Raw genomic sequence first — 56,475 nt, forward strand, 5'->3', positions numbered from 1 at the left:
ACTGTCCGCCGTCCCGGCTGCTGTGTCATGATCCCGCCCGGGCCAACGACACGTCAGGTCGTCCACCGACCGACACCACAGCCCGTCCCCGGACACCGCTACTCCCCGCCCGCCGCGATGGCCGACCACGTCCGCGCCCGGGACGGCCACTGCCACGGCCCCGCCTGCGACCGCCCCATCCGCGACCTGGACCATCACATCCCCTGGGCACACGGCGGCCAGACCAGCACCGACAAACCTGCACGGCTACTGCCGTGGCTGCCACACCCTCAAGGACCGGCCCGGCTGGCAGGTCCTCACCCACCCCGACGGCTCCGTCGAATGGATCAGTCCGCACGGCTGGACCAGCACATCCCACCCGCGCGACTACCGGGACCTCACCGATCCGTATCCGGCGCCCGACGCCGTCACCGCCTCCCTGCAGACGCCTCCGGCACTCACGTGTCCCGGCCGGGACCGGACGCCTGACGGCTCCACCGGATCGACCGTCCCCGGTTACGACGCGAGCGAGGATCCGGCGCCGTTCTGACCACCCGGACGGGACACACGACCTCGAACACCCGCCACAGCGGTCCGCCACCGGAAGCCACAGGCGGCACCGCCGATTCGATGACACACTGGACTACGTACGCCGTACTGAGCTATTCCTCGACCGGCACCGACTCATGGAGGCCCCATGGACCGCACGCCCGATCCCCGCTCCCGGATCCGCGCCCCGCGCGAGCTCAAGGAGATGAACGACGAGCTCCTCGCCCAGCGCGAGGACGGGACGCTCGGGTTCGCGCTCCCGGTGCTGACCGTGCCCGGACGACGGAGCGGCCGCCTCCGCCGGACGCCGTTGACCGTGCACGAGCGCGACGACGCCCGCTTCGTGGTGGGCGGGTTTCCGGCCGCCGACTGGATCGCGAACCTCCGAGCAGCGGGCGGCCGGGCGACCCTCAGCAGCGGGGCCTCGACGGCCACCGAGGACGTCGTCCTCACCGAGCTGCCGATCGACGAGGCCCGCCCGATCCTCGCGGCGTGGCCGGAGGTGACCCCGGACGGAGTCGAGATCATGGTGGCGAGCGGCATCGCAGCAGCACCGACCCCCGAGGCGCTGGCGGACCTCGCCGGTACCTGCCCGGTCTTCCGGGTCGATCCCGGCTGAGCAGGCAGGAGCGGGCCCTCCCGCCCGAGCACGCCGGGACGCCGGGACGCCCGATCCCCGCCAGGTCGTTCGCTCACCGCAACGATCGTGGCCGGTCTCACCGTTGCACGCGGCACGGCGCGGGACCGTGCCGCATACGCTCGGTCCGTGATCGTGCGGTGACGGCGCTCCGGCGCCTGCGGAACGTCCCCTGGTGGCGGTGGCTGCTGCTCGCCGCCCTCACCGTGCTCGGCACGATCGGTCTCGGCGCCCTCGGCGTGCCCTCCCCCGCGCTGTTCGCCGGGCTGCTGGTCGCCACCGTGCTGGCCCTGTCCGGGCTCGGCCCGAGCCGGGTCGCGCGGCCGCTGACCGCGGGCGCGCAGGCGGTGATCGGCGTCGTCATCGGGCTGCTCGCCCGGCCCGACACGCTTGCCGCGATCGCCTCGAACTGGCTGCCGGTCCTGCTGATCAGCCTGGGGACACTCCTGGTCAGCATGGCCGCCGGCCTGCTCATGGGCCTGCAGCGCGGCGTCACCCCGCTCACCGGGATGCTCGCGCAGACGGCGGGTGGTGCCTCCGGGCTGGTCGCGATCAGCCGCGAGCTGGGCGGCGACGAACGCATGGTCGCCGTCATCCAGTACCTGCGGGTCGGCCTGGTGACGGCCACCATGCCGATGGTCGCCGTCGCGCTCTACGGGGCGCAGCACGCCGCACCCGGCGCCGAACCGGACCCGGCCACGTCCGGGGCGCCGTGGTGGATCGGACTCGGGGTGCTGGCGGTGTGTGTCGCCGTCGGCACCCCGCTCGCCCGGCTCGCCCGGGTGCCGGCCGGCGCGCTGCTCGGCCCGATGATGGTGGCGCTGGTGATCAGCCTCGCCGGGTTCTCGTTCGACGCGTCGGTGCCGCTGCCGATCGTCGACCTCGCCTACGCGCTGATCGGCTGGCAGGCCGGGCTGCGGTTCACCCGCCGGGCGCTCGCCACCGTGGCCCGGGTGCTCCCGCTGGCCACCGCGCTGATCCTGGCCGTCGTCGCCCTGTGCGCCGGGCTCGGCCTGGTGCTGTCGCACTTCACCGGCATGACGCTGCTGGAGGGCTATCTCGCCACGACGCCCGGCGGGGTGTACGCGGTGCTGGCGACCGCGATCTCGTCCGGTGTCGACGTCACGTCGGTGGTCGCCGTCCAGGTGCTGCGGGTGGTGCTGATGCTGCTCGTCGCGCCGTGGATCGCCCGTTTCGTCGGCCGGTGGCTCGGGCCCGGCGGCCGGGCCGACGACGATGCCCCCGAGCCGGCCGGGCCTGCACAGGCGGGCCCGGCAGCACAGGCGGGCCCGACCAGGGCCGGGACGGGCGGGGAGACCGGACCGGCGGGGCACGCCGAGCCGGCGGACACCCCGGGCAGGGACCGCCGCGGCAGGTAGGCCCGACCGCGCCGGCCCGGTCCGGCCCTCGGCGATGCCGGACGTCCGCACGAGCGGCCGGCCCCGTTCAGCGCACCCGGGCGATCCGCCCCGCCGGCGGCTCCGGCACCGCCCCCGGGTACAGCGCGGCGGCGATCGCCTCGATCCCGTCCACCAGCCGCGGTCCGGCCCGCACCACGTACGACGCAGAGTCCAGCGCGTACACCGGGACCCGGGCCGGGAGCCGGTCCAGCACCGCGTGGGCCTGGGCCTGCGCGCCCCGCTCCCCCGCCAGCCCGAACCCGCACGGCGCGACCAGCACGACGTCGACCGGGCCGGGCAGCGCGTCCCATCCGGTCGCGACGCTGCGGCCACCGGCGATCGCGCCGACCGCCGTCCCGCCGGCGGCGGTCACCAGGTCCGGCACCCAGTGTCCGGGCAGGAACGGCGGGTCCGTCCATTCCAGCACCAGCACCCGTGGCGGCGGCCGGTCGTGCACCGCCGCGGCGACCGCGTCCAGCCGGGCGGTCAGCTCCCCGACCAGGGTGGCGGCCGCCTCCGGCACCCCGGCCGCCGCCCCGACGGCGGTGATCACGTCCAGCACGTCGGGCAGCCGGTGCGGATCCAGCGACAGTACCTGCGCGCGGGTCCCGATCGCCGCCTGCGCCTGCGCGACCGAGGATCCCGGCAGCGCGCACACCGCGCACAGGTCCTGGGTCAGGATCAGATCGGGATCGGCGGCGGCCAGCGTCGCCCGGTCCAGGTCGTAGAGCGGCAGCCCGGCCGCCGCCCGCTCGCGGACCACCGCGTCGATCTCGGCGGGCGTCCCGGACGCGGGCAGTGCCGTGTCGACCACCACCGGCACCCGGTCCCGCACCCCCACCGGGTCGTCGCACTCGAAGGTCACCCCGACCAGCCGGCCGGCCAGGCCGAGCCGCCCGGCGATCTCGGTACCGGCCGGCAGCAACGAGGCGATCCGCACGGACGAGAGCGTAGGTGCTGCCGACATCCCCGCCCATGCGGCAGGGTGGGCGGCGACCGCACTCCGGAAGGACAGGACATCCATGACCGTGCACGAGCGCGCCGGCACCCCGGCCCGCCCCGAGGACCTGGTGGACGTGCCCGCGCTGCTCGCGGCGTACCGGGACGTCCACCCGGACCCCAAGGTCGACCTCCAGCGGGTCGCGTTCGGCACCTCCGGCCACCGCGGGTCGGCGTTCACGGCCACCTTCAACGACGACCACATCGCCGCCACCAGCCAGGCGATCGTCGAGTACCGGGCGGCCCAGGGCATCGACGGGCCGCTGTTCCTGGGCCGGGACTCGCACGCGCTGTCCGAGCCGGCCTGGCGCACCGCGGCCGAGGTGTTCACCGCGAACGGCGTCGAGCTGGTCGTCGACTCACGGGACGGCCTCACCCCGACCCCGGCGCTGTCGCACGCCATCCTGGTCGCGAACGCACGACCGGGCCGGCTCCCCGGCGGTGCCGGAACTGGCCGGCTCGCCGATGGGGTGGTCGTCACCCCGTCACACAATCCGCCCGCCGACGGCGGCTTCAAGTACAACCCGCCGGACGGCGGCCCGGCCGGCACCGAGGCGACCAGCTGGATCGCGGACCGGGCCAACGAGCTGCTCGAGGCCGGCCTGTCCGGGGTGCGCCGCACCGCGACGATCGATCCCGGCCGCTACGACTTCCTCGGCGAGTACGTCGCCCAGCTCGACCAGGTCCTCGACATGGACGCGATCCGGGACGCCGGCGTGACGATCGGGGCGGACCCGCTCGGCGGCGCCTCGGTCGACTTCTGGGGCGCCATCGCCGAGCGCTACCGGCTGGACCTGACCGTGGTCAACCCGGACGTCGACCCGACGTTCGGGTTCATGCCGCTGGACTGGGACGGCAAGATCCGGATGGACTGCTCGTCGCCGTACGCGATGGCGTCACTGCGGAAACGTATGGAAGCCGGCAGTGCCGATGCGCGTTCCGCTGACGCTCCACGCACTGCCCCCTTCCGGATCGCCACCGGGAACGACGCCGACGCCGACCGGCACGGCATCGTCACCGCCGACGGCGGCCTGATGAACCCCAACCACTACCTCGCCGTCGCGATCGGCTACCTCTTCGCGCACCGCCCCGACTGGCCGGCCGCCGCCGGGATCGGCAAGACCGCCGTCAGCTCGTCGATGATCGACCGGGTGGCCGCCGATCTCGGCCGCACGCTGGTCGAGGTGCCGGTCGGGTTCAAGTGGTTCGTGCCCGGCCTGCGCTCCGGGGAGATCGGCTTCGGCGGCGAGGAGAGCGCCGGCGCGTCGTTCCTGCGCCGGGACGGCTCCCCGTGGACCACGGACAAGGACGGCCTGCTGCTCGCCCTGCTCGCCGCCGAGATCACCGCGACCACCGGCCGCACCCCCAGCGAGCACTACCGCGACCTCACCGTCCGGTTCGGCGAGCCCGCCTACGCCCGCACCGACGTGGCCTGCACGCGCGCGGAGAAGGCGGCGCTGGGCCGGCTCGACGCGGACGCGGTCACCGCCACCGAGCTCGCCGGTGACCCGATCACCGCGAAGCTCACCCGGGCCCCCGGCAACGACGCCCCGATCGGCGGCCTCAAGGTCGTCACCGGGTCCGGCTGGTTCGCCGCCCGCCCGTCGGGCACCGAGGACGTCTACAAGGTCTACGCCGAGAGCTTCCGTGGGCCCGACCACCTGGCGCAGATCCAGGAACAGGCCCGCGACGTGGTGTCGGCCGCGCTGGCCGGCTGAGGGAGGATCGCCGACGTGAGCAAGAAGCACGAACACGGGTTCGGGATCGACATCGGCGGCTCCGGCATCAAGGGCGCCCCGGTGGACCTGGCGACCGGCAGGCTCGCCGGCGAGCGGGTCCGCATCCCCACCCCGCAACCGTCCACCCCGGAGGCGGTCGCCGCGACCGTCGCCGAGATCCTCGACGACTTCGGCTGGAAGGGGTCGTTCGGCTGCACCTTCCCCGCCGTCGTCCAGCACGGCGTCACCCGCACCGCCGCCAACGTCGACGACTCCTGGGTCGACTGCGACGCCGCCTCGGTGCTGCGCAAGGTCACCGGCCGGGACACGGTGCTGGTCAACGACGCCGACGCGGCCGGCGTCGCCGAGGTCGAGTTCGGCGCGGCGGGGGCGAAGTCCGGCGTGGTGCTGCTGGCGACGCTCGGCACCGGGATCGGCACGGCGGTGATCGCACACGGCCGTCTGGTGCCGAACACCGAGCTGGGCCACGTCGAGCTGGACGGGTACGACGCCGAGACCCGCGCCGCCGACTCCGCCCGCGAGCGCGACGGGCTCGGCTGGGAGGAGTGGGGCGAGCGGTTGACCCGCTACTTCCGGCACGTGGAGAACCTGCTGTGGCCGGACCTGATCGTCGTCGGCGGCGGGGTCAGCAAGAAGTTCGACAAGTGGTCGCCGTACGTGTCGACGCGGACCCCGATGGTCCCGGCGAAGCTGCTCAACGAGGCCGGGATCATCGGGGCGGCGCTGCTGGCGCACCGCTGAGCCGGGGCGTCACACCGGCGGGCCGTAGGTCATCCGGACCACGCCGTTGTCGTACGGCTCGGTCTCGATCAGCCGCAGCGGCACCTGCGGCCCGTCGGTGAACAGCTTCAGGCCCGATCCCAGCGCCACCGGGTAGACGAACAGGTTGAGCGTGTCGACCAGGCCGTCGGCGAGCAGCGCGCGGACCAGCGTGACGCTGCCGCTGACGTAGATGCCGCCGTCGACCGAGTCCTTCAGGTCCTGGATGCGCTTCGGGTCGTACGGCCCGAGCACCGTCGAGTTCTCCCACTCCAGCGGGTCGTCCAGGGTGGACGTCACGACGTGCTTCGGCGATCCGTTGAAGAACGCGCCGCCGGACTCGACGTCGTGCCCGCGCGCCGACCACGCCGGGTGGAACGCCTCGTAGGTGGTGCGGCCCAGCAGGATCGCCTGGTCGCAGAGCTTCCCGATGGCGTTGCCCATCGCCTCGGTGAAGCCGTACCCGGCGGTCCAGGACGGATCCTCGACGACGCCGTCCAGGCTGATGAACTCGTGCACGTCGATGGTTCCCATGGCGGTCTCCTGTCTGCGGCGGGCTTCCCCGGTGCTGACCGGCGGACCACCCGGAACTCATCGGCGCGGCCGCGGACCCGCCGGCCCGGCCGCGGGCCCACCGCTCAGCCGAGATCGGCGACCGTCGCCGCCGCCCCGCGGGCGTACAGCGACTCCAGCGCAGTCCGGAACGCGGAGGCGAACCGCTCGTCGTCGGCCAGGTCGCCGAAGACCGCCCGGTGCCGCAGGAACGACAGCGGCTCGTCCCGCTCGCGCAGGGCGAGCGCGGTCAGCTCCGCGGCGAGCCGGTCCTGCTGCTCGATGGGCGTGCCCTGCTCGTCGGCCCCCTCGGCGTAACGGCACCATCCGGCGACGACGGCGGCGGCCCGCTGCACCGGGCCGCCCGCGGCGAGCTGCTCGCGCACCACCGGCAGCAGGAAGATCGAGATCCGGTCCGAGCTGCCGTAGTTGATCCGCATCAGGGTGTCGGCGACGCCGGCGTTGGCGAACCGCTCGATCAGCGTGTCCTTGTAGCCGTCGAGATCGATCCCCGGGACCGGGCGCAGGGTCGGGGTGGCCTCGTCGTCCATGTAGCCGCGCAGGAACGACGCGAACACCGGGTCCTGCGCGACCTCGTGCACGTACCGGTGGCCGGCAAGGTAGCCGAGGTAGCCGAGCGCCTGGTGGGTCGCGTTGAGCAGCCGCAGCTTCATGAACTCGTAGGGCACGACGTCGTCGACGAGCTGCACGCCGACCCGCTCGAAGTCCGGGCGGCCGGCGGCGAAGTCGTCCTCCAGCACCCACTGGGTGAACGGCTCGCAGACCACCGGCCAGCCGTCGCGCAGGCCGAAGCGGTCGGCGAGCGCCGCGCGGTCGGAGTCGGCGGTGGCCGGGGTGATCCGGTCGACCATCGAGTTCGGGAAGCTCACCCGGTCGGCGACCCAGGCGCCCAACTCGGGATCGCGCAGCTGCGCGACGCCGGTGAAGACCCGGCGCGCGGCGTCGCCGTTGCCCTGCATGTTGTCGCAGCTCATGATCGTGAGCGGGCCGGTGCCGCGGTCCCGGCGGCGGGCCAGCGCCTCCACCACCAGGCCGAACGCGCTCGACCCGTCCCGGACGCCGGGGAACTCGGGATCGAACTCGCCGGTCTTCTGGTCGATCGCGTAGCCGCCCTCGGTGATCGTCAGCGACACGATCCGGGTGTCGGCGTGCGCGATCCGCTCGATCACCGCCTCCGGGTCGTCCGGCGCGAACAGGTAGTCGACCAGCGAGCCGACGACGCGTGGCGCGAGCGACCCGTCCGGCTCCTTGCGGACCAGGGTGTACAGCCCGTCCTGGGCGGCCAGCACGTCGCGCATCCGGGCGTCGCCGGGCAGCACCCCGACCCCGCAGATCCCCCAGTCCCGGGCCTCCCCGGCGATCAGCAGCGAGTCGACGTACATGGCGAGGTGCGCGCGGTGGAACCCACCCACTCCGATGTGCACGATGCCGGTGCGGATGCCGGTCCGGTCGTAGCCGGGGACGTCCACCCCCGGCACGCCCTCGTTCCAGATCGCGGCCTCGTCCAGCGAGCGCATGGCTCCCTCTCCCCCGGGTCGACTCCGTACCGACGCGCGACCCTACCGGTGATCGCGACACCGGCCACCCGGTCCGGGAGCGCAAGCTGACCGGTGCGCCGGACAGGTCCCCGCAAGGGGCCTGTACGCAGCGCGGTCGATGATCAAATGTTGCGAAATACGCAAGTCCGGCACTACCGTGCTGCGCGATGACCGATCCCCGCTCCGTTCCCGCCGTGGCCGCACGGGTGCGCGAGCTGCTGGACCGGGACGGGTGGACGCAGCGCCGCTTCGCGGCCGCGATCGGGCTGGACGAGACCAAGCTGTCGAAGTCGCTGGCCGGCCGCCGCCGGTTCGCCGCGGCCGAGCTGGTCGCGATCGCCGACGTCACCGGGGAGACGGTGAACCGGCTGCTGCACGGCCGCGACGACGCGCGCACGCACACCGCGGTGCCGGGCGGCGCCGCAGCCACGGTCGTCTCCACAGGCTCCACAGGCGCCGCAGCATCCGCGGCCTCCGGCGGCAGGTCGGACGGCACGCCGGACGGCACGGACGCCGGGACGCAGGGCGCCCGGCGGACCCGGCGCCGGATCCTGGACGCGGCCTGGCGGCTGATCGCCGACCACGGCTACCACCGGGTGCGGACGGCCGACGTGGCCCGCGAGTGCGGCACCAGCCCGGCGGCCATCCACTACCACTTCCCCACCCGCTCCCAGCTGCTGGACGAGGCGCTGAGGCACAACGTGAAGCTCGCGTTCGACCGGCAGGTCGCCGAGCTGGACGAGATCACCGACCCGCACCGGCGGCTGCTGCGGCTGATCGACCTGCAGCTGCCCCAGGGCGAGCTGCTGCGCCGCGAGTGGTCGATCTGGATCCAGGTGTGGGCGGAGTCGGCGATCGACCCGGCCCGCCGGGAGCTCTACTGGGACTCCTACGACCGCTGGTACCGCAGCGTGCTGATGACGCTGCAGGACGGCGCGTCCACCGGCGTGTTCGTCGCCGGCCGGGCCGAACCGCTGGCCCACCAGCTCACCGCGCTGATCGACGGCCTCGGCATCCAGGTCATGGCGGGCACCCCCGGCACCGGGGCCGCCGAGATGCGCGCGGTGCTGCACGACTTCATCGACCGGGCCGTGCTCGCGGCGCCGGAGGACACCCACCGGACGGAGACCGGATGAACCGTGACGTCATCATCACCTGCGCGGTGACCGGGGCCGGGGACACCGTGGGCCGCAGCCCGCACGTCCCCGTGACCCCGGCCGCGATCGCCGCCGACGCGATCGCGGCCGCCCGCGCGGGCGCCGCCGTCGTGCACATCCACGTGCGCGATCCCGAGACCGGCGACCCGTCCCGGGCCGTCGAGCTGTACCGCGACACGGTGACCCGGATCCGGGACGCCGGCGTCGACGTCGTGCTGAACCTGACCGCCGGCATGGGCGGTGACCTGGTGATCGACGCCGAGGACCCGCTCAAGCCGGTGGACGGCACCGACCTGGTCAATGCGCTCGAGCGGCTCCCGCACGTCGAGGAGCTGCTGCCCGACATCTGCACGCTCGACTGCGGCTCGCTGAACTTCGGCGAGGGCAACCAGCTCTACGTGTCCACCCCGGACATGCTGCGCACCGGCGCCAAGCGGGTGCAGGAGCTCGGCGTGAAGCCGGAGCTGGAGATCTTCGACACCGGCCAGCTGTGGTTCGCGTCCACGATGGTCGCCGAGGGCCTGATCGACGCGCCGCCGCTGTTCCAGCTGTGCATGGGCATCCCGTACGGCGCCCCCGCCGATCCGGGCGTACTCGCCGCGATGGTGAACCTGCTGCCGCCCGGCTCGAACTTCGCGTCCTTCTCGATCGGCCGCGACCAGCTGCCCTGGGTGGCGCAGTCGATGCTGCACGGCGGGCACGTCCGGGTCGGGCTGGAGGACAACCTCTATCTCGCCCGCGGGGTGAAGGCGACCAACGAGCAGCTGACCGAGCGGGCCGTCGAGATCGTGCAGAACCTCGGCGGGACGGTCGCGACGCCGGACCAGGCCCGCGAGATCCTGGGACTGAAGGAGCGGGCCGGTGTCTGAGCGCCCGGTGAGCGGCATCCGCACCGTCGCCTGCATCGGCGCCGGGGTGATCGGCGGCGGCTGGGCCGCCTACTTCCTGGCCCGCGGGCTGCGGGTGCGCGCCTGGGACCCGGCGCCGGACGCCGGCGACCGGCTGCGCCGCACCATCGACGCCGCCTGGCCCGCGCTGACCGAGCTGGGCCTGGCGCCCGGCGCCGACCCGCACGCGCTGGAGCTGTTCCCGACCGCCGCCGAGGCCGTCGCGGGTGCCGACTTCGTGCAGGAGAGCGCCCCGGAGGACCTCACCCTGAAGCGGGCGCTGCTGGCCGAGCTGGCCGCCGCGGCCGGGCCGGACGTCGTCGTCGCCTCGTCGACCTCGGGTTTCCCGATGTCGGACATGGCGACCGAGGCCGCCGACCCGGGCCGGCTGGTCGTCGGGCACCCGTTCAACCCGCCCTACCTGATCCCGCTGGTCGAGGTGGTCGGCGGGAACGCGACCGAGCCCTGGGCGAGCGCGCGGGCGGCGGAGTTCTACCGGCACATCGGCAAGTCGGTGATCGAGATGGACCGGGAGCTGCCCGGCTTCATCGCGAACCGGCTGCAGGAGGCGATCTGGCGGGAGGCGCTGCACATGGTCGCCGAGGGCGAGGCCACCCCGGAGGAGATCGACCGCTCGATCACCGACGGGCCCGGCCTGCGCTGGCCGGTGCACGGCCCCTGCCTGACCTTCCACCTGGCCGGCGGCGAGGGCGGCATGGCGCACATGCTCGACCACTTCGGGCCGTCGCTGAAGGCCCCGTGGACCCGGCTGGACGCCCCCGAGCTCACCTCCGCGCTGCGCGACGACATGGTGGCGGGTGCGCAGGTCAGCGCCGGTGGACGGCCGATGGCCGAGCTGGTCGCCGAGCGGGACCGGGCGGTCATCGCCGTCCGGCGCGCGGTCGAGGCGGCCCGCGCGGCCGGGGCGGCCGGGGCGGCCGGGGCGGCCGGGGGCGACCGTGGCTGAGCCGGCGGAGCCGCTGGTGCACACCGACACCGTGCGCCCGGAGTGGATCGACTACAACGGGCACCTCTCCGAGCCGTACTACGTGCTGGTGTTCGGCGACGCGACGACCGCGCTGATGGAGCGGAGCGGGATGGACGCGGCCTACCGGGCGGCGACCGGCTGCTCGCTGTACACGGTGGAGGCGCACGTCCGGTACCTGGCCGAGATCGGTCCGGACGCGCCGCTGACCGTGCGCACCCGGGTGCTCGGCCGGGACGCCAAGCGGCTGCGGCTCTGGCACGAGCTGTACGTGGACCCGGCCGGCGCGCCCTCGGCGACCGAGGAGCTGATGTGCCTGCACGTCGGCCCGGACGGGACGCTGCCGTTCCCGGACCCGGTGGCCGCCGCACTGGACGCGCTCACCGGGGACGGGCCGCAGCCCACGCACGCCGGACGCGCGATCGCCCCGGTCGGCCCGGCCGGTGCCGAACCCGACGGGACGGTGGTGCGCCGGCCCCCGACCTGAGCCCGCGACCGCGGCCCCGGGGCAGGACTCCGGGGCCTTGCCCGGAGGAGAAGTTCATGATCAGCCCGACAGCGGCGCCGTTCTCGCGGCGCCGCCTGCTCGCCGGCGCGGCCGGCCTGGGGGCGGTGGCACTGCTCGCAGGCTGCGGCGGTCCCGCCGCGGCCCGGGACGCCGGGCCACCCCGCCGCGGCGGGGTCCTGCGGGTGGGGGTGACCGGCGGTGGAGCGTCGGACACCCTCGACCCGCACAGCCCGGCCACCAACCCGGACATCGCCCGCACGCTGAGCCTCTACGAGCCGCTGCTGCACTGGGACGACGCGTACACCCTGCAGCCGGCCGTCGCCGAGGCGGTCCGCCCCGAGCCGGGGGCGCGCGCCTGGACCGCGACGATCCGGGCCGGCATCACCTTCCACGACGGCCGTCCGGTCACCCCGGACGACGTCGTCGCCACCTTCCGCCGGATCACCGACCCGGACGACCCGAAGTCCGGGGAGTCCCAGCTCGGGGTGCTGGACGACATCGTCGTCGCGGGCGAGCGGGAGGTCCGGTTCGTGCTGAGCGAGCCGTCGCCGGTGTTCGACCAGTACCTCGGCGAGTACTCGTGCGGCATCGTGCCCGCGGACTTCGACGTGACGCGGCCGGTCGGGACGGGGGCGTTCCGGTTCGAGTCGTTCAGCCCGGGCCAGCAGAGCGCGTTCGTCCGGCACGACGGCTACTGGCGTCCGGACCAGCCCTGGGTGGACCGGCTGGAGCTGATCAACTTCTCCGAGGACGACGCGCGGATCAACGCGCTGCTGTCCGGCCAGGTCGACGCGATCGACCAGGTGCCGCTGGCGCTGACCGAGGTCGTCGGGTCCTACGAGTCGATCCGGCTGCTCACCTCGGAGACCGGGGCGTGGCTGCCGATCACGATGCGGGTCGACGTCGAGCCGTTCGACGACGTCCGGGTGCGGCAGGCGCTGCGCCTGGTCGCCGGCCGCGAGCAGATGGTGAACCAGGTGCTGTCCGGCCTGGGCGCCCCCGCGGTCGACCTGTACGCCCGGTTCGACCCGGAATACCTGGACCCGCAGCGCGAGCAGGACCTGGAGCGGGCGCGCGAGCTGCTCTCCGCGGCCGGGCGGCCGAACCTGTCGCTGGAGCTGGTGACCTCGCCGATCCAGGCCGGCACCGTCGAGGCCGCGCAGGTGTACGCGACGCAGGCCCGCGCGGCCGGCGTCGAGATCGGGCTGCGCCGGGTGGACACCTCCACCTTCTTCTCCGACCAGTACCTGCAGTGGGAGTTCGCGCAGAGCTTCTGGAACACCCGCAACTACATCCCGCAGGCGTCCCAGTCGTCGATGCCGGACGCGCCGTTCAACGAGACCCACTGGGACGACGCCGAGTACCAGGCCGTCATCCGGCGGGCCCGGTCCGAGGTGGACCCGAACCTGCGGGCGCAGCTGGTGCGCCGGGCCCAGCAGATCGAGTTCGACCGCGGCGGCTACCTCATCTGGGGCTTCCCGGACCGGGTGGACGCGCACCAGGGCTACGTCGGCGGGCTGGTCCCGAACCGCACCGGCCTGTCGCTGTCCGGATACGAGTTCCGGAAGGCGTGGGTGGCCGCATGAGCCTGCTGACGAAGATGATCGTGAAGCGGCTCCTGGTGAGCGTGCTGGTGCTGCTCGTCGTGTCGCTGCTGATCTTCGCCGCGACGCTGCTGCTGCCCGGCGACCCGGCCCGGGCGATCCTCGGCCAGCAGGCGACCCCGGAGCGGGTGGCGGCGCTGACCGAGCAGCTCGGCCTCGACCGGCCGGCCTGGGAGCGGTACCTGTCCTGGCTCGGGGGTGTGCTCACCGGCGATCTCGGCTTCTCCGCCGCCACCCAGGGCCCGGTGTCCGAGCTGCTCGGCGGCCGGATCGCCGCCTCGGCGCTGCTGCTGGTGCTGACCGCGCTGATCAGCACCCCGGTCGCGCTGGCGCTCGGTGCCTGGGCGGCGACCCGCCGCGGCACCCGGACCGACTCGGTGCTCTCCGGCTCCAGCCTGGTGCTCGCCGCGCTGCCCGAGTTCGTGATCGGTGTCCTGCTGGTCGTCCTGTTCGCCACGTCGGTGCTGCAGATCCTGCCATCGGTGACGATCGCGCGGCCCGGGGAGCCGGTGTGGGCGCGGCCCGAGCAGCTGGTGCTGCCGGTGCTCACCCTCGCCCTGGTGGTGATCCCGTACGTGGTGCGGATGACCCGGGCGACGCTGTCCGAGGCGCTGGACGCCGGGTTCGTCGAGATGGCCCGGCTCAAGGGCCTGCCGGAGCGCACGGTGCTCGTCCGGCACGCCGTCCCGCACACCATCGGGCCGGTCGCGCAGGTGATCGCGCTGCAGCTCGCCTGGCTGGCCGGCGGCGTCGTCGTCGTCGAGTTCCTGTTCCGCTACCCCGGGATCGGGCAGGCGCTGATCGACGCCGTCGCGAACCGCGACGTCCAGGTGGTGCAGGCGATCACGCTCATCATCGCCGCGTTCTACGTGCTGGTGAACCTCGCCGCGGACGTGGCCGGGATCCTGGCCGATCCGCGGATCCGTCACGCGTCGGGAGGTGGCGCATGAGTGCCCCCGCTGTTCCTGCAGGACTGCTGCGGCGCACGTTCCGCCGCCGCCAGGCCCGGATCGGGGCGGTGCTGACGCTGGTCGTCGTGGCGGTGGCGCTGCTCGGCCCGCTGCTCGGCCCGCTGCTCACCGGCTACGGGGTGGACGACTTCGCCGGCCGGCCGTTCCAGTCCGACGGGATCGCCGGCACCGACGATCTCGGCCGCGACGTGCTCACCCGGTTCCTCGCCGGTGGCGGGCCGGTGCTGCTCTACGCGCTGGTCGCGACCGCGATCGGCATCGTCGGCGGCGCGATCGCCGGGATGCTCGCCGGGTACTCCGCCGGTGACCGCAGCAGCCGGCTGGACGCGCTGATCATGCGCGGCGGCGACGTGCTGCTGTCGTTCCCGCAGCTGGTGCTGGCGCTGCTGGCGGTGGCCGTGCTCGGCTCGTCGGGCTGGCTGCTGGTGCTGGTCATCGGGATCACGCACATCCCCCGGGTGGCCCGCGTCGCCCGGCAGGCGACGCTGTCGGTCGCCGGGCAGGACTACGTGCTGGCCGCCCGGATGTACGGCGTGCCGCGGCGGCGGATCCTGGCCACCGAGGTGCTGCCGAACATCACCGGGCCGCTGATGGTCGAGCTCGGCCTGCGGCTGACGTACTCGATCGGCTACGTCGCGTCGCTGTCGTTCCTCGGGCTCGGGGTGCAGCCGCCCGCGTCGGACTGGGGCCTGCAGATCAACGAGAACCGGATCGCGCTGATCGTCACGCCGTGGGGGGTGCTGCTGCCGGTGCTCGCGATCGCGGTGCTGACCGTCGGCACGAACATGATCACCGACGCGCTGGCCAAGGAGTCGGCCGACACGACCGGGGAGGCCGCATCATGACCGGGAACGACGCGAGCGGACCGGGAGGCACGGCCACGGCCACCGCGACGATCGCCTGCAGCGGGCTGCGGGTGGGGACCACCGGCGGCCGGGAGGTGCTGCACGGGGTGGACTACGCCGTCGCACCCGGCGAGATCCTCGCCCTGGTCGGCGAGTCCGGATCGGGCAAGACGACCGCGGCGCTCGCCGCGCTCGGCCACTTCCGCACCGGGCTGGTGCACACCGGCGGGACCATCCGCTTCGACGGCCACACCGAGTCGCACGACGACCTGCTCACGGTGCCGCCGGCCACGATCCGCGGGATCCGCGGGCGGCTGGTCAGCTACGTGCCGCAGGACCCGGCGCTGTCGCTGAACCCGCTGCTGCGGATCGGCACCCAGGTGTCGGAGGTGCTGGAGGCGCACGGATACGACGGCGACGTCGGTGCGCGGGTGCAGGAGGTGCTGACCGACGTCGGGCTGGACTGCGACGACGCGTTCCTCGGCCGCTACCCGCACCAGCTCTCCGGCGGGCAGCAGCAGCGGGTCGGGATCGCGGCCGCGTTCGCGAACCGGCCGGACGTCGTCGTGCTCGACGAGCCGACCACCGGTCTCGACGTGACCACCCAGGACCTGGTGCTGGACACCGTCCGCGAGCTGGTCACCCGGTCCCGGACGGCGGCGCTGTACATCACCCACGATCTGGCCGTCGTCGCCGGGCTGGCCGACCGGGTGTCCGTGATGCAGGCCGGTGAGGTGGTGGAGACGGGGACGGTGCGCCAGGTGCTCACCGCACCCGAGCACCCGTACACGCAGAGCCTGATCGCGGCGGTGCCCGATCTGGACCGGATCGTCGAGCGGGACGCGGCGCCGTCCGGTGCGGACGCGGGCGCCCCGCTGCTGCAGGTGACCGGCGCCGGGAAGAGCTACGGGCCCAGGACCGTGCTCGACGGCATCGACCTGGAGCTGTGGCCCGGCGAGTGCCTGATGCTGCTCGGCGAGTCCGGCTCCGGGAAGACGACCCTGGCCCGCGGGCTGGCCGGGCTGCTCGATCTCGACACCGGATCGCTGACCCTGCGCGGCGAGCCGCTGGCGACCCCGCGCAGCTACGCGCAGCTGCGCAGCGTGCAGTACGTGTTCCAGAGCCCGTTCGCCTCGCTGAACCCGCGGCGCACGGTCGCCAGCTCGCTGGAGGTGCCGCTGCGGCACCTGACCGATCTCGACGCCGACGCCCGCCGGGCCCGGGTGCTGGACATGCTCGGCCAGGTCCGGCTGGACGACACGTTCGCCGGGCGCTACCCGGGCGGGCTGTCCGGCGGCGAGCGGCAGCGGGCGGCGATCGCCAGGGCCCTGGTCACCGCGCCGGACGTGCTGGTGTGCGACGAGGTCACCTCAGCCCTCGACGTGTCGGTGCAGGCGGCGATCGTGGACCTGCTCGCGACGGTGCGCCGCGAGCTGGGCACGGCGATGCTGTTCGTGACGCACAACATCGCGCTGGCCCGGCAGGTCGCGGACCGGATCGCGGTGCTGCAGGGCGGCCGGATCGTGGAGCAGGGCACCGTGGAGGACGTGCTGGCGGACCCGCAGCACGCCTACACCCGGCAGCTGCTGGAGCACACGCCGTCGATGGCCGCCGTGCGGTGAGGGGGGATCCGGCGGCCGCGCGGTCCGCGCCGCGCGGCCCGGTCGCGCCCGGGTTCTCCGCGGTCGCGGACGTGTTCGCCGACGTGCTGGCCGGCGCGCGCGGCGGCGCGGCGTTCTCGGTGGTCCGGGACGGGGTCCCGCTGGTCGAGCTGCACGGCGGGCTCGCCGACCCGGTGACCGGGCGGCCGTGGACCCGGGACACGGTGGCGGTGCTGTTCTCCGGCACCAAGGGGCTGGCCGCGACGGCCTGCGCGGCGCTCGCCGACCGGCTCGACCCGGACGCGCCGGTGGTCCGGTACTGGCCGGAGTTCGCGGCCGGCGGCAAGGCGACCGCGACCGTCGCCCAGGTGCTCGCGCACACCGTCGGGCTGCCCTACCTCGATCCGGAGCCGCCGGCCACCGACGCGCTCGACGACCGGGCCTGCGCCGTCGCGCTGGCCCGCCAGACACCGCTGTGGGAGCCCGGCAGCCGGGTCGCCTATCACGCGCTGACCTGGGGGAACCTGGTCGCCGAGCTGCTGCGCCGGGCGACCGGCGGCGCCGATCCGCGGGTCGTGCTGGAGGAGGTCGTCGGCCGGGTGCCGGGTGCCCGGGTGTTCCTGGCGACCGCGCCGCCGGAGCCCGCCCGGATCGTCCGGGCGCCCGGCTACCGGATCTCGACGTTCCTCGACGATCCGCGGCGCCGGCGGGTCGTCGAGCGGATGTACCGGGTGCTGCTCGACGACGCCGACGCCGTCAACTCCCCCGGCTGGTACCGCTCGGGTGCGCTGGCCGGTGCGGCGGTGGCCGGCGCGCCCGCGATGGCCCGGGCCTACGCGGCGCTGACCGATCCGGCGCGGTCACCGGTCCGGCCGGCCGCGCTGGCCCGTGCGGTGCGCACGCATGCGACCGGCACCGACGCGGTGAACGACCGGCCGCTGCGGTTCGGGCTCGGCTTCGAGCTCGCCGACCGGCTCGGTACGTTCGGTCCCGAGCCGGTCGCGTTCGGGCACAGCGGCGCGGGCGGCGGGCGGCACGGCGCCTGGCCCGAGCGGCGGATCGGCTTCTCGTTCCTGACCAACGAGATGCGCGCCGAGGACGTCGACGACCGGGCCGACCGGCTGCTCGGGGCGCTGCACGGCTGCTTGCGAGCGGCGTGACCCGCGGGCTCAGGCGAAGGTGAGGACGTCCTCGGCGGCCAGCCGCGGCAGGCGCGGGAACCAGGCGTCCGGGCCCGGGTGTCCGATGTTCACCACGAGCAGCGCGCGGTGCCGGCCGCCGGGCAGGAACTCCTCGCTGACGGCGTCGGCGTCGAACCCGGCCATCGGGCCGGTGGCGAGGCCGTGCGCGCGGACGGCGAGCAGCAGGTAGCCGATCTGCAGGCCGGCGTTGAACCGGGCCATGCCCTCACGGCCCTCGCGGCCCTGCGCCTCCATGCCCTCCCGGAAGTCCGGCTTGACCGGGAAGGTGACCGGCGAGTGCTCGTGGAAGTCCAGGTCGGCGGCCAGGATCGCGATCACCGGGGCCTGCTCGGACTTGCCGCGGTTGCCCTCGGCGAGCAGCGGCAGCAGCCGCTGCTTCGCCTCGGCCGTGCGCACGAAGGTCACCCGCAGCGGCTGGGTGTTCGCCGCGGTGGGCGGCCACTGGGCGAGCTCCCAGATCGAGCGCAGCGTCTCGTCGGACACCGGCTCGTCGGTGAAGGTGTTCGCGGTGCGGGCCTCGGTGAACAGTGCCGTGCGGCCGGCGTCGTCGAGGACGGGCAGGGGGAGCTGGGTCGCAGCAGTCGCGGTCGTCGCAGTCACAGAAGGTAGAACGCTCAACCATCGACCGGGATTCCGCGCCGTCCGGTGAAGTGGATCACCCGGTGGCGGTGATCCCCCAGTGCAGCACCTGCGGCTCGCCGGGGACCAGCTCGATCAGGTCGGTGCCCGAGTTCAGCGCGTCCGGCGGGCACGTCATGGGCTCCACCGCGACCGCCCGGGCCGCGGTCACCACCCCGTCCGGGCCGTGCCGCGGGAAGTCCGCCGGGGTGAAGACCTGCACCCAGCCGAACGCCGGGTCCGCCCACAGCTCGGTGCCGCCGCCGTCCGGGGCGACCACCCGGTGCCGGACCAGGTCGTCGCCCTCCGCGGGCACGCAGCCGCCGAACGCGTCGTACAGCTCGGTCCCGGCCAGCCGGGTCCCGGCGAACGGGCGGTCCAGCGGCTCCGGCGGACCGTCCGGGAGCTGCTCGCGCAGCGGCAGCCGGGTCCGGGCGGCCAGGGTGAGCTCCAGGTCGTCGGCCGGGACGTCACCGACCCGCAGGTAGGGGTGGAAGCCCAGGCCGAACGGCACCGGTGCGGACCCGAGGTTCTCCACCTCGGTCTCGACGCCCAGCCCGCCCGCACCGACGGTGTAGGTGATCCGGACCCGCACCGGCTGCGGCCAGCCCGGCTGGACCGCCGCCACCGCCGTCAGCACCAGCCGGTCGCCGGCCCGGTCGGCGAGCGTCCACCCGACGTGCCGGAGCAGCCCGTGGATCGCGTTGCCCGCCGCGGGCTCGGTCAGCGCGAGCTGCTGCGCCGCGCCGCGCAGGCTCCACCGGCCCCCGCGGACCCGGTTCGGCCACGGCGCGAGCACCGCGCCGGAGCCCTTCGCCGGCCGCGCCGTCGGCGGATGCGGCTCCACCCGGACCCGGCCGCCCTGCACGAACCCGGCGAGGCCGCCGCCGACCTCGTCCACCTCGGCCCGGCAGTCCCCGGAGACGATCACGAACCGCTCACCACACGCGTCCATCCACGCAGTGTGCGGACCGCGGCGGATCAGCCCGCGAGCGGGGTGGCGCGCGCGGCGCCGGCGTCGAGCACGGGCTCGATCCGCGACGGCGGGCCCAGCTCGGCGACGGTGAACTCGACGCCGGTGCCGCGGGCCAGCCCGACCAGGTGCTCGTGGTGGGTGAACAGCAGCACCTGGGCGGACCCGGCCAGCTCGGCGAGCACCCGGATCGCGGCCGGGGCGCGCTCGTCGTCGAAGGTCATCAGGACGTCGTCGAGCACCACCGGCACCGGCGGCAGCCCGGCCGCGGTCCGGTCCGCCTGCAGCTGCTCGATCCCGGCCAGCCGCAGCGCCAGGTGCACCTGGTCCGCGGTGCCCTCGGACAGCGTCGGCGGGGTCAGCTCCTCGCCGTCGGCCCGGACCGCGACCAGCGTCCGGGCGCCCGCCCCGGGCTCGGACGGCGGCCGCAGCGCGACGAACCGGCCGCCGGTCAGCCGTTCCAGCAGCGACCCGGCCCGCACCAGCAGCGGCGAGGCGTGGCTGCGCTCGTAGGCGTCCAGCTCGCGGCGCAGGATCTCGCGCTGCAGGTGCAGCACCAGGTAGCGCTCGGCGGCGTCGGCGACCCCGGCGAGCTCCTCCTGCGCGCGGGCGTGCAGCTCGGCCGCCCCCTCGGCCTCCTCCAGCTCGCGGCGCCGGGCACGCAGACCGCCCAGCTGCTCGCGGATCCCGTCCTGCTCGGCGCCCAGCTCCCGCTCGTGCGCCTCGGCCCGGTCCAGGGCCTCCGCGAGCGCCCCGGGATCGGCGCTCAGGCTCACCCCACCGGTGCCGGCGGGCGGCTCCGCACCCGGATCGGCCGCGGACGCGACGAGCTCGCCGGCGTCGAGATCCGGCGCGGCGGCGGCCAGCAGCCGCGACTGCTCGGCGATCCGGGCGTCCAGCGCGGCCACCACGGCGCCGCGCTCGGCCGCCGCCTCCAGCCCGCCGGGCTCCATCGCCTCGGTCAGCGCCAGCTCGACGGCGAGCCGGTCCAGCACCGCCCCCGCCGCGGCGACGTCGCGGGCGGCCCGGGCCGCGGCGTCCTCGGCGTCGACGATGCCGTCGTCGAGGTGCCCGGCCGAGACCGCCGCCTTGGTGACCTCGCGGACCCGGTCGGCCAGCTCGCCGAGCCGGTCGGCCGGCGCGGTGCCGGTCGGCGCCCGGTCCAGGTGCCGTTCGACGAGCGCGGTGACCGCCCGGCGGTGGCTGTTCACCGCCCGTTCCAGGCGGGTCGCCTCCTGGTCGTCCTGGCGGGCCAGCGCCCCGGCCTGCTGGGCGTCGGCGACGGTGTCCCGCCGGGTGCCCCAGCCGGACGGTTCCAGGTCGGTCGGCAGCCCGGCCCCGCGCAGCGCGAACCGCCAGCGCTGGGCCGCGAGCTCGCGGTCGTGCCGGGCAGCGTCGGCCGCTCCCCCGGCCCGCTCTGCCTCGCTGCGCAGCCGGGCCAGCAGCACCTGGCGGTCCCTGGCGTGCCCGGCCTCGACCGCCAGGTCCTCGGCGGCCACCAGCAGCACGTCCAGCGGGGCCCCGTCGCGCGGACGCCCGGCGGCGGCCAGCGCCGTGCCGAGCGCCCGCTCCTGCTCCTGCGCCTGGTCCCGCAGCCGGGCCAGCCGCTCGTCGGCGCGGGCCACCTCGTCCTGGGCGCGGGTCGCCTCGGCGAGGGCGGCGACCACGGTGTCGGCGTCGTCCGGATCGGGCACCGCGACGCCGTGCGCCCGCCACAGCGTGGTCCAGGCCGATCCGGCGGCGTCGGCCTGCCCGCGGGCCCGCCCGACCGCCGCACCGGCCTCGGCCAGCGCGTCCGCCGCGGCGGCCAGCTCGGACTCCTTCTGCGCGAGCTCGGCGACCCGGTCCGCGGAGGCGATCATGTCGTCGGCGACCCGGTCGGCCGCCGCGACCGCCGCCGCGACCCGCCCGGCCGCCGCCGACGCGGCGCGGTCGTCGGCGGCCAGCAGCCGGGCGACCGCGTCGTCGCGCTCGGCGCGGGCCGCGGCCAGCGCGTCCGGCCCGACCGGGCGGCCGCGGGCGGCGACCCCGTCGCGGGCGGTGCGGGCCCGGTGCTCGCGCTCCGCGGCGTCGGCGGCCGCGCGCTCGGCGGCCCGCAGCTCCTGCTCGGCGGTGCGCAGCGCGGTGCGGGCCCACCGGACCTCGCGCACCGGTGGGGCGAGCACCGGCACGGCGCTGTCTGAAACAAGCCGGTCCGATTCAGGCCCGTCCGGTACGGAGCCGCCCGGCACGACCCTGTCCGGCGCAGCGCTCCCGGGCACGGTGCTGCCCGGCACAGCATTGCCCTGCCTGGCCCTGTCCTGTCCAGCCCGGTTCACGCCCGGCCCGCGGTAGCCGGCTGCGGCGAGCGCCTCGGCCCGGCGGGCGCGGGCGGCGTCCCGCTCGACCACCGCGGCCCGGCACAGTGCCGCCGCCGAGCCGTCGGCCTCGATCGCCCGGCGCACCTCGGCGACCCGGCCGACCCGGTCCGGATCGAGCCCGCCGGGCACGTCGGCGGCCTCGCGCACCTCGGCCAGCGCCTCGGCGTACACCCGCTCCGCGCGGTCCTCCTCGATCTGCGCGTCGTGCAGCCTGCGGGCGATCTCGTCGAGATCGCGGGCCCGGTCGGCGGGCAGGTGCACGGCGGCGAGCCGCTCCCCGGCGCTGCGGCCGTCGTCGGCGACCAGCCCGGCCAGCGCGGACTCGGCCCGCCGGTGCGCCTCGGCCGCGTCGGCGCGCAGCCGGGCCGCCCGCTCGGCGTCGGCCCGGCGGGCCTGGGCGGCGGACTCCAGCTCGCGCACCCGGCTGGCGTCGGCCAGCAGGTCCTCGTCGAGGTCCAGCTCGGCCCGGGCGGCCCGCAGCTCGTCGGCCCGCGCGCGGTGGGTGTCCCGCTCCTGCTCGGCGGCGGCCCGGTCCGCGGTGGCCCGGGTGTACTCGGCGAGGGCCTCCGCGCCGAGCGCGGCACCGGTGGCGCACTGCGCGGCCCGCTCGGCCTGCAGCGCGGCCAGCTCCCGGGCCGGTTCCCTGGCCCGCAGCGCCTGCCGCGCCCGGTCGGCGCCGTCGGCCGCGGACCGGCGGGCGCGGGCCAGCTCCGCCGCGCGGCGCTTCAGCCGGGCGATCTCGTCGGCGACGGCGCTGACCTCACCGGCCCGCGAGGTGCGCTCGCCGGCCAGCTGCTCGGTCTCGGTGAACCGGGCGAACGCGGCCCGCACCGCCACCGAGCGGTTACCGCGGTGCTCCTTGAACAGCGCGTCGGCCTCGGCGTCCAGTGCGGCGATCAGCGCGCGCGCATCGCGGCCGCTGCGGGCAGTGAACACCAGCTCGGCGAGGTCCCCGCCGCCGGCGCACAGCTTGCGGCCGCCCTCGCGCAGCTGCTCGTGGCCCAGCCCGAAGCCCTCCCGCCAGCGCCGGCGGGCCTCGGCGCCCCCGGGGCCCCACGGCGCGTCCACCGCGATCTCCGCGGGACCGTCCGGATCGCCGGGCACCCGGTGCAGGCCGCGGGTGGTGCGGCGCAGCAGCTGCTCGCCGTCCGGGCCGTCGACCAGCGCGGACACCGCCAGCCGGGCCGGGCTGAACGCGTAGGCGTGCCGGACCGGGCGGGGCATCCCCCACAGCAGGTCGGACAGCGCGTCGAGCAGGGTCGTCTTGCCCGCCTCGTTCGGTCCGGACACGACGGTCAGGCCGCGGCCGAGCGCCAGCTCGCGGCCCTCGTAGGCGCCGTAGCGCTCCAGGACCAGGGTCCGCAGGTTCACCGGTCGCCCTCCGTCCCGGCCATCCGGGCCAGCAGCTGCTGCTCGGCCTGGTGGGCGAGCGCGGCCAGCCGCGCGTCGTCGCGCAGGTCCAGCAGGCCGGCCTCGCGCAGCCGGCGGCCCACCTCGCGGTCCAGCGGGGCGGCCAGCTCCCGGACCCGGTCCGGGTCCCCGGCCAGCCCGGCGGCGGCCGCGGACACCGCGGCGGTCAGCTCCGGGTCGACGGCGAGCGCATCGGCCGGCGGGCGGGTCCGGTTCCGGATCTTCTCCAGCACCGCGCCGGCCTGCCCGGCGGCCAGGTCCAGCTCGGTGCGCACCCGCTCGGTCTCGGTCAGCCCGGCCGCGGCCGGCCCGGCGCCGTGCAGCGTCACCTGGGCGACGACGGCCCGCGGTGCCGCCTGGATGCACCGCTCGCGCAGCGCCGCCGCGGCCGCGTCGAACACCTCGTCGGCACCGGCCAGGCCGGTGATGTCCACCTCGACCAGCTCCCAGCGCGCCACGTCCAGCACCAGCGGCTCGATCGACGCCGCGCCGCCCGGCTCGACCTCCACCAGCAGCGCCCCCTTCGGCCCGCGCTCCTGGGGGTGGCGGCCCTGCAGGTTCCCGGAGAACGCCGCCTTGTGCGGCCCGTCGCAGACGGTGCGCCGCTCGTGCACGTGCCCGAGCGCGAAGTACTCGTAGCCGCAGCCGGACAGGTCCTCCGGGCGGCACGGGGCGTAGGTGTCGTGCCGGTCGTCGCCCTGCACCGAGGTGTGCAGCATCCCGGCGTTGACCAGGCCGGGGATCCGGTCCGGGTAGGCGGGCACCAGGTTCTCCAGGACGGCCCGGCGGGCGAAGCCCTGGCCGTGCACGGCCAGGCCGAGATCGTCGAGCACCACCGTCTCCGGGTGCTCGACGGACAGCCGGTGGGTGTTCGGCGGCAGCCGCAGCGACCGGGTGATCTCGGACTCCGCGTCGTGGTTGCCGTTGATCAGGAACACCGGGACGCCCTCGTCGTGCAGCCGGGACAGCTGCCGGACGAAGAAGGCGCCGGTGGCGTAGTCCTTCCAGTCGCCGTCGTAGACGTCGCCGGCCAGCAGCAGCGCGTCCGCCCGCAGGTCGACGACGGCGTCGACCAGGTTCTCGCAGGCCCGCCGGGTCGCCGCGCGCAGGGTGCCGGCCAGCTCGGAGTCGCCGAGCCGGGCCAGGCCGCGCAGCGGGCTGTCCAGGTGCAGGTCGGCGGCGTGCACCAGGCGCATGGCGGCTCCGTCCTGTCCCGGTCCGGTCCTGCCCGGGTGATCGTCGAGTGGGCGCGCCGAGTGTAGGAGAGCGCACCGACAGCGACCGCGACGCGACCCGGCGCGTCCGCGAACCGCCGTGAAATCCCAGCTCAGGTGCCCCAGGACACAGAGCGGCGCGGACCACATTCAGGTGTGAGGTAAGGGTGCCCTGAGCAACAATGGTGGATCCGACTCCGACAGCTCCCCGGGAGCCGTGAACGATGATCCTCCTCTGCGAACGGTGCTACGCACCGATCGATCCCGACACCGAGGGCCACTACCGGCTCTCGCACATCGACCACGCCGACGCGGCGGGCAACGTCACCTGGCGGGACGCGGTGGTGCACACCGCGCCCTGCGCGGCGGCGGGCAGCCACTGGGCGCACGAGCGGCAGGGCCGCGCGGCATGACCGGCGACCTGCTCTGCGAGCGGTGCTGGAACCCGATCGACCGCACCGCGGAGCCGCTGCGGATGAACACCCTCGGCGGCGTCGCGGCGGACGGCGCCCCGGTCCGCACCTTCGTGCACGCGCTGCCCTGCCTCTCGCCGGACACCGGCGACTGGGACTCTGGCCGGCGCGGCCTGTCCCCCGCCGCCGTCCGGCACGCCGCCGCCCGCGCCGACCACCGCTGACCGCCGCCCGGCGGAACCCTCGACACCGGGTACGGCCGCCCACCGGCCGCGCCGTTGATCATGATCAGGGTCGGGACCGCAGGACGACGATGGCGCCCGCCGTGCGGGCCGCGCCCGTGGCTCACGGCCCGTCGCGCCCGGCGGCGAGCCGGCTGTGGTGGGCGTTGCGGATCAGCAGCACCACCGTCGCCAGCAGCACCGCGGTCAGCGACCCGGTCAATACGCCGATCTTGACGTGGTCGTCCTCCGGGGTGCCGGTGCCGAACGCCAGCTCGCCGACCAGCAGCGACACGGTGAATCCGATCCCGGCGCGCTGGGCCGGCCCGAGCAGGTCCCACCAGCCGAGGTCGTCGGAGAGCCGGGGCCCCGGTGAACCGCTGCACCAGTCAGGTCGAGCCGAGCACGCCGACGGTCTTGCCCAGCACCAGCCCGGCGATGATGCCCAGCGTCACCGGGTCGGCGAGCGCGGCACCGATCCCGTCGCCGTCGACGATCGACACGCCGGACATGAAGAAGGCGAACACCGGCACCGCGATCCCGGCCGAGATCGGACGGATGGTGTGCTCGATCCGTTCGGCGGGCGAGCGCTGCCCGGGGCCGGGCCGTTCGCCGCCCCGGGCCAGCACCGGCACGGTGAAGCCGAGCAGCACCCCGGCGACCGGTGGCATGCACGCCGGACTCGTGGCCCAGCACCCAGGTCAGCGCGGCGAGCGCGAGCAGCAGCCACCAGGCCCGGACGCCGCGCTGCACGGCCAGCGCGAACAGCGCGAGCGGGACCAGCGCGAGCAGCAGCGGCGGGAACGACAGGTCGTCGGTGAAGAAGATCGCGAGCAGCCCGTCGGCGGCCCGGCCAGGGCCAGCACGGCGGTGCCGACCAGCAGGAACCCGCCGATGGACTCATCCCGGAGGGCGCCGGCGGTGCGGGCGAGCGGGTTCGAGGTCTTCACGGGCTCCGGGGGTCGACGGCCATACGTCGTCCGTCGCCGACCAGACGTCCCGGCACACCGGGCCGGACCCTATCCCAGCGCCGCCGCGGCGGCCGCGAGGGTCCGGATCCGGTCCCAGTCCCCGGCCGCGACCAGGTGGGGCGGGGTGAGCCAGGAGCCGCCGACGCAGGCCACGTTCGGCAGCGCCAGGTAGCCGGGCGCGCTGTCGGCGGTGATCCCGCCGGTCGGGCAGAACCGCAGGTCCGGCAGCGGTCCGGCGACCGCGGAGAGGAACGGGCGGCCGCCGGCGGCCTCGGCCGGGAAGAACTTCATCGCGGCGAGCCCGCGCTCGGCGACGGCCAGCATCTCCGAGATCGTCGAGGTGCCCGGCAGCAGATCGAGCCCGGAGTCCTCCATCGCGTCCAGCAGCCGCGGGGTGGCGCCCGGGCTGACCAGGAACCGCGCCCCGGCGTCGACCGAGAGCCGCACGTCGGCGGGTGTGCGGACGGTGCCGGTGCCGACGACGGCGTCGGGCACCTCGGCGGCGATCCGGCGGACCGCCTCGGCAGCGGCCGGGGTGCGCAGGGTCACCTCGATCACCGGCAGCCCGCCGTCGACCAGCGCGCGGGCCAGCGGGACGGCGGCACCGGCGTCGTCGAGCACGACGACCGGCACGACGGGGGCCAGTTCCAGCAGCTTCTCGCTCATGGTTCCTCTCAGGATCCCGGGGCGGCGACGACCGCGCCCTCGTCGGCCGGTCCGACGGCGGCGCGGAACACGCCGAACAGCTCCCGGCCGGTGCCGAAGGCCGGCCCGGACGGGGCGGCCGGGCGGGCCGGCTCGCGGGCGTCGAACTCGTCGGCGTCGACGAGCAGGGACAGTGTGCCGTTGAGGGTGTCCAACCGGATCGGGTCCCCGTCGCGGACCTTCTGCAGCGGGCCGCCGCGGGCCGCCTCCGGGGTGACGTGCAGGGCGGCCGGGACCTTGCCGGACGCGCCGGACATCCGGCCGTCGGTGACGACGGCGACCCGCTGCCCGCGGTCCTGCAGCACGCCGAGCGCGGGGGTGAGCTTGTGCAGCTCGGGCATCCCGTTGGCGCGCGGGCCCTGGTGCCGGACGACGGCGACGAAGTCCCGCCCGTCCAGCTCGCCGGCCCGGTAGGCGGCGAGCAGGTCGTCCTGGTCGTCGAAGACGACGGCGGGTGCCTCGACGAACCGGTGGTCCGGCTCGACTGCGGAGGTCTTGACCACCGAGCGGCCGAGGTTGCCGTGCAGCACGCGCAGCCCGCCGTCCGGCGAGAACGGGTCGCCGACGCCGCGCAGCACGGACTTGTCCAGGCTCTCGGCCGGGCCCTCCCGCCACACCGGCCGCCCGTCGTCGAGGAACGGCTCGCGGGTGTAGCGGTGCAGGCCGGGCCCGTCGACGGTGCGCACGTCGTCGTGCAGCAGGCCGGCCCCGAGCAGCTCCCGGACCAGCAGCGACATCCCGCCGGCGGCCTGGAAGTGGTTCACGTCGGCGTGCCCGTTGGGGTAGATCCGGGCGAGCAGCGGGACGACCGCGGACAGGTCGGAGAAGTCGTCCCAGGTGATCCGGACGCCCGCCGCCGCGGCCATCGCGACCAGGTGCATGGTGTGGTTGGTCGAGCCGCCGGTGGCGAGCAGCGCGACGATCCCGTTGAGCACCGCCCGTTCGTCGACGATCTCGCCCATCGCCCGGTCCGGGTCGTCGGCGGCGGCGAGCGCGCGGCGCGCGGTCTCGGCGGTCAGCGCCGCCCGCAGCGGGGTGCCGGGATTGACGAACGAAGAGCCCGGCAGATGGAGGCCCATGACCTCCATGAGCAGCTGGTTGGAGTTCGCGGTGCCGAAGAACGTGCAGGTCCCCGGCCCGTGGTAGCTCTGCGACTCGGCCTCCAGCAGCTCGTCGCGGCCGACCTCGCCGGCCGCGAACGCCTGCCGGATCCTGGCCTTCTCCTTGTTCGGCAGGCCGGACGGCATCGGGCCGGCCGGGGCCAGCAGCACCGGCAGGTGGCCGAACGACAGCGCGCCCATCACCAGCCCGGGGACGATCTTGTCGCAGACGCCGAGCAGCACCGCGGCGTCGAACATGTCGTGGCTCAGGGCGACCGCGGTGGACATCGCGATGACGTCGCGGGAGAACAGCGACAGCTCCATCCCGGCGCGGCCCTGGGTGATGCCGTCGCACATGGCGGGCACGCCGCCGGCGACCTGGGCGACCCCGCCGATCTCGCGAACGGCCGAGCGGATCAGCTCCGGATAGCCCTCGAACGGCTGGTGCGCGGACAGCATGTCGTTGTAGGCGGTGACGATCGCCAGGTTGCGGGCCGGGGTGGCGGTGAGGGTCAGCTTGTCGGGGCCACAGGCGGCGGCGCCGTGCGCGAGGTTCGCGCAGCCGAGGCTCTCCCGGCCGGGACCGGCCGGGGCGGCCCGCCGGGCCGCACGGATGCGCTCGAGGTAGCCGGCGCGGGTGGTCGCCGAGCGGGCGACGACCCGCCGGGTGACCTGGTCGAGGACGGGATGCGGTTCCGGGATGACGGTCACGATGCGTCCCTCTCCTGGGGGTGGTGGGCGGAGGTGCCGGACCGGGCGGAGCGTGCCCGCGATCTGCACTCTAACGAGGTAATTAAGTACTCACAAGACGTTAGTGTCAGCCGATCGGCGTTTTGCCAGCTCAAAGCCCTGTGGTTGACTGGACGAATGCGAGGACGCACCCCGACCAGCGCGCCCGCGACGGCGGGCGAGATCTTCCGGCTGGTCCGGGACGGCACCGCGGCCACCCGGACCGAGATCGGCCGGGAGACGGGGCTGTCCCGGACCGCGGTCGCCGCGCGGGTCGACCGGTTGCTCGCCGACGGCCTCGTCACCGAGGTGGTGGGCGCCGCAGCGACCGGCGGGCGGCCCGCCGCGCGCCTGGAGTTCAATGCGGCGGGCGGCACCGTGCTGGCCCTGTCGGTCGGGGTCAGCCGGAGCAAGGCGGCGGTCTGCGACCTCACCGGCGCCGTGCTGGCGGAGGCGGTCGTCGACCTGCCCGCCTCGGTGGGGCCGCACCGGCTGCTCGGCGACGCCGTCACCACGCTGGAGAAGCTGCTGCTCGACGCCGGCGCCGACGACGCGGGGATCCGCGGGCTCGGCCTGTCCGTCCCGGGCACCGTCGACGACCGCAACGGCTGGTCGGTGGGCGTGCCCTCGCTGCCCGGCTGGGAGCGGATCGCGCTGCCGCCGCTGCTGACCGAGCGCTTCGCGGTGCCGGTCCGGGTGGACAACGACGTGAACGTGATGGCGCTCGCCGAGCACGCCGCGCATCCCGACGTCGACGACCTGCTGATGGTGAAGATCGGTTCCGGGGTCGGCGCCGGGCTGGTGTCCGGCGGGTTCCTGCAGCGCGGGGCCTGGGGCGCCGCCGGGGAGATCGGCCACATCCCGGTGCACGACGGCCCGGGGATCGGCTGCGGCTGCGGGAACATCGACTGCCTGGAGGTGCTGGCGTCCGGCCGGGCGCTGGTCCGCGACCTGTCGGCCGGCCGGCCGGACGGCGAGGTGACCTCGATCGCCGACGTGGTGGCGCTGGTGAAGCAGGGCGACCCGGACGCGGTCCGACTGGTCCGGATCGCCGGCCGCAGGCTCGGCGAGGTGCTGGCCGCCGCGGTGAACCTGGTGAACCCGGCACTGGTGGCGATCGGCGGTGACCTGGTCGGCGCGTTCGATCCGCTGGTCGCCGGGGTGCGCGAGGCGATCTACCGGCGGTCGATGGCGACCGCGACGCAGAACCTGCGGATCGAGCCCGGCCTGCTGAGCGGGCGCAGCGGCGTGATCGGCTGCGCGATCCTGGTGCTCGACGAGGTGCTCTCGGCGACCGCGGTGGACCGCGCGGTGAGCGCCCCGGCGGGCCGCGCCGGGTGACCCCGGCCGGCCGGGGTCACCCGCCGTCCGGGGTCCGCAGCAGGTCGAACCGCATCTCCCGGCTCACCTCGAAGCCCATCTGCCGGTACAGCCGGATCGCGCCGGTGTTCACCGCGGAGGCGTGCAGCAGCGGCCGTTCGCCGCGCGCGACGATCCCGGCGATCACCGCCCGGACCAGCCGCCCGGCCAGGCCCTTGCCGCGGAACAGCGGATCGGTGCAGACGGCGCTGATCTCGGTGGCGCCGACACCGCCGGGGCCGCCCAGGCGCATCCGCTCCCCCGCCATCGCGACCAGCCTGCCGTCGTGCCGGATGCCGAGGAACCGGCCGAGCTCGGCGGTGCGGGCCAGCCACGGGCCGGGCTCGGTGCGGGCGGTCAGGTCGGCCATCTCGGCGCGGTCGGCGGGGCCGAGGTCGATCGCGTCGTCGTCCGGCTCGCCGGGCGCGGCGGAGCCGTCCATCTGGACGCCGGGGAAGGCCCGTTCCAGCCGCCAGCCGGCCGGCAGGGCGGGCGGCCCGTCGCCGGCGCGGACCAGGACGACCGGCTCGCCGGGGCCGCAGAGCGCCGCGAGATCGGCCCAGTCGCCGTCCTCGGGGTGCAGCGGCATGCCGCCGAACGGGGAGACGTCCGGCGCGAAGCGGGCGGCCCGGCCGCGGACCGTGCCGAACTCACGCAGCCGGCCGTTCAGGGTGTCCGGGACCGGATTGCGCAGGGCGGCGTCGAGATCGGCTGGCACGCCCCGATCCTGCCCCGGCGGCGCCCGGCCCGGGCCCGCGGGGCATGCTCGCCCGCACCCGTCGCAGTGAGGAGCGTCGCGATGTCCACCGAGGCCGCGCCGTCCGGGGTCTGGTTCGCCCCCGGCCGGGTCAACCTGATCGGCGAGCACACCGACTACAACGACGGGTTCGTGCTGCCGTTCGCGCTGCCGCACCGGGCGGTGGTGACCGCGTCGGCGGTGTCCGGCGGGTCCAGCCGGGTGCGGTCGGCGCAGCAGGACGGCGTGGTGGAGTTCCGGGCGGCCACGGTGGCGCCGGGCGAGGTGACCGGCTGGGCGGCGTACCTGGCCGGGACCTGCTGGGCGTTCCGGGAGGCCGGGTTCCCGGTCGGCGAGGTCGACCTGCGGCTGGACTCGGACGTGCCGGTCGGGGCGGGCCTGTCGTCGTCGGCGGCGGTGGAGTGCGCGGTCGGGGTGGCGCTGGCCGGGCTCGCCGGGGTGCCGGTCGACCCGACCGGGCTGGCCCGGATCGCCCGCCGCGCGGAGAACGCGTTCGTCGGCGCGCCGACCGGCGGGATGGACCAGATGGCGTCGATGCACGGCAGGCCCGGCCGGCTGGTCTTCCTGGACACCCGCGACGACACCGTCGAGCTGGTGCCGTTCGATCCGCCCGCGCACGGCCTGGAGCTGCTGGTGATCGACTCGCGGGCGCCGCACGCGCACGCGGACGGCGAGTACGGCGCCCGGCGGGCCGACTGCGAGGCGGCGGCCGCGGCGCTCGGCGTGCCCGCACTGCGCGACGCGCGCCCGGCGGACCTGCCGCGGATCGCCGACGAGCGGATCCGGCGCCGGGCCCGGCACGTGGTCACCGAGAACGAGCGGGTGCTGCAGGTGGTGGCGCTGCTCTCCGGTGGCGCGGATCCGCGGGAGATCGGCCCGCTGCTGGACACCTCGCACGCGTCGATGCGCGACGACTTCGAGATCACCGTGCCGCACGTGGACGTGGCGGTGGCGGCGGCCCGGGCCGGCGGGGCGGTCGGGGCCCGGATGACCGGCGGCGGTTTCGGCGGGTGCGTGATCGCGCTGTGCGACACCGGCCGGGTCGGCGCGGTGACGGCGGCGGTGCGCGCCGCGTACGCCGAGCGCGGCTGGCCGGCGCCGGTGGTGTTCCCGGGACGGCCGAGCGAGGGCGCGGGCCGGCTGCCCGGTTAGGCTTTTGAAAGCCCGATCCGAATCGGTACAGTACGGAAGGGCTGCCCTGAGCGGCGCTCCGACAGGCACCTCTGTTCCCGATCGATCGAGGAGACGGCTCGTGCCGCATCCACATCCCGTCATGGATCCCGCCGACATCGTCGTGTTCGGCGGCACCGGCGATCTCGCCATGCGCAAGCTCCTGCCCTCGCTCTACCTGCGCGACCTAGACGACCAGCTGGCGGCGGGCACCCGGATCGTCGCGGTGTCCCGGTCCGGTCTCGACGACGCCGGCTACCGGGACAAGGTCGACGCCGAGCTGCGGGCCACCGCGCCGCGCTGGGCCAGTGTGGACGTGTGCGCCGACGACGCGGTGCACCAGCGGTTCCTCGGCCGGCTGCACCACGTGACGCTGGACGTCGCCGACGACGACTGGTCCGCGCTCGCCGACCTGCTCGGACCGCAGGACCGGCGGATCCGGGTGCTGTACCTGGCGTCGGCGCCGCAGCTGTTCGGCCGGATCTGCGTGGGCAGCGCGGCGGCCGGCATCGTCGACGACCGCACCCGGGTGGTGCTGGAGAAGCCGCTGGGCCACGACCTGGCCTCGGCCCGCGCGATCAACGACGAGGTCGGCTCGGTGTTCGCCGAGGAGCAGATCTTCCGGATCGACCACTACCTCGGCAAGGAGACCGTGCAGAACCTGCTGGTGCTGCGCTTCGGGAACTCGCTGTTCGAGCCGCTGTGGAACGCCGGCCAGATCGACCACGTGCAGATCACCGTGTCCGAGTCGATCGGCGTCGGGAACCGGGCCGACTACTACGACGGCAGCGGCGCGCTGCGGGACATGGTGCAGAACCACCTGCTGCAGCTGCTGTGCCTGGTCGCGATGGAGCCGCCGGCCCGGATCGACGGCGAGGGCGTCCGCGACGAGAAGCTGAAGGTGCTGCAGTCGCTGCGCCCGCTGGACGGCCCGGACGTGGTGCGGGACACGGTGCGCGGGCAGTACACCGAGGGCCTGGTCGACGGCGCCGCGGTGCCCGGCTACGCCACCGAGCTGGCCGAGTCGCGGGCCGGCACGGCCCGCGAGCGGGAGCGGTCCACGACCGAGACGTTCGTCGCGCTGCGCGCCGAGGTCGCGAACTGGCGGTGGGCGGGGGTGCCGTTCTACCTGCGCACCGGCAAGCGGCTGGGCACGCACGCGTCGGAGATCGTGGTGCAGTTCAAGCCGGTCCCGCACTCGATCTTCCCGGCGTTCGGCGAGGAGCTGCCGGCGAACCGGCTGGTGCTGCGGCTGCAGCCGGACGAGGGGGTGCGGCTGCACATGACCGCCAAGCAGCCCGGCCCCGGCGGGATCCGGCCGATCCCGGCGCCGCTGGACCTGTCGTTCGCCCGCACCTTCGGCGACCGGCTGCCGGACGCCTACGAGCGGCTGCTGATGGACGTGCTGCGCGGCAACCCGACGCTGTTCATGCGGCGCGACGAGATCGAGGCCGCCTGGACCTGGGCGGAGCCGATCCTGCGCACCTGGGAGGCGACCGGCCAGCACCCGCGTCCGTACGCGGCGGGGAGCAACGGGCCGGCCTCGGCCACCGCGCTGGTCGAGCGGGACGGCCGGGCCTGGCACGAGGACTACTGAGGCAGGTCCCGGCAGCGGTCGTGCGAGTACAGGTGCGAGTCGGGGAAGTGCCGGGCGGCCAGCGCCTCCCCCACGATGATCACCGCGGTGCGCTCGATGCCCGCCTCCCGGACCGCCTTGGGCATCCCCTGCAGGGTGCCGCGCAGCACGATCTCGTGCGCCCGGGAGGCGTGCGCTACGACCGCGGCCGGGCAGTCGCCGCCGTAGGCGGGGGCCAGCGCGTCGACGGCCTCGTCGATCCGGTGCACGGCCAGGTGCAGCACCACGGTGCCGCCGGCCTTCCCGAGCGAGGCGAGGTCCTCGGCGGGCGGCATCGGGGTGGCGCGGGCGGCGACCCGGGTGAGGGTGACGGTCTGCGCGACCGTCGGGACGGTCAGCTCCCGGCCCAGCGCGGCGGCCGCGGCGGCGTAGGCGGGGACGCCGGGGCACACGTCGTAGGGCACGCCCGCGATCTCCAGCCGGCGGATCTGCTCGGCCATCGCGGAGAACACCGACGGATCGCCGGAGGCGAGCCGGGCGACGTCCAGGCCGTGCCGGTGCGCCCGGACCATCTCGTCGAGGATCTCGTCCAGGGTCATCAGCGCGGTGTCGACGGTGCGCGCCCCGGGCGGGCAGATGTCCAGCATCTCCGGCGGCACCAGGCTGCCCGCGTACAGGCAGACCGGCGCGGCGGCGATCAGGTCCCGGGCCCGCAGGGTCAGCAGATCGACCGCGCCCGGGCCGGCCCCGATGAAGTGCACCGTCACGGCGCGTCCCCCTTCTCGTACGTCCAGATCGTCACCGGCATCGACGGCCGCCAGCCGTGGAACCCGGCCCCGCCCGGAGCGGCCGTGCCCCGGCCGATCGGCTCGGCCACGGCCACCTGCACCCGGACCAGCTCGCCGCCGTGCCCGGCGTGCGCGGCGGCGAGCAGCGCCTCGGTCTGCACGGTCACCGCGTTGGCGACCAGCCGGCCGCCCGGGCGCAGGGCGTCCAGGCAGGCGTCGAACACGCCGTCCCGGGTGAGACCGCCGCCGACGAAGACCACGTCCGGTTCCGGCAGCCCGGCCAGCGCGCCGGGGGCGCTGCCGGTGACCACCCGCAGGCCGGGGACGCCGAGCGCGGCGGCGTTGCGCACGATCCGCTCCGCGCGTTCCGGCCGGGACTCGACGGCGATCGCGCGGCACGCCGGATGGGCGCGCATCCACTCGATCCCGATCGAGCCGGAGCCCGCGCCGACGTCCCACAGCAGCTCGCCGGGCCGTGGCGCCAGCCGGGCCAGGGTGACGGCGCGGACGTCGCGCTTGGTGAGCTGGCCGTCGTTCTCGTAGACGCCGTCGGGCAGGCCGGGGGTCTCGCCGGGCGGGCGCAGGCCGTCGTCGGGGACGCACTCGAGCGCGACCACGTTGAGCGGGTCGCTCCCGCCGCGCCAGCCGGCCGCGGTGCCGGTGACGGTCCGCTCGTCGTCGGCACCCAGCCGTTCCAGCACGGTGAGCCCGGACCGGCCCCAGCCGGCGCCGGTGAGCAGTGCGGCGATCTCGGCGGGCGACCGGGCGCCGGCCGAGAGCACGAGCAGCCGGGCGCCGGGCGCGAGTGCCCGGCGCAGCGCGTCGAGCGGGCGGCCGACGACGCTGAGCACCCCGACGTGCTCGGTGCCCCAGCCCAGCCGGGCGCAGGCCAGCGCCACCGACGACGGGTGCGGCAGCACCCGCAGCCGCTCCGGCCCGGCGATCCGGGCGAGCGTGGCACCGATCCCGAAGAACATCGGGTCGCCCGAGGCGAGCACCGCGATCCGGCGGCCGGCGAGCCCGTCGAGGATCCCGGGCAGCGCCGGGACCAGCGGGGACGGCCAGGCCCGCCGCTCCCCCGCGACGTCGGCGGGCAGCAGGTCGAGCTGGCGCGGTCCGCCGAGCAGCAGCTCGGCGTCGCGCAGCGCCGCCCGGGTCGGCTCCGCCAGCCCGGCCCACCCGTCGGCGCCGATCCCGACGACGGTGATCGGCGGGTCACCCATCGGTCTTGTCCGTGACCCCTGCGCTGTCGAAGGTCGCGACGTCGGCCATCGCCCGGGCCGCGCCCTGCAGCACCGGGAGCGCGAGCAGCGCGCCGGTGCCCTCGCCGAGCCGCATGTCCAGCTCCAGCAGCGGGGTGAGGCCCAGGTGCCGCAGCGCGGCGGCCCCGCCCGGCTCGGCGGAGCGGTGCCCGGCCAGGCAGTAGCCGGTCGCGTCGGGCGCGAACGCGGCCGCGGCGAGCGCCGCCGCACCGGCCGAGACGCCGTCGAGCAGCACCGGCACGCGCAGCGCGGCGGCGCCCAGCACCAGCCCGGCGAGCCCGGCGTGCTCGAACCCGCCGACCGCGGCGAGCACGCCGAGCGGATCGGCCGGATCGGGCCGGTGGCGCTCCAGAGCCTCCCGCACGACGGCGGTCTTGCGGGCCAGAGTGTCGTCGTCGACTCCGGTGCCGCGGCCGGTCACCTCGGCCGGGTCGGCGCCGGTGAAGGCGCAGATCAGGGCGGCCGCCGCGGTGGTGTTCGCGATGCCCATGTCGCCGGTGAGCAGGCAGCGGTTCCCGGCGGCGACCAGGTCGCGGGCCACCTCGATGCCGTGCTCGAGCGCGGTGCGGGCCTGCTCGCGGGTCATCGCCGGCCCGGCGGTCATGTCGGCGGTGCCGCGGGCGACCTTGCGCGGCAGCAGCCCGGGGACCGGGTCCAGCTCGGCTGCGACGCCGATGTCGACGACCTGCACCTCGGCGCCGAGCTGGCGGGCGAAGGCGTTCACCACGGCGCCGCCGTCGAGGAAGTTCGCGACCATCTGCGCGGTGACCTCCTGCGGCCACGGCGTGACGCCGCGGGCGTGCACGCCGTGGTCGGCGGCGAACACCGCGACCGCGGCCGGCGCGGGCACCGCGGGCACCGGCTCCCCGGCGATCCCGGCGAGCGCGACGGCGACGTCCTCGACCCGGCCGAGCGCGCCGCGCGGCTTCGTCATCCGGTCCAGCCGGTCCGCGGCGGCGGTCCGGGCGGCCGCGGCGACCGGGACGATCGCGTGCACGGTGGACTCCAGCAGCGCGGCCGGGGCGGCACCGGGCAGCCCGCGGTTGCCCCACGTCTCCTGGTGCACCGCCCAGTCCAGCGGACGGCGCCGAGCCCAGCCGTGGCTCTCCAGCTCCGGCCGGTCCGGGAACTCCTCGACGTGCCCGACGCACAGGTAGGCGATCAGCTGCACGTGCCCGGGCAGCCCGAGCAGCTCGTGCACGGCGGCCAGCCCGGCGTCGTCGAAGAAGCTGACCCAGCCGACGCCGAGTCCCTCGGCGCGGGCGGCCAGCCACAGGTTCTGCACGGCCAGCGCCGCCGAGTAGGTGCCCATCTCGGGCCGGTCGTGCCGACCCAGGGTGTGCCGGCCGCCGCGGGTCGGGTCGGCGGTGACGGCGACGTTCAGCGGGGTCTCCCGGATCGCCTCGATCCGGATGTCGCGCAGCGCCTCGGCCCGCGCGCCGGGCAGCGACGCGGCGTACCGCTCGCGGTGCTCGGCGACCAGTGCGTGCACCCGGTCCCGCACGCCGGCGTCGTGCACCAGCACGAAGTCCCACGGCTGGGAGAACCCGACGCTCGGCGCGGCGTGCGCGGCCGTCAGCACCCGGGTGAGCACGGCGTCGTCGACCGGGTCCGGCCGGAAACCGGTGCGGACGTCGCGGCGGGAGTGCAGCACGTCGTAGAAGTCCCCGTGCACCCCTGGCCTCCTGGTGGTCCCCTGCGCAGCTGATCCGTGATCGACGGCGAACGAGCCGACCACACGCCGCACGGGGCGGTCAACCGGACCGGGTGGTCCGGTCGGGGAGGTCACATCGGGCGTTCGCCCGCCGCGCAGACCGTCGCCAGGTCGCAGTCGTGCGGGACGGGGCCGTCGGTGAGCACCAGCTCTGGCGCCGCGTCGCCGGTCCAGGACGACCAGGCCCGATCGAAGCCGGCCGCGGTGCCGTCCGGGGCGAACACGGCGGGATCGACGAGCAGCGCGTCGCCGCTGCCGTCCGGTCGTGCGCGCAGCACGCCCGCGGTGGCCGGGACGGGGCCGCCCCGGAGCAGCACGGGGGTTCCGAGGGTCGCGGCCCGGCGCAGCAGCGGGGCCAGCGCGCCGGCCGGCGCCGGTACCGGCTCGTCGGACTCCCAGACGATCAGCCGGGTCGCCCCCGCCTCCACCTGTGCCGCCGCCAGACCGGCCAGGGCGTCAGCACAGTCGGTGACCAGATCCGGGTCCGGCGTCCCGCCTGCGAGTGCACGGGCCAGCGCGACGGGGCCGGTGAGCGAGGCCGCCACCGCCGTGCGGGGGAACAGCCCGGCGAGCACCCGGGTGAGCTCGAGCAGCGGTGCGACCGCGGCGGAGCCGGGCAGCGGGTGGTCCAGCGGGTCACCACCCGCCGCCCGTACGGCGTCCGCCTCGGCATGTGGGTCGTGGTGGGTCACCAACCAGTCCGGCCGGGCGAGCGCGGCCGCGTCCCGCAACCGGTAGGCCCAGCGGGCGGGATCGGTGCGGGCGCCGACGGGTACGCCCCCGATGCGGGCGGCGACCTGGTCGAGGACGGGGACGAACAGCACCGCTCAGCCCTGCCCCTCCGGCCACTCCCAGGAGCCCAGGAAGCCCAGGTGCTCGGGTGGGGTGTCCGCACGCCAGCCCGCCACGAAGCCGTCGTAGCGCAGGCCGCGGGCGATCCGGTCGGCGCGTTCGGCGGTCCGGGCCGCCTCGGTCGCCGCCCCGTCGAGCTCCATCCGCTGCGCGTCCCACACCAGCCGGTACACCTCGCGCGCCACCTCGGGGCTGATCAGGCCACGCCGCAGGTCGGTCATGGCGTCCTGCGGATCCCGTTCGAGCGGGTCGCCGTAGCCGCCACCACCGCCCATCCGCTGGATCCAGATGTCACCCTCGGCGACCGGGTCGGCGGGCTGGACCGGGTTGCCGACCTCGTAGGTCCCGGGCAACGGGCGGTCGGCGACCATGGACGGTCCGTCGTAGGTGATCCCTTTCGCGCCGCCCGCCAGCCAGTCGCGTACCGCGTCGATCCCGCCGTCGGGCCGGATCCGGGTCAGCGGCGTGCAGCTGCCTCCGTACCCGCCGAACATGCCGGCGGTCACCGGGAACCGGCCGCCCATGCTGGTGATCCCGAACCCGAACATCTGGCTGCCGTAGAGCATGTACGCCCACTCGACGGATGCGCCGCCGCGGAACCGCCCGAAGCCGTGGTTGTCGGCCGGGATCTCGCGCCACAGCCCGAGCAGCGGGAGCTCGGACTCGCGGGTCTCCATCTCACCCCAGTCCGACACCGGCGCGAACACCGGGCCCGCGGCGTGCTCGCCGTCGGCGTCGCAGCGCGCCCCGCCACCGGCGGCGTTCATCTCGGTGGAGACGTTCGCGGTGACCTGCATGTGCTGGGTCAGGCCGCCGTACTGCAGGGTCGGGATCATCGCGTACCAGGGCGCCATCGGCTTGGCCGGGCCGGGCGCGGCGAACATCGCCTTGGTGACGGCCTGGTGCAGCGCCGCGTTCAGGCAGAACATGGTGGTCAGTGACAGCGACGAGGGGTGCTCGGTGTCGGCGGTGAGGATCGAGCCCGGTTCCAGGTCGTAGTCGAGTGCGGCGATGAACCCCGCGGTGCGCGGCAGGTCCCCGTAGAGGAAGTTCATGAACAGGTTCGCCACCATGGCGCGGGTGAAGTGCGCCTGCGTGTTGAGCGCCCGGTCGATGGCCGGGGCGCTGCCCGCGGTCCGCACGGTGAGCGTGTCGCCCCGCTTGTCCAGCTCGACGTTCAGCTTGAACAGGCGCTCCTCCAGCAGGGTCGTGTCGCCGAAGTGGACACCGCGGTAGGTGCCGTCCGGCCAGGCCGAGATCCGGCGGCGCACCTCGGCCTCGGTGTTCTCCAGCACCGAGCGCAGGGTGGCGATCAGGAGCTCCGGCGAGCGTTCGGCCATGAACTCGTGCATCCGGCGTTCGACGGCGCGGGCGGCGGCGAGCTTCGCGCGGATGTCGGTGAGCCACAGCAGCGGATCGCGGACCTGGTTCTGGAACATGTTCACCACGTCGCGGCGCAGCGTGTAGCCCTCACCGATCTTCATCGGCGGGATCCGGACGCCCTCGGCGTACTTGGTGGTGGCCCGCACGGCGAGCCCGCCCTGGTCCAGCGAGGCGCCGTTCTCGCCCTCGTGCACGACCGCGCCGATCCAGGCGATGTGCTCACCCGCCCAGTACAGCGGCAGCAGCAGGGTGTGGTCGGGATTGTGCGTGCCGCCGTAGTTGGCGTCGTTGTGGTAGAAGACGTCGCCCTCGGCGAGCCCGACGGTGGGCTCGTCGGCCCAGTACCGGTTGACGAACTTCGGCACCGGCGAGGTCGTCGCGGAGAACATGTTCACCCCGCCGGAGGTGGCGACGGCGAAGTCGCCCTCCCGGGTGTAGATGCCGACGATGAGGTCGCCCCACTTGGCGGCGGAGGAAGCGCTGATCTGCTGGAGCATCTGCATGCTCGACTCGAGCACCGCCTCGACCCGGCCGAGCCCGACGGCCAGGTCGGTCGGGTCGGTCACGGCGGCGAGTGCCTCGTCCTCGCGGTCGGTGCGCGGGCGCAGCCGGAACTCGCCGGTCAGCTCGGCGTCCGGGCCGTACATCACCGGCCGGTTCTCCAGCAGGTCGTCGAGGAACGCCTCGGTGTCGTCGCTGCCGGTGGTCGTCTCGGGGGTGCTCATCGGTGGTCCTCTCGCCGCATCCGGAAGAAGCCGTGGGTGTCGAGCTCGCCGTGCCAGCCGGGCTCGACGACGATCGTGGTGTCGGGGGCCTCGAGGATCGCCGGCCCGGCGATCCGGTGTCCGGGGGTCAGGGCCGGATAGGCGTAGACGTCGGTGGTGACCGGCTCGGCGCCGCCCCACCGGCAGTCCCGCCGGCCGCGCAACGCCGCGCGCGCATCGGATCCGTCGGCGGTACGCGCCCTGGGTGCCGGCGCCGGGCGCGGGATCCGGGCCCGGACGCGCACCGTGTCGATCGCGACGCCGACCTCCCGGGTCAGGGCGAGATCACCGAACCGGTCGCCGTACTCGGCGAAGTAGGTCTTCAGCACGGCGACCAGGTCGTCCCGGCCGGTGATCCGCTCGACCGGGCTGGCGACGGTCACCACGTCCAGCTGGCCGAGCGCCCGGATGTCCAGCTCGACGGCGGTCACGATGTCGTCCGGGCCGTGCCCCTGGCCGGCGAAGTCGGACAGGGCACGCTCCCGGAAGCCGTCGACGATCGCGTTGAACCCGTCGATGTCGGTGAGAAGCTGCTTGGTCAGCGGGTTGAACAGAACCATCCACACGGACTGCTCGTAGATGTGCAACCGCTCCAGCCCGGCGGCGCCGGCGGCGGAGAAGACCGAGCTGTGCGGCGGGACGACGACCTCCCGCGCGTCCAGCGCCGCCGCGTAGCCGCAGGCGTGCAGCGGTCCGCCGCCGCCGAAGGAGAGCACGGTGAACTCCCGCGGGTCGTAGCCCTTGGTGGTGATCCCCTTGAAGATCTCGGCGCCCATCGTCTCGTCGACGATCCGGCGGATCCGGTGCGCCGCCTCCGGGACCGAGATTCCCAGCGGGCCGGCGATCCGGCGTTCCACGGCCCGTTCGGCCCGCCGCAGGTCAAGGGGCAGCCGGCCGCCGTGGTAGGTGTCCGCGGCGAGGTGGCCGAGGATCAGGTTGGCGTCGGTGACGGTGGGTTCGGTGCCGCCCTGCCCGTAGCAGGCCGGGCCGGGTGCGGAGCCCGCCGACTCGGGGCCGACCGCGATACCGGAGATCGGGTCGAGCCGGGCGATCGAGCCGCCGCCCGCGCCGATCGCGGAGATGTCCATCATCGGCAGCTGCACGTGCCAACGGTCGATCACCGGATGGAAGTCGTAGAAGCGGACCGATCCGTCGACGACGATGCCGACGTCGAACGAGGTGCCGCCCATGTCGGTGGTGACGATCTTGTCGAGGCCGCGGGCCCGGGCGATGTGCCTGCTGCCGTACAGCCCGGACACCGGGCCCGCGTGCACGGTCTGGATCGGCGACGTCCCGGCCAGCCCGCCCATCCCGCCGCTGTTGTGCACCATCAGGAGCTCGCCGAGGTAGCCCCGGGCGCGCAGCTCGTCACGCAGCGCGGAGAGCCGGTCCGCAGTGAACCGGTGCAAGTAGGCGTCGATCGTGGCGGTCATCGACCGGGCGTACTCACCCGCCCGGCCGGACACCTCGTGGGACAGGATCGTCGGGAACCGGCCCAGGTAGCTGTCGGGGTACTCGTGTTCCACGATCTCGCGCACCAGCTGCTCGTGCGACGCGTTCAGGTGGGCGTTGAGCAGGCACACCACGAACCCGCGCACGCCCTGGTCGACCAGGTCGAGGACCCGGTCGCGGATCTCGTCCGGGTCGAGCGGGATCACCACCCGCCCCGCCGAGTCGATCCGCTCGGTCAGCCCGACGATGCGTTCCGGTTCGACGAGTGGCTGCGGCCGGGTGGCACGGGGCAGGTCGCGGGTGGCCGCTGCGGGCAGCCCGTCGGCCCACTGGCGGCACCGCCCGATCGGCACGGTGGCGGTGTGCCCGCGGGTGGTGATCAGGCCGAGCCGGGGGCCGGTCCGCTCGATCAGTGCGTTCGTGCCGAGCGTGGTGGCGTAGCGGATGGCGCCGGTTCCGGCGAGCAGCTCGTCGGTGTCCCGGCCGGCCGCCGCGGCGATGTCACCGACGGCACGCAGGAACCCGACCGACAGGTCGTGGTGGGTGGTGAGGGCCTTGGCGGTGTGGACGGTGCCGTCGCGGTCGGTGGCGAGGCAGTCGGTGAAGGTGCCGCCGATGTCGACATTGATCTCGGTCGTGGCCACGGTGGGACTCGCCGTGCCGGTCATCGTGCCTCCAGTGCGTCGAGGTCGATCTCGATGTCGTGCACCAGCGGGTGCCCAGGGGGCAGGTACTCCGCCTCCACCTGGGCGCCGCAGCCGGGGCAGTAGTACTCGACGATCCGGCACCAGGCCGGGTCCGGTGCGACGTCGTGGCCGCCGTCGAAGCGCGGTGGGTGGATCTCCCGCGGGTCCCGGTCGTGCAGCAGCAGGCCGCGCTTGTAGTCCTGCCCGGCCGGCCCGATGCGGTGGTCACACCGCTCGCAGTGCCAGCTCGCCGTGGTCAGGTCGATCACCAGGTACTCGGTGATACGGATCCGGTCGCTCATCGGCCGCTCCCCCCGGTCGGGGCGCCGAGCAGGGCGGCGCCGTGGTCGTCGACCCGCAGCGTCCAGCCGGGCGGGACGCAGAGGGTGGTGTCGGCGGAGTCGACCAGCGCAGGACCGGTGACGACGGAGCCCGCGGCGAGCCCGTCCCGGTCCAGCACCGTGGTGTGGAGCGGACCGTGTCCCGGCCAGTGCACCGGCCGGGTCCTCGTGGCCGCACCCGTCGGCCCTGCGGCGAGACGCGGGCCGGTCGGTGGATGATGGGGCAGCCGGTGGACGCCCTCCACCACCAGCCGGCTCCGGCCGTCACGGGTCACCCGGACCACGCTCAGTTCGACGTCGGCGGGGGCGACCCCTTCCCCACGCATGTCCCGCAGTACCTGGTCCCGCAGGGACCCCTCGTCCGCGCTGCCGCCGGGCGCCTCCCGGACGTGCCGCACGTCCACGGTGGACGCACCGTAGGCGGAGAAGACCGGTGCGAAGGGGAGCACGATCACCTCGCGGATCCCGGCCGCAGCGGCGATCGCGGCACCGTGCGTGGCCCCGTTCCCGCCGAAGGCCAGCGCCTTCGCCGTCGCCGGGTCCACCCCCCGGCGGTGCATCTCCGCCGCGAGCCCGGCGCCCGCGGTCCGGTGGGCGGAGTCCAGGGCCCGGCCGGCGATGTCCTCCACCGTGACGCCGAACCGGTCGGCGAGCGGGGTGAACGCCCGGCGGGCCGCGGCGAGGTCGAGCTCCATCCCGCCACCGAGGAAGGTCTCCGGTCGCAGCACTCCGAGCACGGCGTCGGCATCGGTCACCGTCGGCTCCGCTCCGCCGAAGCCGAAGCAGGCCGGGCCGGGGCTGGCGCCGGCGCTCTGCGGGCCGACCCGCAGCTCCGTGCCGTCGGCCCAGGCGATCGAGCCGCCGCCCAGGCCGAAGGCCAGCAGATCGGGCAGCGGGAGGTCGATCTCCACCCCGGCGACCACCCCGTGTTCGTGGAAGGGGACCTCGCCGGAGCGCAGGACCGACACGTCCAGGCTGGTCCCGCCCATGTCCAGGGTGACCAGGTCGCCGGTCCGGTGGTGCCGGGCGACCGCGGCTGCCCCGAGCAGGCCGGCCACCGGGCCGGAGTTGTAGGTCTTCGCCGCGACCGTGCGCGCCACCCGGGCGGCCCGGCCGTCGTTGTGCACCACTCGAAGCGGCCGGGCGTAACCCTGGTCACGCAGGTAGTCCTCGGCCCGGTACAGGTAGTCGGCGACGTCGGGATGGACGTAGGCGTTGAACAGCGCGGTGGCGGCCGCGCGCACCTGGTCCGTGCCCGCGGACAGCTCACCGGCCCGCAGCATCGGGACCGCGTCCAGGCAGTGCCGGGGGTGGTGCTCGGTGAACGTCGCGGCCATCGACGTCTCCCGGGCCGGGTCGGCAGAAGCGACGACCAGCCCGCGGGCGCCGTCCTGGAGCAGCCCCCGGGTCTCCGCCAGGCCGGTCGTGCCGTCCGGGACCCGGGCGACCATCCCGGTGTCGACGAACGTCCCGACCCCGGTCCCCGGTCCCCCGGCGGCGATCGTCGTGTCGTCGGTCAGCAGTCCCAGCCGCGGGCCGCTGCGCTGGATCACCGTGTTCGTCCCGACGGTCGTCGCATAGCGGACGGCGACCGTGTCCCGCAGCATGTCCGGCACGCCGGTGCCGAGACGCTCCGCCGCGGCCTCCACCGCCGCCCGGAAGCACAGCGCGAGATCGTGCGGGGTGGTGAGCGTCTTCGCGGTGTGGACGGTGCCGTCACGCACCACGAACACGTCGGTGAAGGTCCCTCCCGTGTCGATGTCGATCGTGACCGGCATACCCGTCCCTCCGTGGTCCCGGTGCGCCGTGTCCGGCTGCACCTGCTCACCGGGCAGCCTTCTGCCGGTGGCACCGGTCCTCAATGGGCCCGGCCGACACCGTCCGGTGGCGGCGTCGCACATCGGTGGCGCGCTGCGCCGGAGGCCCGCCGGGCTGCACTGCGCGCAGGACGAAGTTCCGTGCGCGCAGCAGCTTGCCGGTGCCCCCCGGCGCGGCCAGGGTCCGGGCATGACCCGATCGACGACGATCGGCCGCGCGGGTGGGTCCACCCCGCAGGCCTGGCTGGCCGGATGGTTGCGCCGCGACATCGAGTTCCTGCTGGACCCGCTGGTGTCGGCGCTCACCACGGCGGTGCCGGAGATCCTGGTCGCCGCCGACGCCCCCGACCGGCACGTGCGGGACGCGGTGCGGATGCACCTGACGACGCTCACCCGCTGCTTCACACCCGAGGAACCGGATTCCGAGATCGCGATGCCGTCGCTGGTCGCCCGCTACACACGGGCGCTGGCCCGGCACGACGCGGTGGCCCTGCCGGTGCTGTTGCGGTCGTTCGAGTCGCTGCACGCCGCGCTGTGGCAGCACCTGGTCACAGCGCTGCACACCGCGCACCCGCGGCCGTCCGCAGCCGAGCGGGCAGCCGTCATGGAGTGGGCGGCGGCCCGGCTGTTCGCCTACTTCCGGACGGCGAGCGAGCGGACCGCCTCGCTGTACGGGACCGAACTGGCGCTGCTCGAGCGCCGGGCGTCGTCCCGCCGGACCGACCTGGTGGCGGGGCTGCTCGGCGGGACGGTGGATCCGGCGGCGGCGCAGCGCGAGCTGGGTTACGACCTGGGTACCCGGCACGTCGGGTTCGTCGCCTGGACCGACCGCGGGTCCGAGCTGGACCGGCTCGACGGCGCCGTCCGGTCCGTGGTGGAGGCGCTGCGACCGCAGCGCCGGCTTCGGGTCCCCGGCGACGGCCGGTCGGTCCACGGCTGGCTGGTGTGTCACGGGGAGAGCTGGCGCGAACTGGTGGCGCGGCGCAGCCTCCCACCGGGGGTGCACATCGCCTGGGGTGGTTCGGCCTCCGGGTACGACGGTTTCCGCACCACCCACGCCGAGGCACAGGAAGCCCGCCGGGTCGCCGACGCACTCGGCTCGGCGGGCACCGTGCTGTTCGACGACGTCGCGGTACTCGCGTTGGCCACCCGGGACGATTCCGCAGCGACCGCGTTCGTGGCGAGGACGCTCGGCAGGCTGGCGGCCGGCGGCGACGAGGCCGACCGGCTGCTGCGGACCCTGCGGGTGCACCTGGCCGAACTGGGCAGCCCGACCCGCACCGCCCGCCGGCTGCACGTGCATCCGAACACCGTGGTCAAGCGGATGGAGCGGATCGAGTCGCTGCTGGGGCGCCCGGTGGACCCGGCCGATCTGGCGCTGCGCACCGCCACCGAGCTGTCCACGATGGTCGCCCGGCCGGACCCGGCCGGTCAGGTGCAGCCGGAGACCCCGCCGTCGACCGGCAGCACGACGCCGGTCAGGTAGGAGCCGGCCCGCGAGGACAGGAAGACGGTGGCCCCGACGACGTCGTCCGGGCGGCCCCAGCGGCCGCGCGGGATCCCGGCCCGGACCGCGTCGTGGGCGTCCGGGTCGTCGGCCACGAAGGCGCTCATCCGGCTGGGGAAGTAGCCGGGCGCGATCGCGTTGACGGTGACGTGCTCGGCCGCCAGACGGTGGGCGAGGTGCCGGGTCAGCATGTGCACAGCTGCCTTGGTGGCGCTGTAGGGGTAGTTCTCCAGCTCGGTCACCCGCAGCCCGGCCAGCGACCCGATGTTGATCACGCGCGCCGGATGGTCGTCGGTCGCCGCGTCGCGCAGTGCGGGCAGCAGCGAGCTCGTGAGCCGGAAGACGCCGGTGAGGTTGACCCCGACGAGCTTGTCCCAGGCGTCGTCCGGGAACTCGTCGATCGGCGCACCCCAGGTGGCGCCCGCGTTGTTGACGAGGATGTCCAGCCGCCCGCCGAGTTCCCCGTCGACGGCCGCGACGAGGGCTCGCGCGCCGTCCGGTGTACCGACGTCGGCCGGAACGCCGGTGCAGCGCGCTCCGAGCCGGTCGGCGACCTCCGCACAGGCCGCCGGCTTGCGCGATGACACCAGCACCCGGGCACCCGCCGCGAGGAGCCCCTCGGCGATCATCAGCCCGATCCCGCTGGTCCCGCCGGTCACCAGCGCGGTGCGGCCGGTCACGTCGAACAGGCCGGCCGGAGGCACACCGGTCACAGCGCCACCGAGTAGCCGCCGTTGACCGGCATCGTCTGGCCGGTGATCCACGACGCGCCGCGCGAGGCCAGGAACACGATCATCGCCGAGGCGTCCGACGGTTCACCGATCCGGCGCACCAGGTAGCGGCTCAGCAGCTGCTTGCGCAGCGCCGGATCGGCCAGGTACCCGTCCGTCGCCGGGGTCCGGGTGGCGCCGAGCGCGACGCTGTTGGCGGTGACCGCGTATCGGCCGCCCGCCCGGGCCAGCGCCCGGGTCAGGCCGGCCGCGCCGGCCTTGGCGGCCGAGTACGCCTCCAGGCCGCCGGTCTCGCCGACCCGTCCGGCATCCGAGATCACGGTGACGATCCGGCCGCCGGCGCCGGCCTCGACCATCTGCGCCAGCGCGTGCCGGGCGCAGTTCAGGACGCCGTGCAGGTTCACCCCCAGCGACGGTGACCAGTGCTCCGGGCCCTGCTCCCAGAACGGCAGCGCCGGCGGCGCAGCGCCCCCGCCGCCCTGGTTTCCCGCGTTGTTGACCAGCACCCCGACCGGTCCGTGTGCGTCGCGGGCCCGGGCGAACATCGCGCCGACCGCTTCGTAGTCGGTGACGTCGCACGCCACCCCGGTCGCCGTGCCACCCAGGCCGCGGATCTCGGCGGCTACCGCATCGACCCGTGCGGCGTCCACGTCGTTGACCAGCACCGCACCCGCGCCGCGGGCGGCGAGGTCGAGGGCGACCTGCCGGCCGACCCCCTGCCCGGCACCGGTGACCAGGGCCACCCGGCCCTCGATGTCGGTCCCGGCTGCATCTGTCGCGTTCGTGCCCGTCGTCTTCATCGTCCCTTCCACACCGGCTCCCGCTTCTCGGCGAAGGCCGCCAGGCCCTCGCGGTAGTCCTCGGACGCCAGCACGGTGTCCACGTACCGCTGCTGGGCCGTCCAGCTCTCCTCGTCCGTCCACTCCGGACCGTGCCTGACGATCGCCTTGCCGGCCCGGACCGCGATCGGTCCCCCGGCGGCGATCTCGGCGGCGAGCCGGAGGGCGACCTCCAGCGCCTGACCGGGCTCAGCCAACCGGTTGACCAGCCCGAGCTCGTGGTACCGCTCGGCGTCCCAGGCCGCGCCGGTCAGTGCGGCCTCCATCGCCAGCGCGTACGGGATCCGCCGGGGCAGCCGGAACAGCCCGCCGCCCATCGCCGGGAATCCGCGCCGGGCCTCGGGAAGGCCGATCCGGGCACCGCGGGCGGCGACGACCAGGTCACAGGCGAGCGCCAGCTCCAGGCCGCCACCGAGTGCGTGTCCCTCCACCGCCGCGATGATCGGCTTCTCCGGCGGGCGGGCCATCAGCCCGCCGCCGCCGCGACGCTCGGTACGGCCGAGCTCGCCCCGGGCCGCGGCCTTCAGGTCCTGGCCGGCGCAGAACGTCCCGCCGGCCCCGGTGAGCACCGCGACCCGCAGTCCGTCGTCGGCGTCGAAGGCGTCGATCGCGGCCTCCATCGCCTCGGCCGTGGCACGGTCGAAGGCGTTGCGGCGCTCCGGCCGGTCGATCGTGAGGACGACGACCGCGTCCCGGCGTTCCACCAGCAACGGGCCGCTCACGACTGCGCCATCCGGTAGAGGGTGACGACGCCGGCGCTGCCGAGGCCGACGTTGTGCGCAAGGGCGAGCCGCGCGCCGTCGACCTGGCGGGGCCCCGCCTCGCCGCGCAGCTGCCAGCTGAGCTCGGCGCACTGGGCGAGCCCGGTGGCGCCGAGCGGATGACCCTTCGAGATCAGCCCGCCGGAGGGGTTGACCACCCAGCGTCCGCCGTAGGTGGTGGCGCCGGCGTCGACGAGAGCGCCGCCCTCTCCCTCTGCGCACAACCCGAGCGCCTCGTAGGTGAGGATCTCGTTGACCGAGAAGCAGTCGTGCAGCTCGATCACGTCGATCTCGTCGGGCCCGATCCCGGCCTGTTCGTAGACCTGGCGGGCGGCCCGCCGGGAGACCGGTGTCCCGACGATGTTGACCGCACTGTCGTAGGCGTCGGTGGTGTCGGTGGCCAGCGCCTGGGCGACGATCTCGACCGCCCGCCCGGCGGCGCCCAGCCGGTCGACCACCTCCTCGGAGACGACGACGGCGGCGGCCGCCCCGTCCGAGGTGGGCGAGCACTGCAGCTTGGTCAGCGGCGGGCAGACCGCGGTGGAGTCCAGGATCTCCTGCAGGGTGTGGACGTCCCGGAACTGTGCGTACGGGTTGTCCGCGGAGTGCCGGTGGTTCTTCTCGGCCACCTTGGCGAACTGCTCGGGCGTGGTGCCGAACCGGGCCGAGTGTTCGTTGCCGGCCGCCCGGAACATCTCCAGCACGACCGGTGCGCCCGTCGGCTCGTGCAACCCGGCGAGCGCCTCGACGAACTTGCCGACCGGATTCGCCGACTGCGGGTGGGTGGGGGTGCCGAGCGAGCCGCGCTGCATCTTCTCGAAGCCCAGCGCCAGCACGCAGTCGGCCAGCCCGCCCTGCACCAGCTGTCGGGCGTAGAGCAGGGCGGACGAGCCGGAGGCACAGTTGTTGTTGACGTTCACGACCGGGATGCCGGTCATGCCCAGCTCGTAGACCGCGCGCTGACCCGCGGTCGAGTCTGCGTGCACGAACCCGGCGCAGACCTGTTCGACGTCGCGGTACCCGATGCCCGCGTCGCGCAGGGCGGCGTCGGCGGCGCGGTGGGCGAGTTCGGGGTAGTTCGGGTCGGGACGGCCGGGCTTGCTGAACTCGGTCATTCCGACACCGAGCACGTAGACGGTTCTCATCGCGGGTGTACTGCTCCTCGGCTCGGCTGTGCGGATTGCGGGGCGTACCGGGCGCGGACCTCGCGCCGTAGCACCTTCCCGACGGCGGACTTGGGCAGCTCGGTGTCGAACCGGACGCTGGTCACACGCTTCACCGGCCCGAGGCGCTCGCGGGTCCAGGCGATCAGCTCGTCCTCGGTGACCTCGGCACCCGGTTCGGGAACGACCAGCGCCAGCGGCGTCTCACCCCACTTGTCGTGCGGTACACCGACGACCGAGGCGTCACGGACCGCGGGGTGCTCCGCCAGCGCGTTCTCGATCTCGGTCGGCCACACGTTGAACCCACCCGAGATGATCATGTCCTCCTTGCGGTCGGTCAGGAAGAGGAAGCCGTGCTCGTCCAGGTAGCCCATGTCCCGGGTGAGCACGGACCCGTCGGGCAGCAGCCGGGCACGGGTGGCCTCGGGGTCGTCCCAGATGCCGTCGAACACCGACGGGTTGTGCGCCGCGACCTCGCCGACGGTCCCGGCCGGGACGGACCGCCCACCCTCGTCGACGATCGTGATCCGGGTGTTCGGCGTCGCCCGCCCGGCCGACCGCAGCCAGCGGCCGCCCTCGGCCAGGTGGTCGGCCGGCGACAGCACCGACACCGGCGCGACCTCGCTCTGGCCGTAGAGCTGGAGCAGGATGTCGCCGAAGACCTCGCGGGCCCGGTCGAGGGCGGTGGCGGTCATCGGGGAACCCCCGTAGACGAACTGCCGCAGGCTGCGCAGGTCGGTCCGGCCGGCCGCCGGGTGCCCGGCCGCGAGCTGGACCATCGTCGGCACGCCGAAGGTGAGGGTGCAGCGGAGCCGCTCGATCGCGGCGAGGAAGGCACCGGGTTCGAACGCGCGGAGCACCGCCACCGCACCCCCGGCGGCCAGCACACCGAACACCGGCATGATCGTCGCGTGGGCCAGCGGCCCCGCCGCGAGGTAGATGTCGTCGTTGCGGAGCGGGATCAGCGCGGCGGTGGTCTCGGTGCCGACACCGGTCCAGGCCCGGCAGGAGTGCACGATGCCCTTGGGTGTGCCGGTGGTCCCTGCCGAGAACCGGATCGTTTGCGGCGCATCGGGGTCCGGTGCGACCCCACGGTCGACCGGGGACGCCGCGGCGAGCAGGTCGTCGTAGCCGTGTGCCCCGGCCGGGGCCGGGCCGTCGAGCACGATCACGTGGCGCAGTGCGCCGGCGCCGGCCAGGTGCGGAGCGATCGCGTCGTGATGGGTGCGCTGCGCGATCAGCACCGTGGCGCCGATCGTGTCGAGCAGTGCGACGTTCGTCGCGGGAGTGTTGTGCGTGTAGAGCGACGCACGGACGTACCCGCCGAGGGCGACACCCAGGATCAGCTCCAGCGACTCCGGGCTGTTGTCCGTCAGGGTGGCGACCCGCTCCCCCGGTCGCACGCCCAGACCCGCCAGCGCGTTGCCGATGCGGCAGCTCCGCTCGTACAGGCCCGTGTAGTCGAGCGTCATGTCGTCGCAGATCACGGCGGGGCGGTCGGGGTGGTCACGTGCGCCGGTCCGGATCAGGGTCGCGAGATCCATCCGTCGTCCTCCGGGCTCCCGCCGGTCGTGGGCCGCCCGGACTCCGGCGGGCTGCGCCGGGCGTGCGTCCCACGCTAGGAACGGTCCGGGGACGCTCCAATGGAGCGAGCCGCCACCGTGCGGTGGTGGGCGGGCACAGGGCCTCGTCGGGCTCGGACGCCGCCGTCGCGACCGCTACGCTGCCCCGGACGCCGGTCACGACCGGAGGTGGACGAGATGCCGGACGATGCGGTCCGCAGCGAGCGCACGGCCGTCCGCGGCCTGCCCGTGACCCGGGCGCGGGACACCTGGCGCACGTTGACGACCGCCCTGCAGGGCGCCATGACGTGTCACTTCGGGGACCGCGCCGAGTTCGGCGGGACCCTCACGCGCACCCGGACCGACCGGTACCAGGTGCTCAGCTGGAACTCCACGCCGATCCGGTACGAGCGGACCGACCGGCACATCCGGGCGGACGGGATCGACAGCTGCCTGCTGGTCGCGCCGGCCCGCGGACGGGTCGTGCTCGGCGGGGGGCACGGTCCGGCGGTGCTCGACGACGGAACCGCCGCCCTGATCCGGATGGACCGGCCGTTCGAGGTGACCCACGGCCGGGGAGCCCAGCTGGTCGTGGTGACGATGACCGGCCGCGAGATCACCCGGCATGCCGGCCGGCTGCCGGGTGGCACCTCGCCGATCGATCTCAGGACCGGGCTGGGCACGATCCTGCGGGCCGTGCTGCAGGCGACGCTGGCGCAGGAGCGGCTCCCGGCCGACCACTTCGACGCGGTCGTGGAACGGCTCGGGGAGCTGACCGGCATCCTCGTCGCCGGTCAGGGCACGGCGGGCACCGGCACCCTCGGGGAGATCGAGATCGCGGTCCGCAGGCACGTCCGCGAACGCGTCGACGATCCGGACCTCAACGCGTCGTCGGTCGCCGCGGCACTGGGCTGGTCGACCCGGCAGGTCCAGCTCGCCCTGCAGCGGGCCGGCACCACCGCACGGGAGCTGATCCGCGAGGAGCGGCTCACCCGCGCACGAGCCCGGCTCACCTGCGGGGCGCACCGCGGGATGTCGGTCACCGAGATCGCGCACCTGTCCGGGTTCCGGTCGGTGAGCACGTTCAGCACGGCGTTCCGGCAGCGGTTCGGCACCAGCCCGCGGGCGGTGCGGGCCGGGAGCTGAGCCGGCCCGATACTGGGCGGATGCCCGTGAACTGTCCCTGCGGCCGAGCCCGCCCGGAGCGGGCCTGCTGCGGCCCGTTGCTCGACGGCCGCCCCGCGGCGACCGCCGAGGACCTGATGCGCAGCCGCTACACCGCGTTCGTCCGGGGCGACACCGCGCACCTGACCGCCTCCTGGCATCCCTCGACCCGGCCGCGGGCGCTGCGCCTGGAACCCGGCTCGGTGTGGACCGGGCTGGAGATCCTGGACCGCTCCGGCGGGGCGATGTTCGACGCCGAGGGCGTCGTCGAGTTCCGGGCGCACCGCCGGGACGGCGTGCTGCACGAGCGGAGCCGGTTCGTCCGGGAGGACGGCCGGTGGTTCTACGTCGACGGGGAGCTCGATCCCGGGTCCGGCACGCCGGGCACCGGCAGGTAGCAGCCCTGCAGCCGCCATCCCCCCGGGCCCGGCTCCCAGTGCAGGGTCTCACCGGGCAGCGGTTCGATCCGGTCCAGTCGCGCCCACAGCTGCTCCTGGGCGCGCCCCAGCTCACGTACGGCGCGGCCGAGACCGGCCAGGATCCGGACGAGCGTCCGGCCGTCGCTGCTCATGGCGTCGATGGTGGCCGCGACCGGCCCGGCCCGGAATCGGCAGGAATGCCGATCGGCGGCAATATCCTGCCGGTCCCTGACACGCCGTCCGGCCGGGGATAACGTCCCGGTACGTGGATCACTCCCCGACGCAGGACGGCCCCGGACTCGGCGACGCACCGGCCGGCGGCCCGCTGGACGGCATTCTGGTCGCCGACTTCTCCCGGGTGCTGGCCGGTCCGTACGCCACCATGATGCTGGCCGATCTCGGCGCGACCGTGATCAAGGTCGAGGGCCCCGGCGGCGACGACACCCGCACCTGGAAGCCCCCGGTGCTCGACGGGACGTCCACCTACTACCTGTCGATCAACCGGAACAAGCGGTCGATCGTGCTCGACCTCAAGGACCCCGCCGACCTGGCGGTGGCGCGGCGGCTGGCGCAGCGGGCCGACGTGCTGGTGGAGAACATGAAGCCGGGCGGGATGGCCCGCTTCTGCCTCGACCACGCCGCGGTCGCGGCGGACAACCCGTCGGTCGTCTACTGCTCGATCTCCGGGTTCGGCCCGCTCGGCGGCGCCCACCTGCCCGGTTACGACCTGCTGGTGCAGGCGGTGTCCGGCCTGATGAGCATCACCGGCCCGGCCGACGGGCCGCCCTACCGGGCCGGGGTCGCGGTGTTCGACGTGCTCACCGGGCTGCACGCCGCGCTGGCCGTCGCGGCGGCGCTGCGGCACCGGGAGCACACCGGCGAGGGGCAGCTGCTGGAGACGAACCTGCTCTCGGTCGCGCTGTCGACGCTGGTCAACCAGACCGAGGCCTACGTCGCCGCGGGCGCGGTGCCGCAGCGGATGGGCAACGAGCACCCGAGCGTCTTCCCCTACCAGCCGATGCCCTGCAAGGACGGCGAGCTCATCGTGATCGCCGGGAACGACGGCCAGTTCCGCAGGCTCGCCACCGTGCTCGGCGATCCGGCGATGGCGCAGGACCCGCGCTTCGCCACGATGTCGGACCGGATCGGGCATCGGGCCGAGATCGAGCAGCGGCTGCGCGCCCGGCTGGCCACCCGCACCGCGCAGGAGTGGTACACCGCGATCACCGAGGTGGGCGTGCCCTGCGGACCGATCAACTCGGTCGACGGCGGGGTGGCGCTGGCCGAGCGGCTCGGCCTGGAGCCGGTGGTCCGGGCGCCGGACGCGGCCGCGGTCCCGACCGTCCGGAACCCGGTGACGTACTCGCGGACGCCGCCGTCCTACCGGCGCTCGCCGCCGCCGATCGGTGCGGACTCGGCCGACGTGCGGGCCTGGCTCGACGGGCCCTGAGCCGGGCGCGCGGGGGCGACCGCGAGGCGGGCGGGCCGGATCCCAGCAGCGCGTATCCCCGCGCCCGGTGATGCACGCCGCGCATCGGGCAGGGTCCGGATCTGCATTTCACACATCGAGCCGGAGCGTCCAGAGTGGGATCCGGCGACCGAACCGTACGAGGGAGTGCCGTGTCCGAGACCGCGAACCTGGCCGATCTGGTGCGGGACTGGGATCCGCCGACCGTCCGGACCAGCCGGCGGGTCGATCCGTGGCCGGCCGCCGCCTTCGCCGACCTGGTCGACGCCGCTCCCCCGGAGCTCGGCGACGGCGCGCCGCTCCCCCCGCTGTGGCACTGGTTCGTGCTGCTGGAGCACCCGCGGACCGCCGATCTCGGCGAGGACGGGCATCCCGCCGACGGCCCGCTGCTGCCGCCGGTCCCGGGCCGGCGCCGGATGTTCGCCGGGGGCCGGTTCACCCAGCACGCCCCGATCCCGTTCGGCGCGGTGCTGCACGGCAGCTCGGCCGTCACCTCGGTGACCCCGAAGTCCGGGCGCACCGGCGAGATGCTGTTCGTGTCCGTCCGCCAGGAGCTGCGGGTCGGCGACGATCCGGCCCTCGTCGCGGTCGAGGAGCAGGACATCGTCTACCGCTCGGAGCCCGACGGCGCGCAGCGACGGGTGGTCCCGCGTCCGGCGGGCGGCGAGCCGGAGCCGGACGGGGCGTGGCGGCGGCGGCTGGGCACCGGCAGCGTGCTGCTGTCGCGGTTCAGCGCGCTGACCTACAACGGCCACCGCATCCACCACGACCACCCGTACACGACGACCGTCGAGGGCTACCCGGATCTCGTCGTGCACGGGCCGCTGATGGCCCTGCTCGCGCTGGAGCTGCCCCGGGTGCACGCACCCGCGGACACCGTCGCCGAGTTCGGCTACCGGCTCACCCGGCCCGCCTTCCTGCCCTCGACGCTGGTCGCCGCCGGTGACCGGGACGGCGACGACCCGGGTGCCGCCACGGTCGCGGTCGCGGCCGAGGGGGTCGCCCCGTCCCTGGCGGCGACCGTCCGGTTCCGCTGACGACCGCCGGCACCCGCAGACGAGCCCCGACAACCACGAACACAGACCACCGCCGACCAGATCAGGAGGTCCGCGCCATGGGTGCGCTGGACACCGAGGAACAGGCCGTCGTCGACACGGTCCGCGACTTCATCGACCGCGAGGTGAAACCGCACGTCAACGAGCTGGAACACGCGGACGTCTATCCCGAGAAGTGGATCGAGCAGATGAAGCAGCTCGGGATCTACGGGCTGGCGGTCCCCGAGCCGTGGGGCGAGGCCCCGGTCTCGATGCCGTGCTACGCACTCGTCACCGCCGAGCTGGCCCGCGGCTGGATGAGCCTGGCCGGCGCGATGGGCGGGCACACCGTCGTCGCGAAGCTGCTGGTCGCGTTCGGCACCCGCGAGCAGCAGGACCGCTACCTGCCCCGGATGGCCACCGGCGAGCTGCGCGCCACGATGGCGCTCACCGAACCCGGCGGCGGCTCCGACCTGCAGAACATGACGACCAGGGCGCGGCGCACCGACGACGGGTACGTGATCGACGGATCGAAGACCTGGATCTCCAACGCCCGCCGGTCCGGGCTCATCGCGCTGCTGTGCAAGACCGACCCGGCGGCCGAGCCCGCGCACCGCGGGATCTCGGTGCTGCTCGTCGAGCACGGCCCGGGCCTGACCGTCTCCCGGGACCTGCCGAAACTCGGCTACAAGGGCGTCGAGACCTGCGAGCTGGTGTTCGAGAACATGGCGGTCCCGGCCGACACCCTGCTCGGCGGCGTCGAGGGCCGCGGTTTCGCGCAGATGATGAAGGGCCTGGAGACGGGCCGGATCCAGGTCGCCGCCCGCGCGCTCGGCGTCGCCGACGCCGCGCTGGAGGACTCGCTGCGCTACGCCCGGGACCGCGAGTCGTTCGGCAGGCCGATCTGGCAGCACCAGTCGGTCGGCAATCTGCTCGCCGACATGGCCACCACGATCACCGCCGCCCGGCAGCTGATCCTGCACGCCGCCCGGGAGTACGAGTCCGGCCGGCGCTGCGACATGGAGGCCGGCATGGCGAAGCTGTTCGCCTCCGAGACCGCGATGGAGGTCGCGCTGTCGGCCGTCCGGATCCACGGCGGGTACGGCTACTCCACCGAGTTCGACGTCGAGCGCTACTTCCGGGACGCCCCGCTGATGATCGTCGGTGAGGGCACCAACGAGATCCAGCGCAACGTGATCGCCGCCCAGCTGGTCAGGCGCGGCGGGCTGGACCGCGGATGACGGCCACGTTCGCCCTGC

At 75.0% G+C, this 56,475-nt stretch carries 51 protein-coding genes and 1 pseudogene (1 of these 52 only partly in view); 25 read left to right on the forward strand and 27 right to left on the reverse strand.

The features are described 5' to 3' along the window. The first annotated feature begins 676 nt into the window (after positions 1-676). Positions 677-1,147, forward strand: coding sequence for a nitroreductase/quinone reductase family protein (locus ACVJO7_RS20345; protein ID WP_491674192.1), 471 nt, complete (start codon positions 677-679; stop codon positions 1,145-1,147). A gap of 158 nt (positions 1,148-1,305) precedes the next feature. Beyond that, complete coding sequence (locus ACVJO7_RS20350; RefSeq protein ID WP_491674193.1) at positions 1,306-2,544, forward strand: AbrB family transcriptional regulator; 1,239 nt, start codon at positions 1,306-1,308, stop codon at positions 2,542-2,544. A gap of 67 nt (positions 2,545-2,611) precedes the next feature. Here ACVJO7_RS20350 and ACVJO7_RS20355 read toward each other — a convergent pair whose 3' ends face one another. Next, positions 2,612-3,505, reverse strand: a complete 894-nt coding sequence (locus ACVJO7_RS20355) for a TroA family protein (protein ID WP_491674194.1) — start codon at positions 3,503-3,505, stop codon at positions 2,612-2,614. Positions 3,506-3,587: 82 nt separating this feature from the next. Here ACVJO7_RS20355 and pgm point away from each other — a divergent pair, with 82 nt between their 5' ends. Both pgm and ppgK read left to right on the forward strand, forming a co-directional pair. Beyond that, entirely contained in the window at positions 3,588-5,282 is a 1,695-nt protein-coding gene (pgm, locus tag ACVJO7_RS20360; RefSeq protein ID WP_491674195.1) for a phosphoglucomutase (alpha-D-glucose-1,6-bisphosphate-dependent), read from the forward strand. A 15-nt stretch (positions 5,283-5,297) separates the two neighbouring features. Continuing rightward, the gene (gene ppgK / locus ACVJO7_RS20365; protein WP_344017825.1) at positions 5,298-6,044 is read left to right on the forward strand and encodes a polyphosphate--glucose phosphotransferase; all 747 of its coding nucleotides are present in this window, start codon (positions 5,298-5,300) and stop codon (positions 6,042-6,044) included. A 9-nt stretch (positions 6,045-6,053) separates the two neighbouring features. On the opposite strand, the gene ACVJO7_RS20370 is transcribed toward ppgK, so the two are convergent. Together ACVJO7_RS20370 and ACVJO7_RS20375 are read right to left on the reverse strand one after the other, a co-directional pair. After that, complete coding sequence (locus tag ACVJO7_RS20370) at positions 6,054-6,596, reverse strand: dihydrofolate reductase family protein (protein WP_491674196.1); 543 nt, start codon at positions 6,594-6,596, stop codon at positions 6,054-6,056. A gap of 104 nt (positions 6,597-6,700) precedes the next feature. Next, positions 6,701-8,152 (reverse strand): mannitol dehydrogenase family protein, encoded by a 1,452-nt coding sequence (locus tag ACVJO7_RS20375; protein ID WP_491674197.1) that lies wholly within the window; start codon positions 8,150-8,152, stop codon positions 6,701-6,703. Between the two features lie 188 nt (positions 8,153-8,340). Here ACVJO7_RS20375 and ACVJO7_RS20380 point away from each other — a divergent pair, with 188 nt between their 5' ends. Genes ACVJO7_RS20380 through ACVJO7_RS20420 form a run of 9 tightly spaced genes read left to right on the forward strand, consistent with a single transcriptional unit; the run spans position 8,341 to position 17,891 of the window. Next, positions 8,341-9,309: a TetR/AcrR family transcriptional regulator gene (locus ACVJO7_RS20380; RefSeq protein ID WP_491674198.1), complete on the forward strand. Its 969-nt coding sequence runs from the start codon at positions 8,341-8,343 to the stop codon at positions 9,307-9,309. Further along, a complete protein-coding gene (locus ACVJO7_RS20385) occupies positions 9,306-10,199 on the forward strand; it encodes a beta-keto acid cleavage family enzyme (protein WP_358486099.1) in 894 nt (297 codons plus the stop codon). Before ACVJO7_RS20380 ends, ACVJO7_RS20385 begins: the two co-directional genes overlap by 4 nt. Continuing rightward, positions 10,192-11,184, forward strand: coding sequence for a 3-hydroxyacyl-CoA dehydrogenase NAD-binding domain-containing protein (locus tag ACVJO7_RS20390; RefSeq protein ID WP_491674199.1), 993 nt, complete (start codon positions 10,192-10,194; stop codon positions 11,182-11,184). The genes ACVJO7_RS20385 and ACVJO7_RS20390 overlap by 8 nt, the downstream gene beginning before the upstream one ends. Beyond that, entirely contained in the window at positions 11,177-11,689 is a 513-nt protein-coding gene (locus tag ACVJO7_RS20395) for a thioesterase family protein (protein ID WP_491674200.1), read from the forward strand. The genes ACVJO7_RS20390 and ACVJO7_RS20395 overlap by 8 nt, the downstream gene beginning before the upstream one ends. A gap of 56 nt (positions 11,690-11,745) precedes the next feature. Next, positions 11,746-13,296, forward strand: coding sequence for an ABC transporter substrate-binding protein (locus ACVJO7_RS20400; protein ID WP_491674201.1), 1,551 nt, complete (start codon positions 11,746-11,748; stop codon positions 13,294-13,296). Next, a complete protein-coding gene (locus ACVJO7_RS20405; RefSeq protein ID WP_425563565.1) occupies positions 13,293-14,264 on the forward strand; it encodes an ABC transporter permease in 972 nt (323 codons plus the stop codon). Before ACVJO7_RS20400 ends, ACVJO7_RS20405 begins: the two co-directional genes overlap by 4 nt. Next, entirely contained in the window at positions 14,261-15,130 is an 870-nt protein-coding gene (locus ACVJO7_RS20410) for an ABC transporter permease (protein WP_491674202.1), read from the forward strand. Before ACVJO7_RS20405 ends, ACVJO7_RS20410 begins: the two co-directional genes overlap by 4 nt. After that, the gene (locus ACVJO7_RS20415) at positions 15,127-16,752 is read left to right on the forward strand and encodes an ATP-binding cassette domain-containing protein (protein ID WP_491674203.1); all 1,626 of its coding nucleotides are present in this window, start codon (positions 15,127-15,129) and stop codon (positions 16,750-16,752) included. Before ACVJO7_RS20410 ends, ACVJO7_RS20415 begins: the two co-directional genes overlap by 4 nt. Next, the gene (locus ACVJO7_RS20420) at positions 16,749-17,891 is read left to right on the forward strand and encodes a serine hydrolase domain-containing protein (RefSeq protein ID WP_491674204.1); all 1,143 of its coding nucleotides are present in this window, start codon (positions 16,749-16,751) and stop codon (positions 17,889-17,891) included. Before ACVJO7_RS20415 ends, ACVJO7_RS20420 begins: the two co-directional genes overlap by 4 nt. A 9-nt stretch (positions 17,892-17,900) precedes the next feature. On the opposite strand, the gene ACVJO7_RS20425 is transcribed toward ACVJO7_RS20420, so the two are convergent. From ACVJO7_RS20425 to ACVJO7_RS20440, 4 genes are read right to left on the reverse strand one after another with little or no spacing between them, the layout of a single operon-like run. Next, positions 17,901-18,533: a malonic semialdehyde reductase gene (locus ACVJO7_RS20425; protein ID WP_491674205.1), complete on the reverse strand. Its 633-nt coding sequence runs from the start codon at positions 18,531-18,533 to the stop codon at positions 17,901-17,903. A gap of 55 nt (positions 18,534-18,588) precedes the next feature. Then, positions 18,589-19,506 (reverse strand): aldose epimerase family protein, encoded by a 918-nt coding sequence (locus tag ACVJO7_RS20430; RefSeq protein ID WP_491674206.1) that lies wholly within the window; start codon positions 19,504-19,506, stop codon positions 18,589-18,591. A 26-nt stretch (positions 19,507-19,532) separates the two neighbouring features. Further along, a complete protein-coding gene (locus ACVJO7_RS20435) occupies positions 19,533-23,255 on the reverse strand; it encodes an AAA family ATPase (protein WP_491674207.1) in 3,723 nt (1,240 codons plus the stop codon). Continuing rightward, a complete protein-coding gene (locus tag ACVJO7_RS20440; RefSeq protein ID WP_491674208.1) occupies positions 23,252-24,490 on the reverse strand; it encodes a metallophosphoesterase family protein in 1,239 nt (412 codons plus the stop codon). The genes ACVJO7_RS20435 and ACVJO7_RS20440 overlap by 4 nt, the downstream gene beginning before the upstream one ends. Positions 24,491-24,732: 242 nt before the next feature. Here ACVJO7_RS20440 and ACVJO7_RS20445 point away from each other — a divergent pair, with 242 nt between their 5' ends. Both ACVJO7_RS20445 and ACVJO7_RS20450 read left to right on the forward strand, forming a co-directional pair. Beyond that, positions 24,733-24,921 (forward strand): hypothetical protein, encoded by a 189-nt coding sequence (locus tag ACVJO7_RS20445; RefSeq protein ID WP_491674209.1) that lies wholly within the window; start codon positions 24,733-24,735, stop codon positions 24,919-24,921. After that, on the forward strand, positions 24,918-25,145 hold the full coding sequence (locus tag ACVJO7_RS20450; protein ID WP_491674210.1) for a hypothetical protein: 228 nt from the start codon (positions 24,918-24,920) through the stop codon (positions 25,143-25,145). Before ACVJO7_RS20445 ends, ACVJO7_RS20450 begins: the two co-directional genes overlap by 4 nt. Before the next feature lie 121 nt (positions 25,146-25,266). Here the strand turns inward: ACVJO7_RS20450 and ACVJO7_RS20455 are convergent, their stop codons facing one another. The 5 genes and pseudogenes from ACVJO7_RS20455 to edd form a co-directional block, all read right to left on the reverse strand. Beyond that, positions 25,267-25,476 (reverse strand): Na+/H+ antiporter NhaA, encoded by a 210-nt coding sequence (locus ACVJO7_RS20455; protein WP_491674335.1) that lies wholly within the window; start codon positions 25,474-25,476, stop codon positions 25,267-25,269. 55 nt (positions 25,477-25,531) lie between these two features. Continuing rightward, positions 25,532-25,813, reverse strand: coding sequence for a Na+/H+ antiporter NhaA (locus ACVJO7_RS20460; protein WP_491674211.1), 282 nt, complete (start codon positions 25,811-25,813; stop codon positions 25,532-25,534). A gap of 52 nt (positions 25,814-25,865) precedes the next feature. Further along, a pseudogene (locus ACVJO7_RS20465) lies at positions 25,866-25,979 on the reverse strand (hypothetical protein); the annotation flags it as partial. 182 nt (positions 25,980-26,161) lie between these two features. Then, the gene (eda, locus tag ACVJO7_RS20470) at positions 26,162-26,779 is read right to left on the reverse strand and encodes a bifunctional 4-hydroxy-2-oxoglutarate aldolase/2-dehydro-3-deoxy-phosphogluconate aldolase (RefSeq protein ID WP_491674212.1); all 618 of its coding nucleotides are present in this window, start codon (positions 26,777-26,779) and stop codon (positions 26,162-26,164) included. Positions 26,780-26,787: 8 nt separating this feature from the next. Next, the gene (gene edd, locus ACVJO7_RS20475; RefSeq protein WP_491674213.1) at positions 26,788-28,629 is read right to left on the reverse strand and encodes a phosphogluconate dehydratase; all 1,842 of its coding nucleotides are present in this window, start codon (positions 28,627-28,629) and stop codon (positions 26,788-26,790) included. 156 nt (positions 28,630-28,785) lie between these two features. Between edd and ACVJO7_RS20480 the strand changes: the two genes are divergently transcribed. After that, the gene (locus tag ACVJO7_RS20480) at positions 28,786-29,988 is read left to right on the forward strand and encodes an ROK family transcriptional regulator (protein WP_344017851.1); all 1,203 of its coding nucleotides are present in this window, start codon (positions 28,786-28,788) and stop codon (positions 29,986-29,988) included. A gap of 16 nt (positions 29,989-30,004) precedes the next feature. On the opposite strand, the gene ACVJO7_RS20485 is transcribed toward ACVJO7_RS20480, so the two are convergent. Further along, positions 30,005-30,724 (reverse strand): GNAT family N-acetyltransferase, encoded by a 720-nt coding sequence (locus ACVJO7_RS20485; RefSeq protein WP_491674214.1) that lies wholly within the window; start codon positions 30,722-30,724, stop codon positions 30,005-30,007. Positions 30,725-30,805: 81 nt separating this feature from the next. On the opposite strand from ACVJO7_RS20485, the gene galK reads away from it, so the two are divergent. Together galK and zwf are read left to right on the forward strand one after the other, a co-directional pair. Further along, entirely contained in the window at positions 30,806-31,915 is a 1,110-nt protein-coding gene (gene galK / locus ACVJO7_RS20490) for a galactokinase (protein WP_491674215.1), read from the forward strand. A gap of 121 nt (positions 31,916-32,036) precedes the next feature. After that, a complete protein-coding gene (zwf, locus tag ACVJO7_RS20495; RefSeq protein WP_491674216.1) occupies positions 32,037-33,530 on the forward strand; it encodes a glucose-6-phosphate dehydrogenase in 1,494 nt (497 codons plus the stop codon). Here the strand turns inward: zwf and cobM are convergent. From cobM to ACVJO7_RS20535, 8 genes are all read right to left on the reverse strand, one after another. Further along, positions 33,524-34,276, reverse strand: a complete 753-nt coding sequence (cobM, locus tag ACVJO7_RS20500) for a precorrin-4 C(11)-methyltransferase (protein WP_491674217.1) — start codon at positions 34,274-34,276, stop codon at positions 33,524-33,526. The two genes, zwf and cobM, sit on opposite strands and share 7 nt — an antisense overlap. Then, a complete protein-coding gene (gene cbiE / locus ACVJO7_RS20505) occupies positions 34,273-35,520 on the reverse strand; it encodes a precorrin-6y C5,15-methyltransferase (decarboxylating) subunit CbiE (RefSeq protein ID WP_491674218.1) in 1,248 nt (415 codons plus the stop codon). The genes cobM and cbiE overlap by 4 nt, the downstream gene beginning before the upstream one ends. Further along, a complete protein-coding gene (gene cobT / locus ACVJO7_RS20510; RefSeq protein ID WP_491674219.1) occupies positions 35,513-37,234 on the reverse strand; it encodes a nicotinate-nucleotide--dimethylbenzimidazole phosphoribosyltransferase in 1,722 nt (573 codons plus the stop codon). Before cobT ends, cbiE begins: the two co-directional genes overlap by 8 nt. A 110-nt stretch (positions 37,235-37,344) precedes the next feature. Next, on the reverse strand, positions 37,345-38,097 hold the full coding sequence (locus ACVJO7_RS20515; protein WP_491674220.1) for a hypothetical protein: 753 nt from the start codon (positions 38,095-38,097) through the stop codon (positions 37,345-37,347). A 3-nt stretch (positions 38,098-38,100) separates the two neighbouring features. Further along, positions 38,101-40,233 carry a hydantoinase B/oxoprolinase family protein gene (locus tag ACVJO7_RS20520; protein WP_491674221.1) on the reverse strand — a complete coding sequence of 711 codons (2,133 nt, stop codon included), beginning with the start codon at positions 40,231-40,233 and terminating at the stop codon, positions 38,101-38,103. After that, complete coding sequence (locus tag ACVJO7_RS20525; RefSeq protein WP_491674222.1) at positions 40,230-42,392, reverse strand: hydantoinase/oxoprolinase family protein; 2,163 nt, start codon at positions 42,390-42,392, stop codon at positions 40,230-40,232. The genes ACVJO7_RS20520 and ACVJO7_RS20525 overlap by 4 nt, the downstream gene beginning before the upstream one ends. Further along, a complete protein-coding gene (locus tag ACVJO7_RS20530) occupies positions 42,389-42,712 on the reverse strand; it encodes an acetone carboxylase subunit gamma (protein WP_491674223.1) in 324 nt (107 codons plus the stop codon). The genes ACVJO7_RS20525 and ACVJO7_RS20530 overlap by 4 nt, the downstream gene beginning before the upstream one ends. Beyond that, positions 42,709-44,529: a hydantoinase/oxoprolinase family protein gene (locus tag ACVJO7_RS20535; RefSeq protein WP_491674224.1), complete on the reverse strand. Its 1,821-nt coding sequence runs from the start codon at positions 44,527-44,529 to the stop codon at positions 42,709-42,711. The genes ACVJO7_RS20530 and ACVJO7_RS20535 overlap by 4 nt, the downstream gene beginning before the upstream one ends. Positions 44,530-44,758: 229 nt before the next feature. Here ACVJO7_RS20535 and ACVJO7_RS20540 point away from each other — a divergent pair, with 229 nt between their 5' ends. Then, positions 44,759-46,054: a PucR family transcriptional regulator gene (locus ACVJO7_RS20540; protein ID WP_491674225.1), complete on the forward strand. Its 1,296-nt coding sequence runs from the start codon at positions 44,759-44,761 to the stop codon at positions 46,052-46,054. Here the strand turns inward: ACVJO7_RS20540 and ACVJO7_RS20545 are convergent. From ACVJO7_RS20545 to ACVJO7_RS20565, 5 genes are read right to left on the reverse strand one after another with little or no spacing between them, the layout of a single operon-like run. Further along, a complete protein-coding gene (locus ACVJO7_RS20545; RefSeq protein ID WP_491674226.1) occupies positions 46,000-46,788 on the reverse strand; it encodes an SDR family oxidoreductase in 789 nt (262 codons plus the stop codon). The two genes, ACVJO7_RS20540 and ACVJO7_RS20545, sit on opposite strands and share 55 nt — an antisense overlap. After that, entirely contained in the window at positions 46,785-47,606 is an 822-nt protein-coding gene (locus tag ACVJO7_RS20550) for an SDR family NAD(P)-dependent oxidoreductase (protein WP_491674227.1), read from the reverse strand. The genes ACVJO7_RS20545 and ACVJO7_RS20550 overlap by 4 nt, the downstream gene beginning before the upstream one ends. Continuing rightward, a complete protein-coding gene (locus tag ACVJO7_RS20555; RefSeq protein ID WP_491674228.1) occupies positions 47,603-48,367 on the reverse strand; it encodes a crotonase/enoyl-CoA hydratase family protein in 765 nt (254 codons plus the stop codon). Before ACVJO7_RS20555 ends, ACVJO7_RS20550 begins: the two co-directional genes overlap by 4 nt. After that, entirely contained in the window at positions 48,364-49,551 is a 1,188-nt protein-coding gene (locus ACVJO7_RS20560) for a thiolase C-terminal domain-containing protein (protein WP_491674229.1), read from the reverse strand. Before ACVJO7_RS20560 ends, ACVJO7_RS20555 begins: the two co-directional genes overlap by 4 nt. Then, the gene (locus ACVJO7_RS20565) at positions 49,548-51,113 is read right to left on the reverse strand and encodes a class I adenylate-forming enzyme family protein (protein ID WP_491674230.1); all 1,566 of its coding nucleotides are present in this window, start codon (positions 51,111-51,113) and stop codon (positions 49,548-49,550) included. The genes ACVJO7_RS20560 and ACVJO7_RS20565 overlap by 4 nt, the downstream gene beginning before the upstream one ends. Before the next feature lie 216 nt (positions 51,114-51,329). On the opposite strand from ACVJO7_RS20565, the gene ACVJO7_RS20570 reads away from it, so the two are divergent. Further along, entirely contained in the window at positions 51,330-52,277 is a 948-nt protein-coding gene (locus ACVJO7_RS20570; protein ID WP_491674231.1) for a helix-turn-helix transcriptional regulator, read from the forward strand. A gap of 20 nt (positions 52,278-52,297) precedes the next feature. Then, the gene (locus ACVJO7_RS20575; protein ID WP_491674232.1) at positions 52,298-52,693 is read left to right on the forward strand and encodes a YchJ family protein; all 396 of its coding nucleotides are present in this window, start codon (positions 52,298-52,300) and stop codon (positions 52,691-52,693) included. Here ACVJO7_RS20575 and ACVJO7_RS20580 read toward each other — a convergent pair. Then, a complete protein-coding gene (locus ACVJO7_RS20580) occupies positions 52,639-52,866 on the reverse strand; it encodes a hypothetical protein (protein WP_491674233.1) in 228 nt (75 codons plus the stop codon). The two genes, ACVJO7_RS20575 and ACVJO7_RS20580, sit on opposite strands and share 55 nt — an antisense overlap. Before the next feature lie 113 nt (positions 52,867-52,979). On the opposite strand from ACVJO7_RS20580, the gene ACVJO7_RS20585 reads away from it, so the two are divergent. From ACVJO7_RS20585 to ACVJO7_RS20600, 4 genes are all read left to right on the forward strand, one after another. Further along, positions 52,980-54,164 carry a CaiB/BaiF CoA transferase family protein gene (locus ACVJO7_RS20585; RefSeq protein ID WP_491674234.1) on the forward strand — a complete coding sequence of 395 codons (1,185 nt, stop codon included), beginning with the start codon at positions 52,980-52,982 and terminating at the stop codon, positions 54,162-54,164. Positions 54,165-54,334: 170 nt separating this feature from the next. Beyond that, a complete protein-coding gene (locus ACVJO7_RS20590; RefSeq protein ID WP_491674235.1) occupies positions 54,335-55,219 on the forward strand; it encodes an HTD2 family dehydratase in 885 nt (294 codons plus the stop codon). A gap of 77 nt (positions 55,220-55,296) precedes the next feature. After that, a complete protein-coding gene (locus tag ACVJO7_RS20595; protein ID WP_491674236.1) occupies positions 55,297-56,457 on the forward strand; it encodes an acyl-CoA dehydrogenase family protein in 1,161 nt (386 codons plus the stop codon). Further along, a protein-coding gene (locus tag ACVJO7_RS20600) for an HpcH/HpaI aldolase/citrate lyase family protein (protein WP_491674237.1) crosses the window boundary here: on the forward strand, positions 56,454-56,475 show its 5' end (the start). Its footprint extends 803 nt past the window's final position; 22 of the gene's 825 nt are visible here — the first part of the coding sequence; its start codon is at positions 56,454-56,456; the stop codon falls past the right edge of the window. The genes ACVJO7_RS20595 and ACVJO7_RS20600 overlap by 4 nt, the downstream gene beginning before the upstream one ends.

Source organism: Pseudonocardia sp. DxW, from assembly GCF_058448985.1.

Bases quoted from the DNA above. Each gene is read 5' to 3' on its own strand.
- ACVJO7_RS20345 (WP_491674192.1), top strand. From the start codon at position 677: ATGGACCGCACGCCCGATCCCCGCTCCCGGATCCGCGCCCCGCGCGAG.
- pgm (WP_491674195.1), top strand. From the start codon at position 3,588: ATGACCGTGCACGAGCGCGCCGGCACCCCGGCCCGCCCCGAGGACCTG.
- ACVJO7_RS20370 (WP_491674196.1), bottom strand. From the start codon at position 6,596: ATGGGAACCATCGACGTGCACGAGTTCATCAGCCTGGACGGCGTCGTC.
- ACVJO7_RS20375 (WP_491674197.1), bottom strand. From the start codon at position 8,152: ATGCGCTCGCTGGACGAGGCCGCGATCTGGAACGAGGGCGTGCCGGGG.
- ACVJO7_RS20380 (WP_491674198.1), top strand. From the start codon at position 8,341: ATGACCGATCCCCGCTCCGTTCCCGCCGTGGCCGCACGGGTGCGCGAG.
- ACVJO7_RS20385 (WP_358486099.1), top strand. From the start codon at position 9,306: ATGAACCGTGACGTCATCATCACCTGCGCGGTGACCGGGGCCGGGGAC.
- ACVJO7_RS20400 (WP_491674201.1), top strand. From the start codon at position 11,746: ATGATCAGCCCGACAGCGGCGCCGTTCTCGCGGCGCCGCCTGCTCGCC.
- ACVJO7_RS20405 (WP_425563565.1), top strand. From the start codon at position 13,293: ATGAGCCTGCTGACGAAGATGATCGTGAAGCGGCTCCTGGTGAGCGTG.
- ACVJO7_RS20410 (WP_491674202.1), top strand. From the start codon at position 14,261: ATGAGTGCCCCCGCTGTTCCTGCAGGACTGCTGCGGCGCACGTTCCGC.
- ACVJO7_RS20415 (WP_491674203.1), top strand. From the start codon at position 15,127: ATGACCGGGAACGACGCGAGCGGACCGGGAGGCACGGCCACGGCCACC.
- ACVJO7_RS20430 (WP_491674206.1), bottom strand. From the start codon at position 19,506: ATGGACGCGTGTGGTGAGCGGTTCGTGATCGTCTCCGGGGACTGCCGG.
- ACVJO7_RS20440 (WP_491674208.1), bottom strand. From the start codon at position 24,490: ATGCGCCTGGTGCACGCCGCCGACCTGCACCTGGACAGCCCGCTGCGC.
- ACVJO7_RS20445 (WP_491674209.1), top strand. From the start codon at position 24,733: ATGATCCTCCTCTGCGAACGGTGCTACGCACCGATCGATCCCGACACC.
- ACVJO7_RS20450 (WP_491674210.1), top strand. From the start codon at position 24,918: ATGACCGGCGACCTGCTCTGCGAGCGGTGCTGGAACCCGATCGACCGC.
- ACVJO7_RS20460 (WP_491674211.1), bottom strand. From the start codon at position 25,813: ATGCCACCGGTCGCCGGGGTGCTGCTCGGCTTCACCGTGCCGGTGCTG.
- eda (WP_491674212.1), bottom strand. From the start codon at position 26,779: ATGAGCGAGAAGCTGCTGGAACTGGCCCCCGTCGTGCCGGTCGTCGTG.
- ACVJO7_RS20480 (WP_344017851.1), top strand. From the start codon at position 28,786: ATGCGAGGACGCACCCCGACCAGCGCGCCCGCGACGGCGGGCGAGATC.
- galK (WP_491674215.1), top strand. From the start codon at position 30,806: ATGTCCACCGAGGCCGCGCCGTCCGGGGTCTGGTTCGCCCCCGGCCGG.
- zwf (WP_491674216.1), top strand. From the start codon at position 32,037: ATGGATCCCGCCGACATCGTCGTGTTCGGCGGCACCGGCGATCTCGCC.
- cbiE (WP_491674218.1), bottom strand. From the start codon at position 35,520: ATGGGTGACCCGCCGATCACCGTCGTCGGGATCGGCGCCGACGGGTGG.
- ACVJO7_RS20520 (WP_491674221.1), bottom strand. From the start codon at position 40,233: ATGAGCACCCCCGAGACGACCACCGGCAGCGACGACACCGAGGCGTTC.
- ACVJO7_RS20525 (WP_491674222.1), bottom strand. From the start codon at position 42,392: ATGACCGGCACGGCGAGTCCCACCGTGGCCACGACCGAGATCAATGTC.
- ACVJO7_RS20530 (WP_491674223.1), bottom strand. From the start codon at position 42,712: ATGAGCGACCGGATCCGTATCACCGAGTACCTGGTGATCGACCTGACC.
- ACVJO7_RS20535 (WP_491674224.1), bottom strand. From the start codon at position 44,529: ATGCCGGTCACGATCGACATCGACACGGGAGGGACCTTCACCGACGTG.
- ACVJO7_RS20540 (WP_491674225.1), top strand. From the start codon at position 44,759: ATGACCCGATCGACGACGATCGGCCGCGCGGGTGGGTCCACCCCGCAG.
- ACVJO7_RS20550 (WP_491674227.1), bottom strand. From the start codon at position 47,606: ATGAAGACGACGGGCACGAACGCGACAGATGCAGCCGGGACCGACATC.
- ACVJO7_RS20560 (WP_491674229.1), bottom strand. From the start codon at position 49,551: ATGAGAACCGTCTACGTGCTCGGTGTCGGAATGACCGAGTTCAGCAAG.
- ACVJO7_RS20565 (WP_491674230.1), bottom strand. From the start codon at position 51,113: ATGGATCTCGCGACCCTGATCCGGACCGGCGCACGTGACCACCCCGAC.
- ACVJO7_RS20570 (WP_491674231.1), top strand. From the start codon at position 51,330: ATGCCGGACGATGCGGTCCGCAGCGAGCGCACGGCCGTCCGCGGCCTG.
- ACVJO7_RS20575 (WP_491674232.1), top strand. From the start codon at position 52,298: ATGCCCGTGAACTGTCCCTGCGGCCGAGCCCGCCCGGAGCGGGCCTGC.
- ACVJO7_RS20580 (WP_491674233.1), bottom strand. From the start codon at position 52,866: ATGAGCAGCGACGGCCGGACGCTCGTCCGGATCCTGGCCGGTCTCGGC.
- ACVJO7_RS20595 (WP_491674236.1), top strand. From the start codon at position 55,297: ATGGGTGCGCTGGACACCGAGGAACAGGCCGTCGTCGACACGGTCCGC.